The 57,671-nt window shown below is 54.6% G+C and carries 48 protein-coding genes and 1 pseudogene (1 of these 49 running past the window's edge); 9 read left to right on the top strand and 40 right to left on the bottom strand.

Translation table 11 applies throughout. The features are described 5' to 3' along the window. From Q0J57_RS00245 to Q0J57_RS00160, 18 genes are all read right to left on the bottom strand, one after another. Window positions 1–350: the 5' portion of a glycosyltransferase family 2 protein gene (locus tag Q0J57_RS00245; protein ID WP_297215473.1), read on the bottom strand. It extends 601 nt beyond the left edge of the window; only the first 350 of its 951 coding nucleotides appear in the window; its start codon is at window positions 348–350; the stop codon falls past the left edge of the window. 5 nt (window positions 351–355) lie between these two features. Beyond that, complete coding sequence (locus Q0J57_RS00240) at window positions 356–1,318, bottom strand: glycosyltransferase (RefSeq protein WP_297215470.1); 963 nt, start codon at window positions 1,316–1,318, stop codon at window positions 356–358. A 61-nt stretch (window positions 1,319–1,379) separates the two neighbouring features. Further along, on the bottom strand, window positions 1,380–2,381 hold the full coding sequence (locus tag Q0J57_RS00235) for a glycosyltransferase family 2 protein (protein ID WP_297215467.1): 1,002 nt from the start codon (window positions 2,379–2,381) through the stop codon (window positions 1,380–1,382). Next, a complete protein-coding gene (locus tag Q0J57_RS00230; RefSeq protein ID WP_297215465.1) occupies window positions 2,378–3,232 on the bottom strand; it encodes a glycosyltransferase family 2 protein in 855 nt (284 codons plus the stop codon). The genes Q0J57_RS00235 and Q0J57_RS00230 overlap by 4 nt, the downstream gene beginning before the upstream one ends. An 18-nt stretch (window positions 3,233–3,250) precedes the next feature. After that, window positions 3,251–4,540, bottom strand: coding sequence for a hypothetical protein (locus Q0J57_RS00225; protein WP_297215462.1), 1,290 nt, complete (start codon window positions 4,538–4,540; stop codon window positions 3,251–3,253). Next, entirely contained in the window at window positions 4,537–5,310 is a 774-nt protein-coding gene (locus tag Q0J57_RS00220) for a class I SAM-dependent methyltransferase (protein ID WP_297215459.1), read from the bottom strand. The genes Q0J57_RS00225 and Q0J57_RS00220 overlap by 4 nt, the downstream gene beginning before the upstream one ends. Window positions 5,311–5,318: 8 nt before the next feature. After that, complete coding sequence (locus tag Q0J57_RS00215) at window positions 5,319–6,443, bottom strand: DegT/DnrJ/EryC1/StrS family aminotransferase (RefSeq protein ID WP_297215457.1); 1,125 nt, start codon at window positions 6,441–6,443, stop codon at window positions 5,319–5,321. Between the two features lies 1 nt (window position 6,444). After that, on the bottom strand, window positions 6,445–7,119 hold the full coding sequence (locus tag Q0J57_RS00210; RefSeq protein ID WP_297215454.1) for an acylneuraminate cytidylyltransferase family protein: 675 nt from the start codon (window positions 7,117–7,119) through the stop codon (window positions 6,445–6,447). Between the two features lie 15 nt (window positions 7,120–7,134). Then, a complete protein-coding gene (locus Q0J57_RS00205) occupies window positions 7,135–9,186 on the bottom strand; it encodes a methyltransferase domain-containing protein (RefSeq protein WP_297215452.1) in 2,052 nt (683 codons plus the stop codon). A gap of 8 nt (window positions 9,187–9,194) precedes the next feature. Further along, window positions 9,195–10,841: a hypothetical protein gene (locus tag Q0J57_RS00200; protein WP_297215448.1), complete on the bottom strand. Its 1,647-nt coding sequence runs from the start codon at window positions 10,839–10,841 to the stop codon at window positions 9,195–9,197. A gap of 44 nt (window positions 10,842–10,885) precedes the next feature. Then, complete coding sequence (locus Q0J57_RS00195; RefSeq protein WP_297215445.1) at window positions 10,886–11,611, bottom strand: acylneuraminate cytidylyltransferase family protein; 726 nt, start codon at window positions 11,609–11,611, stop codon at window positions 10,886–10,888. A 51-nt stretch (window positions 11,612–11,662) separates the two neighbouring features. Beyond that, on the bottom strand, window positions 11,663–12,508 hold the full coding sequence (locus Q0J57_RS00190; protein WP_297215441.1) for an N-acetylneuraminate synthase family protein: 846 nt from the start codon (window positions 12,506–12,508) through the stop codon (window positions 11,663–11,665). A gap of 2 nt (window positions 12,509–12,510) precedes the next feature. Then, window positions 12,511–13,665 carry an SIS domain-containing protein gene (locus Q0J57_RS00185; RefSeq protein WP_297215438.1) on the bottom strand — a complete coding sequence of 385 codons (1,155 nt, stop codon included), beginning with the start codon at window positions 13,663–13,665 and terminating at the stop codon, window positions 12,511–12,513. Further along, a complete protein-coding gene (locus tag Q0J57_RS00180) occupies window positions 13,665–14,534 on the bottom strand; it encodes a class I SAM-dependent methyltransferase (RefSeq protein WP_297215435.1) in 870 nt (289 codons plus the stop codon). Before Q0J57_RS00180 ends, Q0J57_RS00185 begins: the two co-directional genes overlap by 1 nt. A gap of 4 nt (window positions 14,535–14,538) precedes the next feature. Continuing rightward, the gene (locus tag Q0J57_RS00175; protein WP_297215432.1) at window positions 14,539–16,371 is read right to left on the bottom strand and encodes an ABC transporter ATP-binding protein; all 1,833 of its coding nucleotides are present in this window, start codon (window positions 16,369–16,371) and stop codon (window positions 14,539–14,541) included. Window positions 16,372–16,386: 15 nt separating this feature from the next. Beyond that, window positions 16,387–17,319, bottom strand: a complete 933-nt coding sequence (locus tag Q0J57_RS00170; protein WP_297215430.1) for a GDP-L-fucose synthase — start codon at window positions 17,317–17,319, stop codon at window positions 16,387–16,389. 71 nt (window positions 17,320–17,390) lie between these two features. Further along, on the bottom strand, window positions 17,391–18,536 hold the full coding sequence (gene gmd / locus Q0J57_RS00165) for a GDP-mannose 4,6-dehydratase (protein ID WP_297215427.1): 1,146 nt from the start codon (window positions 18,534–18,536) through the stop codon (window positions 17,391–17,393). Between the two features lie 44 nt (window positions 18,537–18,580). After that, window positions 18,581–19,042: a hypothetical protein gene (locus Q0J57_RS00160; RefSeq protein ID WP_297215425.1), complete on the bottom strand. Its 462-nt coding sequence runs from the start codon at window positions 19,040–19,042 to the stop codon at window positions 18,581–18,583. A 438-nt stretch (window positions 19,043–19,480) separates the two neighbouring features. Here Q0J57_RS00160 and Q0J57_RS00155 point away from each other — a divergent pair, with 438 nt between their 5' ends. Further along, complete coding sequence (locus Q0J57_RS00155) at window positions 19,481–20,896, top strand: mannose-1-phosphate guanylyltransferase/mannose-6-phosphate isomerase (protein ID WP_297215422.1); 1,416 nt, start codon at window positions 19,481–19,483, stop codon at window positions 20,894–20,896. A 602-nt stretch (window positions 20,897–21,498) separates the two neighbouring features. On the opposite strand, the gene Q0J57_RS00150 is transcribed toward Q0J57_RS00155, so the two are convergent. Next, window positions 21,499–21,828, bottom strand: a complete 330-nt coding sequence (locus Q0J57_RS00150) for a hypothetical protein (protein ID WP_297215419.1) — start codon at window positions 21,826–21,828, stop codon at window positions 21,499–21,501. A gap of 565 nt (window positions 21,829–22,393) precedes the next feature. Further along, entirely contained in the window at window positions 22,394–35,092 is a 12,699-nt protein-coding gene (locus tag Q0J57_RS00145; protein ID WP_297215415.1) for a PLxRFG domain-containing protein, read from the bottom strand. 95 nt (window positions 35,093–35,187) lie between these two features. Here Q0J57_RS00145 and Q0J57_RS00140 point away from each other — a divergent pair, with 95 nt between their 5' ends. From Q0J57_RS00140 to Q0J57_RS00105, 8 genes are all read left to right on the top strand, one after another. After that, a complete protein-coding gene (locus Q0J57_RS00140) occupies window positions 35,188–35,442 on the top strand; it encodes a type II toxin-antitoxin system prevent-host-death family antitoxin (protein WP_297215412.1) in 255 nt (84 codons plus the stop codon). A gap of 2 nt (window positions 35,443–35,444) precedes the next feature. Next, window positions 35,445–35,705 (top strand): Txe/YoeB family addiction module toxin, encoded by a 261-nt coding sequence (locus Q0J57_RS00135; RefSeq protein ID WP_297215410.1) that lies wholly within the window; start codon window positions 35,445–35,447, stop codon window positions 35,703–35,705. Between the two features lie 152 nt (window positions 35,706–35,857). After that, window positions 35,858–36,622, top strand: a complete 765-nt coding sequence (locus Q0J57_RS00130; protein WP_297215407.1) for an endonuclease — start codon at window positions 35,858–35,860, stop codon at window positions 36,620–36,622. An 11-nt stretch (window positions 36,623–36,633) separates the two neighbouring features. Further along, window positions 36,634–36,963 (top strand): hypothetical protein, encoded by a 330-nt coding sequence (locus Q0J57_RS00125; protein ID WP_297215405.1) that lies wholly within the window; start codon window positions 36,634–36,636, stop codon window positions 36,961–36,963. Next, a complete protein-coding gene (hxsB, locus tag Q0J57_RS00120; RefSeq protein ID WP_297215401.1) occupies window positions 36,956–38,410 on the top strand; it encodes a His-Xaa-Ser system radical SAM maturase HxsB in 1,455 nt (484 codons plus the stop codon). Before Q0J57_RS00125 ends, hxsB begins: the two co-directional genes overlap by 8 nt. Then, the gene (hxsC, locus tag Q0J57_RS00115) at window positions 38,397–39,533 is read left to right on the top strand and encodes a His-Xaa-Ser system radical SAM maturase HxsC (RefSeq protein ID WP_297215398.1); all 1,137 of its coding nucleotides are present in this window, start codon (window positions 38,397–38,399) and stop codon (window positions 39,531–39,533) included. Before hxsB ends, hxsC begins: the two co-directional genes overlap by 14 nt. After that, complete coding sequence (locus Q0J57_RS00110) at window positions 39,530–39,781, top strand: hypothetical protein (RefSeq protein WP_297215395.1); 252 nt, start codon at window positions 39,530–39,532, stop codon at window positions 39,779–39,781. Before hxsC ends, Q0J57_RS00110 begins: the two co-directional genes overlap by 4 nt. Before the next feature lie 303 nt (window positions 39,782–40,084). Next, the gene (locus tag Q0J57_RS00105) at window positions 40,085–41,080 is read left to right on the top strand and encodes a Rha family transcriptional regulator (RefSeq protein ID WP_297215392.1); all 996 of its coding nucleotides are present in this window, start codon (window positions 40,085–40,087) and stop codon (window positions 41,078–41,080) included. Window positions 41,081–41,158: 78 nt separating this feature from the next. On the opposite strand, the gene Q0J57_RS00100 is transcribed toward Q0J57_RS00105, so the two are convergent. The 20 genes and pseudogenes from Q0J57_RS00100 to Q0J57_RS00005 all read right to left on the bottom strand — a co-directional run. After that, a complete protein-coding gene (locus Q0J57_RS00100) occupies window positions 41,159–42,904 on the bottom strand; it encodes a hypothetical protein (RefSeq protein ID WP_297215390.1) in 1,746 nt (581 codons plus the stop codon). Window positions 42,905–42,913: 9 nt separating this feature from the next. Further along, the gene (locus Q0J57_RS00095; protein WP_297215388.1) at window positions 42,914–43,729 is read right to left on the bottom strand and encodes a hypothetical protein; all 816 of its coding nucleotides are present in this window, start codon (window positions 43,727–43,729) and stop codon (window positions 42,914–42,916) included. 12 nt (window positions 43,730–43,741) lie between these two features. Further along, window positions 43,742–44,413: a hypothetical protein gene (locus Q0J57_RS00090; RefSeq protein ID WP_297215385.1), complete on the bottom strand. Its 672-nt coding sequence runs from the start codon at window positions 44,411–44,413 to the stop codon at window positions 43,742–43,744. Then, window positions 44,401–44,967: a hypothetical protein gene (locus Q0J57_RS00085; protein ID WP_297215382.1), complete on the bottom strand. Its 567-nt coding sequence runs from the start codon at window positions 44,965–44,967 to the stop codon at window positions 44,401–44,403. Before Q0J57_RS00085 ends, Q0J57_RS00090 begins: the two co-directional genes overlap by 13 nt. A 2-nt stretch (window positions 44,968–44,969) precedes the next feature. Then, on the bottom strand, window positions 44,970–45,662 hold the full coding sequence (locus Q0J57_RS00080) for a hypothetical protein (protein ID WP_297215378.1): 693 nt from the start codon (window positions 45,660–45,662) through the stop codon (window positions 44,970–44,972). Further along, window positions 45,652–47,502 (bottom strand): hypothetical protein, encoded by a 1,851-nt coding sequence (locus tag Q0J57_RS00075; protein WP_297215375.1) that lies wholly within the window; start codon window positions 47,500–47,502, stop codon window positions 45,652–45,654. Before Q0J57_RS00075 ends, Q0J57_RS00080 begins: the two co-directional genes overlap by 11 nt. Before the next feature lie 2 nt (window positions 47,503–47,504). After that, window positions 47,505–47,915, bottom strand: a complete 411-nt coding sequence (locus tag Q0J57_RS00070) for a hypothetical protein (RefSeq protein WP_297215372.1) — start codon at window positions 47,913–47,915, stop codon at window positions 47,505–47,507. Between the two features lie 12 nt (window positions 47,916–47,927). Then, window positions 47,928–48,239, bottom strand: coding sequence for a pseudouridine synthase (locus Q0J57_RS10135; protein WP_363315443.1), 312 nt, complete (start codon window positions 48,237–48,239; stop codon window positions 47,928–47,930). Beyond that, entirely contained in the window at window positions 48,236–48,949 is a 714-nt protein-coding gene (locus tag Q0J57_RS00060; protein WP_297215369.1) for a hypothetical protein, read from the bottom strand. The genes Q0J57_RS10135 and Q0J57_RS00060 overlap by 4 nt, the downstream gene beginning before the upstream one ends. A 21-nt stretch (window positions 48,950–48,970) precedes the next feature. After that, the gene (locus Q0J57_RS00055; protein WP_297215364.1) at window positions 48,971–50,332 is read right to left on the bottom strand and encodes a phage tail protein; all 1,362 of its coding nucleotides are present in this window, start codon (window positions 50,330–50,332) and stop codon (window positions 48,971–48,973) included. Next, the gene (locus tag Q0J57_RS00050) at window positions 50,329–50,658 is read right to left on the bottom strand and encodes a hypothetical protein (RefSeq protein WP_297215361.1); all 330 of its coding nucleotides are present in this window, start codon (window positions 50,656–50,658) and stop codon (window positions 50,329–50,331) included. Before Q0J57_RS00050 ends, Q0J57_RS00055 begins: the two co-directional genes overlap by 4 nt. 60 nt (window positions 50,659–50,718) lie before the next feature. After that, window positions 50,719–51,375, bottom strand: coding sequence for a hypothetical protein (locus Q0J57_RS00045; RefSeq protein WP_297215358.1), 657 nt, complete (start codon window positions 51,373–51,375; stop codon window positions 50,719–50,721). 47 nt (window positions 51,376–51,422) lie between these two features. After that, entirely contained in the window at window positions 51,423–53,237 is a 1,815-nt protein-coding gene (locus tag Q0J57_RS00040; protein ID WP_297215354.1) for a hypothetical protein, read from the bottom strand. A gap of 9 nt (window positions 53,238–53,246) precedes the next feature. Beyond that, window positions 53,247–53,783 (bottom strand): hypothetical protein, encoded by a 537-nt coding sequence (locus Q0J57_RS00035; RefSeq protein WP_297215352.1) that lies wholly within the window; start codon window positions 53,781–53,783, stop codon window positions 53,247–53,249. Next, window positions 53,783–54,484 carry a DUF6682 family protein gene (locus Q0J57_RS00030; protein ID WP_297215349.1) on the bottom strand — a complete coding sequence of 234 codons (702 nt, stop codon included), beginning with the start codon at window positions 54,482–54,484 and terminating at the stop codon, window positions 53,783–53,785. Before Q0J57_RS00030 ends, Q0J57_RS00035 begins: the two co-directional genes overlap by 1 nt. A gap of 2 nt (window positions 54,485–54,486) precedes the next feature. Further along, entirely contained in the window at window positions 54,487–54,981 is a 495-nt protein-coding gene (locus Q0J57_RS00025) for a hypothetical protein (protein ID WP_297215346.1), read from the bottom strand. A gap of 9 nt (window positions 54,982–54,990) precedes the next feature. Then, window positions 54,991–56,025 (bottom strand): N4-gp56 family major capsid protein, encoded by a 1,035-nt coding sequence (locus tag Q0J57_RS00020; RefSeq protein ID WP_297215343.1) that lies wholly within the window; start codon window positions 56,023–56,025, stop codon window positions 54,991–54,993. Between the two features lie 9 nt (window positions 56,026–56,034). Continuing rightward, window positions 56,035–56,928 carry a hypothetical protein gene (locus Q0J57_RS00015; protein WP_297215340.1) on the bottom strand — a complete coding sequence of 298 codons (894 nt, stop codon included), beginning with the start codon at window positions 56,926–56,928 and terminating at the stop codon, window positions 56,035–56,037. 14 nt (window positions 56,929–56,942) lie between these two features. Then, the gene (locus Q0J57_RS00010; RefSeq protein ID WP_297215337.1) at window positions 56,943–57,173 is read right to left on the bottom strand and encodes a hypothetical protein; all 231 of its coding nucleotides are present in this window, start codon (window positions 57,171–57,173) and stop codon (window positions 56,943–56,945) included. Next, window positions 57,170–57,671 (bottom strand): annotated as a pseudogene (locus Q0J57_RS00005) (hypothetical protein); the annotation flags it as partial. The pseudogene Q0J57_RS00005 and the gene Q0J57_RS00010, both read right to left, overlap by 4 nt.

Genomic DNA, 57,671 nt, shown 5'->3' with positions numbered 1-57,671 from the left:
ATGAAGTTGCCCCAGACAAAGGCCGGCGGATCTTCTTGCAATAAGGGGGCAGACAGACGTTCAAGCGCCTGCGGATGCCAGATGTCATCTCCGTCAAGAAAGGCGACATATTCCCCGCACGCTTCGTGCAGCCCTCGGTTGCGCGCGGCAGATACGCCGGCATTTTCCTGCCGTACAAGGCGAAAACGGCGATCGTTTGCAGGCAGGCAGGCGTCAGGGGCGTCCGTAGAGCCATCATCAACAATGATGCACTCCCAGTCGTGTAGCGTTTGCGCCTGGACGCTGCGCAACGTGTCAGGCAGCCAAGGGGCGACGTTATAGGCGGGAATGATGATGGAGATGCGGGGCATGTTCTTCACTCCGCAGGATTTGTGGAGGAGCGCCTCTTCATCGTCGCAAGCAGGAAAAAGCCTCTGAACATGCCGGCTAGAAACAGACACTCGCCCCCGAGCGCTATGACAGCGTTCTGCCAGGCATATGTCCGGTTGCAAAGTCGGTACAATGTCCTCCCCAATGTACGAAGAAGGCGATAGGGAACCTTGCAGCACAGACGGAGAAACTGCCGCCAGCCCTGCCAGTTGTAAATGACCGGTGTAGATTTTCCGTAGCGGTAGGCAATGCGCAGTAAATTGCTCACCGTATAGCGCGACGGTCTGGCAAGGTGAGCAACCACCGCATCGGGCGCGTAGCGGATACGCCCACCCATTTGGCGAATGCGTACCTGCAGTTCGGTTTCTTCGCCATAGGGAACCACGGTACCCCGTACGCCGAAGCGCGGATCAAACCCCCCGGCCAGCCGAATGCTCTGACAGGAAAACGCCATATTCGTGCCGTAGGCAAAATCCTTCGGATAAAGGTGGCCACTGGCATCAGCGTGCGGCGAATAGGATTCATATTCATCCAGAAACCAGGACGGCAGTGGGAAAAGCTTCCAGGGAACGACCTTTCCGGCAATGACGTCACATGGGGGAGGAGATGCGATAGCACGCAAAATGGATTCCACATAGCGGGGGAAAGGCTTGGCGTCGTCGTCCAGATAGACAATCCAAGGAGTAGTGCACTGGTGCCAGGCAGTATTTCGTGCGTGGCTGAGTCCAGCTTTTTTTTCAACAACATACGAAAAATGCGGAAAGCGATCTGCCATCATGGCCATGCGCTGTCGGGTATCATCTGTTGAATTGTTGTCCACAATGAGAACCAGAAATTCTTCAGCAGGGATAGATTGCTCTAGAAGCGCTTCACAAACCTGCTGGAGTATCTCGCCGCGATTCCATGTGGGGATGGCGACGGTGAGCATGGGGGTGGAAACGTCTGCCATATGTATACCTCTTATTTTCCTACAATACAGGGGAGACAGAAACAAACTCCTTTACACGAGTCTAGGTAAATAATTCTTTGAGCATATGTTTTATGTATTTTGCGAAAAAAAAGGAGTATAACACACAAGGATTTTTTTTTCGTGAGAAAGTATATTGGTGATATATTTTTATGTTTTTAAGCATATTGGGGGAGTGGGTTATGCAGTATTCGCTATAGTTTTGCAGAATATGTGCTAAATAGATAGGAAAATCGAGAATAGCTGCGCATTGCTTGTAGAGACGATCAAACCATTCAAAAACAGCCGTAACACCGAAACGATGGATAATATCGCGAAAGTCGCCTGTTCCTACTCCTGTATGAATGGCAATTTCAGATGCTGTGCACGATAAGCCTAGCAAGGGTATAAGATATTTTTCAACAACGAGCTGGTGCCAATAGGAATTTGAAGGACGATTAAATACTCGATAGTTCAGTAAAATATCTGGTAAAACAAATCCTTGTAGCTTTTGCCGTAAAAAAGCCTCAATCCAAAAAGCAAAATCTTCAGCTCGCTTTAAGGAAGAATCGTATTGCAAATCGGCTTTACGTACGTCAGAAAGACGCATCATAACTGTCGGATTATATAATGCTGGTGAAAAAATCGTCATTGCAGCGATTGCAGGCGAGTTAGTCTGTGAACTTATCCCTTTTGCGCCATGGAATCGGCGAACTCTCCCACCACATATGGAAATTTTGGGGTGTGTATCAAGAAATTGTATTTGTTTTGCAAATCTGTCTGGGCAAGCTATATCATCAGAATCCATCCAGGCAAAATATTCACTATCTGCTGCATTGAGAGCGGTATTACGGGCAACAGGGCGACCAAGATTTTGATGATGTCTGATGTATTCTATACGTTTGTCTGCATAGCTTGAAATAATTTTTGAGCTTTTATCTGTACTTCCATCATCAACGATTAGAAGCTTAAAATCACAAAATGACTGAGATAAAATCGAATCAATTGCCGCTTTGACATACGGTTCGTCGTTGTAAACCGGCATGCCTACCGTGAGTTTAGTCATGGATTTACCTTGTGTCGTTTTAGTTTTCGAAAGATTAGCAGCAAGATTCGGCCACATGGGTTGTTGGAAAGGAATATTTTGAGATCGTTTTTTTTCATTTCCCACATATTTTCTATTCCATAGTAGATATAGTGAGAAATGGAGTGTTTTCGTATAATTTTTAGGTTTTCACAGTAAAGTTTTTTAAAATTGTTAGGATTGCTAGATATGCCACCAATATACATATCAGTTACAAACTGATTTATTTTTGTAATTTGTGATTCTGATGATATTGATTTTAGAAAAAAATCGTAATCACCTGCAATATTAAATTGGGGATCAAATTTTATTTTTTGCAAAATATCTCGCCTGTGAAAAAGCCCAGAATGAGGAAATGACATGCCATAATATCGTCTTGCAAATGCCGTTGAAATATCAACATTAAGCGCAGTAACAATCTCATTTTGAGTGTTCATCATGCAAACATTTCCAGAAGCAAACACAACATCATTTTTGACTAAGGAAAGGTAATCTTTACACTGAGAAAGTGTTTCGTGTGTATGTAGCTTGTCGTCGGCACCTAAAAAAAGAATCCATTCACCCAATTGAGGCGACCAATGCGAAATGGCCTTGTTCCAGGCATCGTAAATACCATTGTCTCTACTGCTGTCAGCCAGAATTTCTGGTAGCCGATCGCTATACCGCGTCACAATCTCCATGGTAGCATCGGACGACGCACCGTCCTGCACTATCCAGTTGAAGTCTCGGCAGGTCTGCGAAGCCAGCGAATCCAGTAGTCTTGGTAGTGTAGCAGAAGCATTAAAGGTGGCAGTGATGATCGTAAAAAAGGGCGTCTGTGGTATGGTAATCATTTTTACTATATGCTGTAATTATCTTTTTTTAAAGAAGAAATGTTGAAGGCTACGGGAGTAACTATTTAGGGTGCGCATATATGACCTTTTTATCTTGTTCGTACAGCGAAAAAGAAGCAATCGCAGCAGTGATAAAAACAACTTGATCAGCAAATATGAGGGAAATTTTTCCACTACATGGATACATTGTGTATACCCAAAGGATGGAAAAGCTATTATTTGATTTTTTATTAAATTTTTTTTGATATATTCCAAAAAATTTGGAAAGTAAATAGTCAGATCTAGGCATTTTTGAAATGCGGAAAAACAATTTTGAGTGTCTATTTCACTAAAAAAATTGCCAAACTCTGAGAATGCATTTTTTGATCTTGTATCGATAGATAGTCCGCATTTATATTTAGCGATAATATGTTGCATCTGTTTAGTATCATTGTTAATTACGGGAATACCATGCTGTAGCGCTACAGAAAATTTAGTTGAAGAAAGTCCAATTTCCTGTATGTTTTTCCCAGTAAACAAAGAATCATATGTTGCTTTATATAATACAGCACAACAGTCAGCGGACTGAACAATGTTTCGAAACTCTTCAGGTGTTTTGGCTTGTTCACACGAATAAAATATTTTTTTATGGGAAGGAAAGGGAGGATTTTGTATACCGTATCGTCCATGAAAGACAATGACCCAATTTTCTGGAAGCGCGTCAGCATGTTCGGCAAGCCAGTCGGCCATAGTCCATGACGCTATGCTGCCCATATGGAGGAGGATTTTTTTATCCAGAGGAATATTGCAGCGCTCATGTAAAAAATGGGATCTTCTGTGTGGAATAATCCCGCTTCCCGCAACGGGTATTCGCAAAATTGGACATGTCAGACCATATTCATTTTGTAAGATCGCGGCTCGCAGTTCATCTTGAGTAATAGCAAAGCGTGCGGATTTTGCTGCAGTTTTCATGTTATGTATAAAATTTTTTTCATCAGCTGTTTTTGCTTCTTCCATGAAAAAAATTTCATAACTCAAAAATAAAAAGGGAATTTGTGCCGTCCGATAAACTTTTTCAGCATCACACACTCCTCCATCAATACCAATGCAAAAATTCCATGATGAACCAACTGATGAAAGAGGCAACTGAAACGGCACAATGATATCATTAAAGAAAGGATTGCCTGCTAAATCATTGATTGATTCTGTAGCGTAATGGATATAATCAATAGAATAGCCTGAATTAATAAGAAGCTTAGCTATGCTCTTGAGGTTGACATTGCTTCCAACATTTCCTTCAGGATGGAAAATAGCAATTTTCTTTTTCATTTTGAGACAAGCATCCAAGCATTCCACGTATCACGTGCTGGTAGACTTTCCATGCGCCATGCACCTTCAGCTCTGACATGAAAGCCGCTTAAACGTGCAAGGTACCGAAGCTCCGGCATAAACCAGTACCGCATCATGTGCACTTCAGATAGAGATGTCTGATTTGCGGTCAGCTTATCAACAAGATCAATAGAGTAGTGCACCTCTATAATATTGTCATTGACGCGGTGCACAGGATGTGCATGGCGGCGCACCAGCGTTTTGTCATCCTCCATAACGCGGTCACGTTCTGTTGGTGGATCGGTCAAGACGCCTGGCCCGTACCAGAAGTCAAAAAGAAAACAGCCCCCGGGCTTTAAATGACAGCGGGCCGTCTCCAGTACGGCACGTGCGTCTTCTTCCGTATTTTGGTAACTCATCACGTGGAACAGACTTGTCACGGCATCAAATTGTGCATCAAGCCGAATCGTTCGGGCATCACCCTCCAGCAGGCAGGGGAGGGGAGTATTTCCTGGCAAAGGCGGAGCGGTGCCAAGCATTTGTCGCCCCATGTCCAGCATGGTGGTAGACATATCAACGCCAGTGACGGCGACTCTCCTGCGGGACATTTCCAGAGCATGACGGCCTGTGCCACATCCCAGATCAAGCAATGTTCGTGGAAGAGAACTATAGCGCTTCAAGCAGGACAGTACAAAATCTGTTTCGCCTGCATAGTCCTTGTCCTGATAGAGGACATTGTAATAGCGCGCATAATCACCGAAGACCGTCATAACTCCTCCTACCGGCGAAATGCAGCAATAACGTCGCAGACTCGATCAATATCCGATTCGCGCAGGTTACTTCCACTGGGCAGATAAAATCCATTATCCGCCAGCCAGTCGGAAACCGGATAGTTGCCATCGCAATAACATCCGAAGTTCCGCAGAGCCGGCTGGCGATGCATGCCATTGAAGAAAAGCCGTGTGTCGATGCCCCGTTCGTGAAGATGAGCAATAAGCTCGCCGCGCGTGTGCCCGTATGCGGGCGAGACAGTAAGCCCGTTCATCCAGTACACATTTTCCCCCTCGGGGGTATCCTGCTGCAGATGTATACCGGGAATGGCGGATAGTCGTTCCCGGTACAGCCGGCCATGCTCCTGGCGCAGGGCCTTATACACGTCCGCGCGTTCGGTCTGGGCCAGACCGATGGCGGCATGAAGATTACTCATCCGGTAGTTGTAGCCAATATGCGCATGCAGATAGGTGCGGGGCGCATCCAGCGGAAAGCACATATTTTTGAAGTAGCGACAGGCTGCTGCCAAATCGTCATCATCGGTAACGACCATACCGCCTTCGCCCGTGGTGACATTTTTATTGGCAAAAAAGCTAAACGCTGCAATACGGGACAGTCCACCTGCCTTCCGCCCCTGATAGCAGGCGCCATGTGCTTCGGCGGCATCTTCCATGAGCCAGAGTCCGTGACGCTCGGCAATACAGCGCAACGCGTCCATGCTACAAGGATTTCCGAAAATATGGACAGCCATGATGCCCTTGGTGGCAGGCGTAATGTGCCGTTCCACGGCTGTAACGTCCATATTCCATGTGTCGGCATCTGCATCCACAAAGACTGGTTTGGCCCCACAGTAGCAGACAGCCAGGGCCGAAGCAATCATGGTAAAGTCAGGAATGATGACTTCATCGCCGGAGCCGATGCCAAGTGCTCGTAACGCCAGATGCAGAGCCGCTGTACCATTGCACACAGCAATACCGTGCCGGACGCCACAATAGTCAGCAAAGGCCCTTTCAAAGGATGAAACATAACTTCCGGCTGAGGAAATCCAGCCGGTGCTGACGGCATCCGTAACGTACTTGAGTTCATTGCCGGCCAGCAGAGGTTCACAAACGGGAAGGACAGCCGAATTCATGTTACCCCTTGTTCGTCAAAAATTCATATGTCAACTCAGCCAAACAAAAATCATCTTCAGTATCAATATCAATTGATTCTAAACGTGGAATCGTATAAAGTAAAGGCTTTTTCCCTATGCGTCTGTGTAGATTGCAGATAACATCACGACTAAAAATATAAAAGCAAGAATTGTCTTCATAGAGAGGAGGTAAGTTTTGAGTTTGTATAAGCTCATTAATGTTATGGTTGATAGGAGAAAATTTGTTGTCATAAAATCTGCTGTGAAATTTATTAACTGATAAGCAGCTGTCATACTCATCTAGGTGAGCAAAGTACGTTGTAACTGCATTTGCAAACGTAGAAGATTGCACACATGGGTTGGTAACATGTGTCTGAATAAAATATTCGCCAGGAAATGCACTGATGGTGTCTTCTATAAGTAAGTTAACTGATACATCATCACCGCACAATATATCAGGTCTGTGATATATGCAAATACGATTTGAATTGTTTTCATTCAAAATGATTCTTTCTAGATCGGCTGAGTCGATATTAATAATAATTTTGTCAATCGATTTGACAGAAAGCAATGCCGAGATAACATACGTAAAAAGCGGTTTACCACAAAACAGGCGAAAGTTTTTTTGTGGAACACGCTGAGAATGCTTTTTAATAGGAATTATGGCCGAAATCATGACAACCTCGCTGAATTATTTTTGAACAAAACGTTTACTAAGAATTGATGTCCAAGAAGGATGGAGCATGGTAAAAGTCCATCCATCCTGTTCGGCAGTACAAAATGCTTTTTCCAGCAAGTCACCAAAATTAAGTTGCTCATAAAAGTTTTTTTTATCATCCGGACAAAAGAAGGAGTAAAACGCTGGATGGTGACGGCGCAAATCGTCCACATCGTCCGAATAATGCTCTTTAGTAGAATTTTTCCAAAAAAGAGAATCAGAAGGGGCCTTCCCATCGAAACCCCATAAATATACATTTTTACTTAAATATGAAGCAATAGGAAGCAAAAGAAGACCAAGCACATTGCCTAAAGCTGGGAGCTCAAATCTCTCCATTGTGTGATGGAAATCCGTACCTGCGCCGCATGGAACGGGCACGAGCTGCGAGTTGGAAATTTCCATTGTCCTCCTGACCATGCCATCAAAGATTTGTGGGTAGACGAAAATACACTTAGGGCTCTCTGACAAGCGTAGCTGCAAATCGTGACGGAAATGCTTTGCAAATTTTTCATTACTAAAATGGTAAAGAGCATCACCTGCTACAATAATATGTGGAGAAATGTGGTGCCACATTTCTGAATTTTTTACTATTGTGTTACAAACAATACGATAACCATCGCTCCAATCGTGTTCGATCGCTTTATCGAGTGAAGGGCCTGTTCCAAATATGTAGGCTTTTGACAGTTTCTGAACTTTATCTACCCAGTTCTGAAAAGTGTTTTTGCTTTCTTCAATATCAGATGAAAAAGCATGAACATAATCTGAAAATCGACACCACTCCCACGCGTCAAGTGGATTTAATCTCCAATCTATATCAAATATCGTATCTGCGTGCTGTGTACTTCCAAAACTTAAAACAGGAAAAGAGTCAGGAATGGAGCTATCAGGGAGATATACTGTTGATATTTCTGGGCAACCGTAAAAACTTGCACGAGTTTTAATCTCTTGAAGTTCACTAGCAGTGATATCTTCTCCTTCAATATAACAGGTATGAAACTTGGTAGGTGCAATATGGGGTTTTCTGAATTGTTTTCTGTAAATATTTTTCAGGCCTGAGTAAAATGGTAGCTTTCGTAAATATCTTTTTATACCTTGTCCAGCCACAGTATTCTGTGAAGGCTTATGCCAACTGGAAAAATCACTAATAAAACTGGATAGAGAATGCTTTTCTGAAATATCATATGATTCTGATGGGGAAGTACTCCCTGTTTTCTTTGCAATTATAGTTGTATATTCATTCTGGAAGCATGGCTCAAAACCAGCCTTCTTGATAAGGAGCGAAAAATGATAGGGCGTAAAATGAAATAGGTGGGCAATCGTAAAATAATGCTGTAGCGATATGTAATCCATGGTAAAGCGGTAAATATTAGGAACTTCAGCAAGTATAATTCCACCTGGCTTAAGGGAAGACTGAATCCTTGAAAGCATTTCAACAGGATTAGGGATATGCTCCAAACAATGACTGAAAATAAGTATATCTGCATTATCTTCGATAGTCCCATCTTGCTGACGAAGATCTAATCCAAGTCTCCGTCCAAAATCCATATAATTTTTGTTATAAGCATAGCCAATGCAGAAATTATTCCGCCGCATAAAGGGATACAGGATTCCGCCAGATGAACAACCGATTTCAACTATTTTCTTTTCTGAAAAATTACCTAAAACTGATTGCACTATTTTATAATAACGAAGACCAATTTTATTTTGTTCATAAAAATAATCTCGATTAGCAAAATCACTGCCAAAAGTCATCTTATGATAATCATTTTTGTAAAAAGCAGCGCATGTCTCCTCTGTAAAAATTTCTTTGTTACGTAAAAGTCCACATGTGCAGCATTGAATAACAGGGCAAAAAAAACCATTACGATCGAATGTCGATACTTCAACACCATCAGCAGTAGATCCGCATATAGGGCACGTCGAGCGTTGAGTAATATATTCATGAGTATCGAGGGCATGTTGTACTTTTTCTATAGCAGCCAACTGAATCTGACTTGCAGGAAAACATGGAGTAGGAGTAAACATAACCCACCTCATTTATACAAGATTTGTACAAGTTTTTGGGGAAGAAGAAAATTCTTTTTTTGTGCTAAGCACTCACACGCAAAATCAATAAAATCATTTTTTCCCTGTTGTAGTGCAAAAAGATTGTAAGAATCTATCTTGTGAGTAATAAAGCTAAATTGATTCCAATGTATTGACCGTCGATATATATACGCATTAAGATACAATTTAGCCATAGTTTGCTGTTTTTCAGTTAGTGATGGAAGTTTATGGATTGTTAAAACTTTTTCTAAAAATTCAGGCAGCGTGGTAGAATCATATGTAAATCCTTTTCCAAGATAGTGCACATTATCTCTTATGGCTGTCAGAACAATTTTACCACGACATGCAAGCTCTAGACCGACAGTTCCAAACCCTGTTATGCCACCATCAATGACGTTGAATAAATCCTCCGTACTTATGCAATCCTCGTTAGGAATTAGTGTAATATTCTGTGGTAACTCAGCAAGTTCCTTCATACAAAAAGCAAAAAGTGTCTTTTGTTGAGGGGTCCCACGCTGGTATTCCGCTGGGTGAAAACGAAGCAGCCAGTTAACAGATGTATTTTTCGCCATTGCCCGAATTGTTTCGACAGTCCAATCTGAAAGATTCTTAGTTAAAAAAAAGCGGCAATCATGCCCATCCCATAGAAGGTGTGGGAAAAAAGCAAAAGTCTTTTTTCTTGGATCAATATTATACTTTGAGTAAAAAGCATCGATAGTAAAATTTTTATTTTTCTCATCAAAAAATGTATAGCGTCTGTTAGAGTATTTTTCTGTCAAATACGCCTCGGTAGCATCTAAGCTTTTCTGATCAATCCCCTCAGTCTGACATTGCTCCCAATCTTCAGAAGTCAGTGTTGTTGTAAGCATTTTATTGGGGTGTTTATACCATTGCAACGTAAAATCACTTTTGCAAAAAGAAAATGAAAAAGCAGCAAAGGGAATATTCATTTTATGACATAACTGTACTATTCCGAAATGCTCCTGATATGAAGGTTCTATCCCAATGACAATATCAGGGGAAAACTCTTGTATAGCCCTTAATGTTGCTATTAGGTGGTATGCGGATGTAATAGCCGAGCGTTTAATATCAGTAAGGGAAATATCTGCATAGTCTGTCATATTCATACGGATAATGCTGCTGCGGATACCTGCTGAAAGATCGATTCCATTATAGACAAATTTGAAGTCCCAAAAGCCACCTGAAATCTTTTCTGCTGCCTTGATAATATTATTTCGATCTTCCTTGGAGATTACGTCATCTAGTGATACTATCTTTATGCCAAAAGCGTTAAACCAAGAAAATTTATGTTGTTTGCAATATTCGCATACAGACTGTGCCGAGGATATATTTGGATAAAAGTTATAGCATAAACCAATAGGCAGCCCTGTACAATCAAGCGATATGACTTTAGCGCCACGTAGCTTAAGGGCAAGCCGTGAAAAGCACCAAAATGGGAGAGAGAGCAAACTCCCCCCAACTGGCGTTACAAGTATTGTTTTCCCGGCTAAAATGCCATTTTTCCGCTCTCGCAAAAAAATTTTCTGAAGTTGAAAGATTCTCAATATCAATTTTTCCTTATATGTTGCCATCAAGGAAAAAAGTTTATTTTTCAGGCAGAGAATGCGTATCATATGTTCAAAACTTTCCCAAAAATAATTGTAAATACACCTTAAACTCAAGATGTTAACCCTTGCAGCTTTGATAAAAGAATTGTCGTCTTCGTTGTAAATTGAATCATATCAGAAAGATTATCTATATCCGTGCAATGTGCAGTGATGAAAGATAGGCGTTGAGAACCGTAAAGACAACCTTGATCAAGAATTTGTTGAGATCTCAAAATATCAATATAACCATTCCCTTGGTAAGCTTTTGGGCATTGCTGCCGAGGCAAACTCATAAACTCTTCGCCCATTAAGCCAGAGAAAGTGCCGTCAGCATTAAGCGTAAAATACTTGCAAGGAGGGTGCGCCACTTCATGGGCCGAACATAAGGAGGTGGCTTCAGGATGTTCCAAAAATTTCTCTATAGCCTGATCCATGATTGAAGGATCACGATCAGGACTCGTGGGTCTCAGATGAACGATTAGCGAAGGCACCCTGCCTTCATGCTCAGCCAGCCATAACAGGGCGTGCATGAGGAAGCCGATATCCTGGGCTGTATCAGTGGAAATAACGGCTGGACGCAGAAAAGGTACCTCGGCACCATATTTGCGCGCTACTGCAGCATATTCTTCACTATCCGTGCTGACAATGACTCGATCGATATGCTTGCATAGCCTGGCTGCCGCAATACTCCAGGCAATCAGGGGATGCCCGGCTACCGGCATTATATTTTTGTTAACAATGCCTTTAGAGCCGCTTCGTGCGGGAACGATGGCAACTATGTTGTTCGTATATAGCATAAACTATTTTCTCAAGCTGTGCCTGAGTCCATTTATCATGAGAAATTCACTTTAAAAATCTATTTTAGAGATGTGCGCACGCAGCTTCTTGGCAACAGGCTTTTCGGCTTCGATAATCCGCTTTACCCCGTCACCAAGAGCCAGCTCCATTTTGCGCACTGTCCCGCACAGCATCCGCAGGCCGGCACCTTCAAGGGAGGCGGCCTGGTCCGATCCGTACATGGCGCGATCCAGCGTTATATGGCGTTCAAGCGAGGAGATACCCATGCCAACAGCAGCATAGGAGACGGCCAGTCCAGACTCATGCCCGCTGTATCCGACAGGGCAGTGGAAGGTCTCCCGCAGAGTTTGGATGCACCGTAAATTGGCATCTTTCGGATCCAGGGGATAGGTGCCCACGCAGTGCATCAGCTCGAACGGACAATTGGCTTCCCGAAAAATACGGACAGCTTTTTCTACCATGGGCATGTCGCTCAGGCCCGTTGAAATAAAGGTATGTTTGCCTCTGCTGGCGACTTCCCGCAGAAAGCTCTCGTCTGCAAGCATCGCAGAAGCTACTTTGGCATGGGGACAGTCAAATTGATCAAGAAAGCGCAGGCTATTAATGTCCCAGGCCGATGCAAACCAGATAATATTTTTTTCCTTGCAGTAGCGGTCAATCTCTTCAAATTCTTCCTGACCGAATTCCAAGGCCTCTTTCTGGTCACGTTGCGTTGTGCCCCAGGGGCTTTCGCGTGGCGAGTCCAGATACTCTTTGCTGTAGACAAGATTGATATCACGCTTCTGAAATTTGACGGCATCACATCCACAGTCGGCCGCAAGATCAATAAGCTGCTTCGCCAGGGCAATATCCCCATTGTGATTGATGCCGATTTCCGCGATGATAAAAATGGACATGGCTATCCTCGTTTGTTGGCAAGAAAAAGTTCACAAAGCTCACGTACGGCGCCGTTTCCGCCTGCTGCTGCAAGTTTGATCTGAGCGAGCTTACGAATGTCGGGATGAGCATCCGCAGGGGCGGCTGACAGCCCGCTAAGCGCCATGGCAGCATAATCGTTCAGGTCATTTCCCATGTATAGAATTTCCGTACGGCTGATGTTTTCTTTTTTCATCAGATCGATGAGAAATTTCTTTTTATCTCCGCAGCCCTGGAAGCATACAATACCCAATTTATGCGCCCGTGCCTGCACGACGGGATTGAGTTCCGTTGACAGGATGCAGCACTTGGGACCTCCCGCCTTCTTCAGCATGGCAAGTCCCAGGCTGTCCGCACGGCTGCAAGTGACGCTTTCCGTGCCATCTTGCGCAACCATGACTTTATTATCGGTAAAGACTCCATCAAAGTCAAAAATGATCAAGCGAATGGACTGCAATATATTTTCATGAATACTTTGAAAGGTTTTTTCAGAGGACAGACAATTCGTCCCGAAAATATTTTGCTCAAGTTGCGCACATAAAGCATGATAAATCGGAAGATGAAGCTCTTGAACAGCAGGTGTTGTTTGCGCCGGTACGCGTATTTCTACATCGCAGTATTGCGCCATGGTGCCACCGTCACGGCCGGTGAAACCAAGTGTCCGTAATCCCATTGCCCGTCCAAGGCGTAGCGCGTGAATGAGATTTCTGGAATTGCCGGATGTGCTGATAGCCCACAAGACATCCCCGGGCTTTCCTAGACCAAGCACTTGTTGTGCAAAAGAGTATTCGGCGTCCACATCATTGGCAAATGCTGTTGGTAGCGCGACGCCACTGACAAGAGATAGAGCAGGAACAGGTTGTTGTAGTTTATCAAGAAGGGCATTATCCACAGGGTAAGGTGAATTGCAGATCAGTTGTCGACGGCATGCAGGAGTTAATGGTCTTTGCAGTAGAAAGCCTTTCATCAACTCGCCAACAATATGCTCGGCATCGGCAGCACTACCGCCGTTGCCGCAAACAAGGATTTTATTTCCGTGTTGTGTGCAATCCTGCAATAGGTCTACAGCGCTGTGGAGAGCCTCCTGAAGCGCTGAAAGGCATGGGACTCGTTGAAGTAAATTTGATATGTATTGCATTATTCAAAGGTAAAGATACCAATTACGGTATCACAGAGTTTATGCCTTGCCAGGCATTCAGCATATGCTGTTTCTGCCTGACTATCTGTAAATTGCGAATACACATTTTGGCCCCCAGGCTTTCCCTCCGCCAGCCAATACAAGTGATTTGCCAAGGGGTATCTCTGGAATTGAATGAATTGCCTTGCTCGTAATCCTGCTTTTTCAGCGCAAGTACGGAGTGTTTTCTCAGTAAACAGGTACAGATGGCAACTCCAGTAGGTAAATTCCGAAAAATTTTTATTTTTATAGAGCGTCAGCAGAGCATCATCTGCTGAAGGCACTTCAATAATACAGGTTGCTCCTCGTGCTGCATGCCCACGGATTTCGCGAAGCATGCCGATGGGGTCTTTGATATGCTCAAGTACGTGAAAAAGGGTAATAACGTCAAAATACTTTGTTTTCGGAATGTCAGAGATTGATGGATAGACTTCAAGATCGTTTTCTTCAAAGTATGACACAAGAGCTTTCTCTGGCTCCACGCCACACAAGGTTTTGGCATAGGAACGCCCCGCAAGCAAAAAGCTCCCCGCACCACAGCCGAAATCAAGCAGGTCATGCCCGGTTATTTGCTTTCGAAACATTTCTATCCGTCGCCTGGTGTCTTCTTCAGACCGCTGCAGAAGCATTTCAGGAGTAATATCTGATGGAAGCGCGTCATGCATATGACCATCACTGTAAAATGCATCATCAATATGCGATACGGAGGAGAGTTGCACAAGACCGCAGGTTGTACACTCCAAGGGAACAAGATGAGCATTGTCGCGCGCATGGCCCTGGCGCTGAATGGCCCCTGTGCCACCACAAAGATAGCATGTAAAATTATTCATCGTCTTATTGTTCCCTTTGCATGCTGCGCGCAAGTTGCTGCAAGTGGATTTTATACGCCGGCAACACAGTTTCTGGACGGCCTGCCATTCTAACGGATCCATCTTCTATCCAATAAATGAAGTCACACTTTTCCACAGTTGTCAAGCGATGGGCCACTACGATCATGGTGACCTGTCCGCTCAGGTTGTTGATGGTATGCTGAATGGCCTCCTCGGAAGCACCATCCAGGGCGCTGGTGGCCTCGTCAAACAGCAGAACCTGGGGATCATGGTAGAGGGCGCGGGCAATGGCCACGCGCTGGATTTGCCCGCCGGAGAGGCGCACGCCCCGTTCTCCGATTTCCGTATCAATGCCGTCAGGAAGTTCATCCAGAAAATTCATGGCCGCCATGTGGCAGCAGCGTAGAGCGCGGTCACGATCAATGAGTTTTCCCCACTGGCTGAAGGCCACATTTTCCAGAATGGTGGCATTAAGCAGAAAAGGGGACTGGGGGACATAGCCGATGCCCTGCATCCAGCCGGGAAGCTGCTCTGCCGTCAAGGGATGACCGTCCACGCACAGGGAACCCTGCGTGGGCAGATACAGTCCGGTCAACAGGCCGACGACAGTACTTTTTCCCGCACCGGACGGCCCGATCAGTCCCACCATGCTACCTTTGGGAATGCGCAGATTCAGATTTTGCAGCGCCTGTTTGTTCTTATCTGCGGAGGGGTAGCGGAAGCTCGCGTCCTCAAGGCGTAGTTCGTGGTGCAGCGGGCAAGGAGTAGGCGTCACCGTTTCGCTACCTGTGACACGATCCAGCTCCGCCAGCATTGTCAGCACAGGCTCCAGCATGGGCAGCTGTTGCTGCATGGCGATGAGATTTTGAATGACCCGGTTCATGACCGGCAGCAGCCGCCAGGCGATTGCTGCCAGCAGGGCCAGGGTGGCGCTGACTTGCGCCAGACCGGCTCCCTGCCAGTACAGGATAAGCACGGTTCCCAGCAGCAGCCCTGTTCCCAGCCATTCCAGTACCCAGGAAGGAAGGGGAGCAAATAGCGGCATACGGCTCTGTACATGCGCCAGGCGCGTTTCCGCATCGGCGTACTGGGCAATGAAGGTCTCCTGCTGCTGGTAGATCATGACTTCGCGGATACCATTGAGGCTGGTATGCACGGTGCGACCGGAGTCCTGCTGCGCCTGGGCGCTTTGTCGGCCAAGCGCGTATACACAGGAGCGGCTGAAGCGAAAGACCAGCCATGCGCAAGTGCCGGTAATGCTCAGGATCATGGCGCTGACCAGCGGAGCCATAACACTTATGGTTACAATGAGGATGCCGGTCACAAAAAGTTGAGAAACAACCTGCAGGCCGCTGAAGAGAAAAATGCCCAGTGTGCTGCGCCAGCTCAAAACTGTGCCGAGATAGCTGATTTTCTGTCCTGTGTGCCAGAGATAGGGGGCGTGCAGATAGCCAGCAAACATCCGTATACCAAATTCGCGCCCCACAAATTGACTGAAACGACTCTGCCGCCACGTCAGAAAAGCCAGCAGCAGAGTTTTCACAAGGACAAAGACACACAGTCCCCCAAGCACCAGGGCCAGCAGCAGGCGTGGATCATCGATTACCGGTTGCAGCCATGGAAAACAGGCCACAATGTGCCGCATGCTTGACGATTGTGTAATTGTCTGCGGCGTGGCCAGCACCAGCCCCAGCATCGACACCAGACCGGCCAGAAAAAATTCTGCCAGAGCAGCCACAATAGCCAGCGCCAGAACGCTCCAGAAGCTTCGGCGCAGCGGAGGAGGAAGCGCAGCATATATCTGCTTGAAAACTGTAACGAGCTGGGCTTTCAGCATGATGACATTTTTGTTTTATAAATAATGCGTGCAGAAATCCGCATACGCTGCTTTCAGCCCTTCTTCCAGGCCGATGCGCGGTCGCCAGCCCATGGCGAACAGTTTGCCTGAGTCCATGAGCTTGCGCGGCGTGCCGTCGGGCCTGGAAGGATCTGTAAGGATCAGACCTTTATAGCCCACCACATGTGCTACCAGGTGGGCGAGATCCATAATGGTCATCTCCTTTTGGCTTCCTACGTTGACGTGCTCAACATCCGAATAGTTTTCCAGCAAAAAGACGCAGGCGTCGGCCATATCATCCGCATGCAGGAATTCCCGGAGGGGCGCACCCGTGCCCCAGATCGCCACCTGTGAAAGGCCTTTTGTTCTGGCCTCATGGAAGCGGCGAATCATGGCCGGGATGACGTGGCTGTTTTCCGGGTGATAATTGTCTCCCGTACCGTACAGATTGGTGGGCATGGCGCTGATGGCGTCAAAGCCGTACTGCTTGCGATAGGCCTGGCACATCTTGATGCCCGATATCTTGGCCAGGGCATAGGCATCATTGGTGGGTTCCAGTGGGCCGGTCAGCAGGTATTCCTCTTTGATGGGCTGGGGACAGAGACGGGGATAAATGCAGGACGAACCAAGAAAGAGGAATTTCTTTACGCCTGTCTGCCAGGCAGTGTGAATGACGTTGTTCTGGATCTGCAGATTCTCGTAGATGAACTGGGCCGGATAGGTGGCATTGGCCTGGATGCCGCCAACCTTGGCCGCTGCCAGCACCACGTAGTCTGGCTTTTCGTCAGCAAAAAAATCACGTACGGCCTGCTGCTCGGTCAGGTCCAGTTCCGTATGGCTGCGCACGCACAGGTTCTCGTAGCCCGCACGGTGCAGGGCCCGGCAGATGGCGCTGCCCACCAGGCCACGATGGCCGGCCACAAAGAATTTTTCATCTTTCTGCAACATGATGCCCTCGTTGTGGCAAGGGGCCGGCGATACACGTCTCGGTCCTCAGACGCCGTCCGCCAGGATCCCCGCTATTCCTCGTGCTTGAAGCTGGTGAAGCCGGCATCCTCTACCACAGCATCGCGTAGGGCCAGCTCCAGATCATGCCGGGCCATTTCCGTCACCATCTCTTCAAAGCTTGTCCGTGGCTTCCAGCCCAGTTTTTCCTGCGCCTTTGCCGGGTTGCCCAGCAGGGTATCCACTTCAGTGGGGCGGAAATAGCGCGGATCCACACGCACAATGGTGTCTCCCACATGGACACCAATGCGCAGCTGCTTGCCTTGAGCAGCCTGGGCGGCCTTGTCTGTGTCAATGGCTGAGACAGTTGCGGTTTCGTCTATACCCTTCCCCTGCCATGTCAGGACCAGACCCAGTTCAGCGGCTGCGGCATTAACGAAATCCCGTACCGAAAACTGACGGCCCGTAGCGATGATAAAATCCTCCGGCTGTTCCTGCTGAAGCATGAGCCACTGCATTTCCACGTAGTCGCGGGCATGGCCCCAGTCGCGCTTGGCATTCATATTGCCCAGATAGAGGCAGGAAGACAGTCCCAGCAGGATACGGGAAAGTGCACGGGTTATCTTACGGGTCACAAAGGTTTCGCCGCGTACCGGGGATTCATGATTAAACAGAATGCCGTTGCAGGCATACATGCCGTAGGCCTCACGATAGTTGATCGTGATCCAGTAGGAATACAGTTTGGCACAGGCATAGGGGGAACGGGGATAAAAGGGCGTTTTTTCCGTCTGCGGAATTTCCTGAACCTTACCAAACAGTTCAGAGGTGGATGCCTGATAAAAACGGGTACGCTTTTCCAGACCCAGCATGCGGATGGCTTCCAGCATGCGCAGGGTACCGAGCGCGTCTACGTTGGCCGTATATTCGGGTGACTCAAAGGAAACCTGCACATGGCTTTGCGCCGCCAGATTATAGACTTCGTCAGGCTGCACTTCCTGCATGATGCGAATCAGATTGCCGGCATCGGACAGATCCCCATAATGCAGCAGGAATTTGCGACCTTTCTGGTGTGGGCCCTGGTAGAGGTGATCGATACGATCCGTATTGAACAAGGAGGAGCGGCGCTTGATGCCATGCACTTCATAGCCCTTATTCAAAAGAAATTCAGCCAGGTAGGCACCGTCCTGTCCAGTAATGCCCGTAATCAGTGCTTTTTTCATGTGTCGCTCGAATGTATGAGGGGAAACGAGGGGAAACGGGGAAATTAGTTCTTGATGAAAACGTCCTTTTCCAGAACAGGGGCAAAGCGTTCCTTGTCCTGTTCGCCGGCGTAGGGTCCCTGCTTGACTTCAATCATCTCCGAAGGCTCCAGCATGACGAAACCATGTCCCCCATGAGCCAGCAGAACTACGTCGCCAGGAAGGAGAATGCGACTTTCCAGATAGGTACGGTCACCAGGGGCATAAATATCCATGCGCACTTTGCCTGAGCGGACAAAAAGAACTTCCTGTGTCCATTCAATGGTACGAGGTACAGGATTATGATCATGAGGCTGAATTTTATGACCAGTTGGATGGCGCATATATCCTAATTGTTGAGAGAAGGTTTCAGGAGTAAAAAAATGTATTCCTTCACGCGTGTAGGCTGCCGGGACAATAACTGCTAAGAGGATACCGTCGTGTCGAATATAAATGATTTCACATGGCCTGGTATAGGAACTTTGCATGGCGGGGACCATCCTTTTTCAGATGGGTCTGTATGCCTGATAAAACACCAGAGGAAAGGAAGCACATGGTCTGATTGTCGGCAAACGTCAGCGAGCATTCCTCAGGTCCTGTTCAGACATGTCCTCCTTATACTAAATGTGGCATATTAGCAAGGCGTATGAGTATACACCCCCCATAAAGTATCCAGGTCTTCTTTCGTAGCTGCACGAGAAGATTTTTTCGTTCAGGCAGCCCTTGGCAAAGCCCGGCATGACCGCTATTTTCACCATCAGCATGATGGTTGGCCTTCGTGGTCTGATGGGAGAACATGCACCACACGTCTGACAGGCGGGCAGGTGCACCGTGCGGCATGCAGGCCGTAAGCGTCAGGTTGTTTCCTTGGTGTATGCCGGCAGGGTCAGGGCATGGTCATGCGGCGGGGAACAGAAGGAGAAAAGATGCAGTATACCATAGCACCGGTTATTCTTTGTGGCGGCAGCGGTACCCGTTTGTGGCCTCTTTCGCGGGAGTGCTATCCCAAGCAGTTTGTGTCATTTGGCGATCAGCCCACGCTTTTTGCGCAGACATTGCAGCGGGTCCGGGAGCTGCCAGCAGGTACGACGCCGACAGTCATCTGCAACGAAGAGCATCGTTTCTACGTGCTGGACGCTCTGCGTGCCTGCCAGCAGAAAGCCCGTATTCTGCTGGAGCCTGCTCCGCGTAACACGGCGCCGGCCATAGCCCTTGCCGCGCTGTCCTTTGCGGAGGAGGGGGAGGACCCGCTCATGCTGGTGCTGCCTTCGGATCATTTGCTGGACAACGACGCTGCCTTCTGCCAGGGAGTGCAGGATGCCGCGCCTCTGGCAGTGGAAGGGCGCATTGTGACCTTTGGTATCAGACCGTCGGGGCCGGAAACGGGCTTTGGCTACATTGAGCAGGGCAGGGCCGTGGGCCGGGGCTACGCGGTGACGCGTTTTGTGGAAAAGCCGGATAGGGCCACGGCGGAAGCCATGCTGGCGCAGGGCAATTTTGTCTGGAACAGCGGCATGTTTCTTTTGCGGGCTTCGGTTTTTCTGGAAGAACTGGCACGCCATGCGCCGTCCATGGATGCGGCCTGTCGCCAGGCATGGCTGGGGCGCCGTCAGGATGCCGCCTTCTGTCGTCCTGACAGGGAGGCGTTCCTTTCCGTACCTGCCGATTCCATAGACTATGCCATCATGGAAAAGACGGACCGGGCAGTGGTCATGCCGCTGACGCTGGGCTGGAACGACCTTGGCTCGTGGGAGGCCCTGTACCAGACAGGAAGCAAGGACGCGTACGGCAATGTGGTGGCCGGGGATGTGCTGCTGGAAAATACCGAGGGCTGCTACCTGAACGCCCGCCATCGTCTGCTGGCTGCGCTGGATGTCCGTGATCTGGTGGTGGTGGAAACGCAGGACGCCGTTCTGGTGGTGCCGCGCAATCGGGTGCAGGATGTCAAGAAGATCGTGGGGCAGTTGCAGCAAAAGCAGCGGGAGGAGTGCCGCCAGCATACGCTGGTGCAGCGCCCGTGGGGCAGCTATGAGTCGCTGGCCCGGGGAGATCGCTTTCAGGTGAAGCGTATCGTGGTGAACCCTGGAGCGGAGCTTTCCCTGCAAATGCATCATCATCGGGCCGAGCACTGGGTCGTGGTCAGCGGAACGGCAGAAATTACCAATGGCGAGGATACCCGCCTGTTCACGGAAAACCAGTCCACGTACATCCCGGTGGGTACTCGGCATCGCCTGAAGAATCCCGGCATCATTCCCCTGGTGCTCATTGAAATTCAGTCCGGTGCCTATCTTGGTGAAGATGATATTGTGCGCTTTGCCGATGCTTACGGGCGTGAAGGCTGAGCCGACAGGCGCCAGCGGGACGCGCATATTCTGACGGGCGCCGGCACGCACTCCATGGCGGCGGGCATGCCGAGCGAAAGGGGAACATGGCCGTCCTGGTCATGCTTTCCAGTTGAAGAAGTACGGGCGGCACGGGAGAGACTTCCCGGAACGGCGGTTGTTCCGCATTCGCCGGAGTGGCCCCGCCGGGGGAGGGTGCGCCCTCATGCCGCGGGGACCTGCCCGGCTTGTTTGTACCGGGCAGCCGCGGCTTCCTGCCGCCCGTTGTGTTGCAGGCTCGGCAGGGCAGGGATATGTCGTGAACGGCATGCGCATGGGCATGCTGTTGTCAGCGTACCTGTCTGGAGCAGTGCAGACCATTGGGAGCAGACTGGTGCAGCGCAGGGCAGGGGCGTGCCCGCAGCATGGAAGCGCACCGGGACAGCGCATCCTTTACAATGTGCCGGCCGTTTCCCAGAGGCGGGCGGCAGAGAGCCGTCCTGCCTTCTGGGTGGCAGCCGGTCAGATGCGGCAGGGAGTCCGCGGCATCGGGCTGTTCCGCTGCGGAGTCCTGTCACAGATCGCAGTGTGCCCGCTGCACCTATATCGCGCGACCGCCAGCGCTATGGCCAGGTGACCTCATCCAGGGTGCTGCGCAGGCGGGCGCAGCTTTCCTCTGAGCGCGACTGCTCCTTGGCGCCCTGCTGCATGCTGGTGACAAAGAGCTTTCTGGCCTTCCCCACGTCCGGACCGGCAAAGGTCTTGTCTATCCAGGCGCCTACCCGGCGTGTCTGTTCCTTCATGCCAAAACCGCAGCCAATACCCCGCCCCAGAAGATCGGCATAGGTCGCCACCTTGTCCATATCTGTGGCCGTGTCCGCTGCGGCGGGCCGTGCCATGACAGGGCCGCACAGCAAGGCCGCAAGCAGCACCACCAAACATCCGTTTTTCATCAGTGTCCTCCAAAAGACAGTGTCATCGTTTCGCGATGGCAGATTGTGCAGCATGGCGGGAAATCTGGCAAGCACCGGCACCGCGGCACCTGAACGCAAAAGGGGACACCTGCCAGATACAGGTATCCCCTTGATATTCTTATGGCGCGCCCGGGAGGATTCGAACCCCCGGCCAAGAGCTTAGAAGGAGTGCGGACTATTATGTAACTAATTGTTTTATTTTGATTTGTTTTTAGATAAATGTGCCAAATGTGTCCAAATTTTGCATAAAATGTGTCCGGTCATGTGCCCGGGCACACAGACGACATGGCAAAATCCTATCTGTTACAGTCTTCCACAGCCTATCAACGCATGAATATCACGCAATGCCGTATCTGTGGAACACTTGGCCAGCGTTGCGTATTTTCCGCTTGTCAGATTGCCATGAAGCCCAACAGATAATATTCACCGCAAAGAGTAGAAGGGGTTTACGGCAAAAAATCCTGGTACGCTGCATTGAACTCAAACCACTTTCCCGGCCTACAGAAAGCCCCGCCTCCATCCCGGAAGCGGGGCCGCGTTCATCCTACACTCCCCACGTCGCCATCTGGGCGGCGCCTTTCTCCCTCTGCTCCCTGCTGGGCCTGTTCTCTCGCCTGCGGGCAGCCACACGCCGCAGCACATCCTTGGGCATGATTCGCATGGCCGGCTTTCCTTCCGCTTCCATGGTCGCATTCCAGGCCAGCAAGGCCTTGCGCAGTTCACGCATCATGTACGGGCGCCCCTTGCTTTCCAGATCACGCAACGCCTCATTGACAAAATCATCGATCCTGTCGCTACGTATCTGGGTGCGCCGCTTGTCAGCCGCATAGGCCTCGTAGCTCTTGGCACTGCTGGTCGGCTGAAAGCCCAGGGCCTTGCCCAGGGCTTCACCGGTTGAGAGCTTCCGGGCGCCGGGCTGTCCGGGGCTGTTGATGGGCCGCCCGCGCATGGTCGTCTGTCCCTCCGTGCTCAGACGCCAGGCTTGCATGATATTGGCGACAAAGGTCGGCACCAGCGCCTCCACCGCCCGATAGTCCGCATCAAAACGCCTGGCCTCCAGGAACTTGGACGGCTTGTTCACCGCCAGATCATACGGAATGCCCAGCAGATCTCCCAGACTTTCCGTCATGGCCTCCTTGAAGGTTTCGCCGCGTTTCATGCCTTCCGTGAAGGGGGTTTCCATACGCAGCGATCCGCCGATATTCACTCCGGCCAGCGCAGGCAGACCATAGCAGACCACATCCCGCAACAGATTGTTTGCCGGCAGGGCATTCCTGATCTTCGACGTCCAGTCCTCGTCATCCCCGGAAGCAGCAGCACACAGCGCCGCCAGCGTGGCGTAAAAGGGAAAGGCCGTCAGACCGCCAAGGGCCACCGTTGCCCCCAGACTCTTGGCCACAAAGGCGCGTCCTTCCTTGCCCTCGTAGCGCAGCGCACGCCACCACAGGTTCAGAATATTGGCGCCAAAGCTCCGGAAGGTGAAAATGGGGGAGAGCATCCTGCCAGCCACATTGCTGCGCAAAAACTCTGGCTGATTGCCGCGCCCGTATTCAAAGTGCGTATCCCGTACCAGCATGGCCGCAAAGTCTCTGGCCTGCTCGTGGGTCATCTTCTGCCCCTCGTGCAGCCCGAATGTCTTCAGGGCATGGGCCTTGAAGGCCCCGGCCTTCGCCGCCCGGTAGGCGGCCAGGGCGAGGGAGGCGCGGTTGAAGATTTCCACCTTGCTCATGGGCCAGCCCAGAAGACGCGTGAAGCGTTCCCACATCCGCAACGTCGGAGAAGCAGAAACCTGCCCGCGCACTTCCTCCATATAGGCATCGGTGATGACGCTGTTGCCATACAGTTCCTGCAACATGGCCGCTTCCTCGGTCGTCAGCTTTCGGGCGCCTTCCATCCCCTTGCCGGAATAGCTCAGGCCGATGGTATCCATGGCGCTTTTCAGCCAGCGGGCGCCGCCACCGGTGACATATTGCTGCAAGCGGGGCACGCCCACCACGGCATTCTGGGTCAGATTGACCACAGCGGTCTTGATATTCCCGCCCAGATACCAGGCAAAGGCCACGGATTTGATGTTGCCGGTGATCCTGTCGATCTGGTCACTGTTGCGCAGCATGTCCTTGGTATACTGCGAAGCATATTCCCACAGTCGGGGAGAGGCGCTGGCGTCAATCTTGCCCAGGGCCTGGGCAAAGTCGGCAGCGGCCTCCATCTTGGTGAGCCAGCCATTGAGACCGGCCATGTAGCTGTAGAGCACGCCCTTCACGTCCTGTGTCTCAAAGCCCGGAATGTTCTGCCGGCGGATGCCATGAGCACCAAAACCACGCGCCTTCAGAATATCGGCAATGCCAGAGAGCAGGGTAGAGCGCACGCGCTCGGCCTGCTCGCCATCCCCAAGCCGGGCCGCTGCGGCGGAAATGATCTGCTCCATGGCCTGCGGATCAATGGGCGCTCCCAGAATATCGTCCGGCAGCTTCTGCACTTCACGCGGATCATCCCATGTGGCGTCGGGAAAATCCTTCCTGTGCTCGGCAACGATCTTGGCCCACTCCTCACGCACCGATGAACCAAGAGGCACGTCAAAATGCTTGCGAAAGACCGTTTCTCTGCCCACCCTGGCCGTCACAAAATACTTTCCGGTGCGCTGATGCGGGAAGTAATTGTGGATGCTGCCGAACTCCGTCCGGTACATTTCCAGATCGGTATCGGCCAGGTCAGCCATGGCGGCCATCTTGTTATAGGCCCGCAAAAATGCCGTATCCAGCGCCTCGCGCACCTGCAAAAACGCCTGCTTCACACGCTCCGGTTCCGGCTGCCCCTTCAGCCATGCCCTGAACTTTTTCTGATAGTCCGGGTTCAGCTCCAGGACGTCGCGTCCGTTCATGGTCTGCCCCGTCACCAGGAACTTCTCGATGGCATGAATGGGGCCAATCTGTTTCCCGTCCCACTTCCAGATCATGGCAGCCAGCTGCTCCTGCTCCTTCTGGCTCAGGCGTTTGCTGGCGTCACCAGCAAAGAGCAACGGCACCTGCTCCAGCGAGGCCTTGAGAGCAGCAGAGCGCTCTTCCACACGCCGCAGCTGCCTGTCATAAACCCTGGCAAAGCCGGCATGATCCTTGGCCACCCAGTGCGGCAGCTTGAACAGGCGTTCGGCCAGGCTCAGGTCATGGCGCGGAATCAGATTGCCCATCTCCCTGTTGGACAGGATGTCCTCCACGTCAGCGCTCACACCACGGCCCATGACCTTTCGCAGTGCCCGGATGCCGGAAGCAACGCTCTCGGTAAGACCGGACGGGCGAGAGGCGAGGGAGGCCAGGGGAGTATTTTCCCCGCCCCTTCCGGGATCCGCCGGCTTGACCACGTCCTCTTCCGTGAGTATCCTGTTTTCAGAAAGCCTCGCTGGGAGTTTGCGGACCTTGGGCAATTGTAGCCTGTTTGTGCGCGCCCAGGCGAGGCTCTTCTTTTTGTCCTGGTACAGCAGGCGCCCTTCCTCCATTTGCCGCAGATACCATGCCTCGTTTCCGCGCCGATAGGCGCTGGCAATATCATTGACCCTGATATTCTGCCGCTCCGTATCCAGGTGCACGGCCGCCATGACGGATCGTCCCCCGTGCTTCAGCTCTGTCAGCACCACGAAAGATTCCGCCGTCGTAGCCGATTCAAAGACCATCACCGGCGCAGCAAGAGCAGCAGGCAGCTGCTTCACCAGCTCCTTGGGCAGCTGATGATCCTGCTTGTCAGAAAGTATCTTAGCCAAATTGCTTGCTGTCATGCTCATGGGCAGATCAGGCGCCCCCAGCTTGCGCAATACATCGGGAGTTTGGCATACCATCAACAGGCTACGCTGACCGTCTGCTCCACTTGCTTTTGGGTTGAATTCATCGACCTGCCTTCCCCAGGCTTCCATATCCTTCTGCAGCTGCTCCCAGGCGGCACGGGCGGCTTCCTGCCGATCGGTACGCAGTGAGGCCAGCGAACCGACTCCTTCCAACTCTTCCCGCAACGCTGCACCTGTCGCGGCAGCGGGCATGCCCTCCATGACATGCCCCTGCAGGGCGTCCAGCAGTCGTTCCATCTGACTGCGTCCCATACGGCCCATGCGACCGGTCAGGGCATACACCATACCGTTCCAGGCCCGTACAAGAGCATCCACAAACCTGCGCCAGAAACTCCGCTCCTGCGCTGTCCGCAGCAGGCCTCGGGCGCGGCGTTCCGCAAGATTTGCCAGCGCCTCTTCCATGATGAGCAGACGTTCCGCCTCGTTGCCGCGTGGATCACGACCATACTTTTGCGCGATGGAGCGGATGCGCTCGTTTTTCATTCCTCCCATGCCCAGCCAGAGCTGATTCAGCAGTAGGCGGCGCTGTGCCGGTGCCAGAGCAGAACGCAGACCGTGGTGCACCATGTTCTCGTGCAGCCAGACCTCTGCGGCCCGCTCAAGGCTTTCCAGATTCTCGGCCACCAGCCACACGGTGTCCTTTGCCGGATCATACAGCCCTTCGACTCTGGCCGCCTGCGAAGCATAGGCATCACGCAGATTCTTCGGCAGGGCATCGGCATTCTCCACCACCTGAATGCGGGCGGCATTGGCGGCCATGCCATTCATTTTGTCAGCCAGACGACGCACCGCCTCCACGCTTGGTGCACGTCTCCCCTTGAATTTGGGCGGCAGGAACTGGCCAGCGATCTGGAACAATACCTGCCCCGTCTTGTCATTGACGCCCAGACGTTCCCGAAGTATGTTCATCACATCACCCCGATTGGTCCGGTGTCCAGACGACCCTTCACTCGAAGGACCTTCACTTGAAGGATGGCCCGGTACGAGCCAGTCGGGGCTTATTATTTTCGTCAACTCGTGATCGTAAAAACGGTTGCCGTTGACGTCCTCACGCAAGACAAAGCCAACCACATAATCCTGACCGTCCAGCCTGATCTTGCCGGCAAAAATATGGGACAGAAGTTGAGGCGTCTTCCTGATGCTGTCGACATGGATACCGCCCTCAATGATCTGCGGGATGAACGGCACGGATCGGGCCAAAAGTGCGTTGAAGCCATGGGAAAGAGAATCCTGTACTCCCTTTGGCGTGATCTGTACATCCCAACCAGTATCCGCATTCGTAGCAGTCGTCCCATTAGGAAACCGCTCCCGCGCCCATGCTTTGACAGCCTCCCGCAATGCCTTGGTTTGCTCGGACGTCTCAGTAATGGGAGTGGTGTCAATAGCCTTACCCGGCCCGAACCACTGCGTGCTGTCGGCCTCGATCATGGGCATATCGGCAAAGCGTGCAGGCAGGGTGTCCGGCCTGCGCGCAGGGCGTGAGGCCAGTGACGCCAGGGCCTGACTGTCCGTATCAGCCATGATTTTGCGGGCTTCATCCCGGTTGTTGTCGGCTACGAATCCATAGCCCTGATCAGACAGCGCCTGCATGATGCCGGCGGCCTGACCTTCGGAAAGATGCCGCAGCACCATGCTCTGCCCGGAGCGGATGAAGTCTTGCCCCGCAGCCTCAAGCACGTCCCTGTTCAGGAAATACTGCGCCCCCTTGGCCTTGGACGAAGGGACGGAAACAGTGAAATCACTCCCGTCATGGGACAGCACAAGGAGCTTGTCCGCCGTTTTGACAGCAGCCTTGCCGGGCAGTTCCCGCAAAAAGCGTATGGCCGCGTCAGGCGACAGAGAAACATCCATCCCGTCAAGAAGTTTCTGGGGATCGGTGTCCTTGGGCAACATGATGCCCGGAATCGTATGCCCCTCATGATCCTGAAAGGTGATGACATTTCCCTTTCCGTCAATTTGCTGGAAGGCGGCAAGGATATTGCCGGTGATGATGTGGGCTTTCTCCCGGCTTTCCTTCTGCGCGGAATCAAACATCCCGTACAGCACGGCCGGGTCACGATACGATGGCGTAACCGTAATGCTATCTTCCTGCCGCACGGTCTGTGACAGCGGAATAGTGATCTTTCGAGAGGCATCCGGAAGGGCAATATCCATCTTCCAGGTACTGAGCGCCAGGGGATTCTCCGCGCTGCCCTTGTGGTACAACCTGAGCATGACCCCTTCCATCAGCAGATTTTCCCCAGAGATCAGCACCGGCGTCCCCGGACGCATCCTGGCTGCATCAGCAATGACATCCCGGGCAAAGTTCAGCCGGTTCTGCTGGTTTGCCGCAGCCTCGTCGCTCATGTCCCTGGCCTTGCCATCATGCCAGACCTGGGCCTCCTGAAACAGCTTCTCCATATCAGGAACGTCCGCCGCCTGCACCATTTCCTTCACTTTTGCGGAAGGCCAGGGCTTGCCAAGCCTCTTCACGTCATACGTCCCGATCCTGGCCGCTCCGGCAAAGGGGGTATCCTTGCCCACCTCCTTGGCCGGTACAATCTCCACCTCATCCAGCAGGCGGGCATCCAGCGGCAGGCTCTTGGCTTCAAGGCCAGTGCCGCCCATGGCCTCAAGCTGGGCAATCAGATCATTGTATTCCGTCTCCAGCAGCGTATAGAGCTGCTCCTGTTCTCTTACTGGCAGCAGAGGGATGCGCCCCGTCACCTTGCGCATGGCATCCTCTGTGCTCTCGCCAACGGGAGACCCCAGCTTCACGGACAGGGCAGGGTTGTCCGCCATGACCTGCCTGGCAACTCGATCCCCGTACTTGTTGAGGAAGTCAGGAATATTCCTGAACGAGGTGTCAGACTCCCTGGAAGCCGTCGTATTGGCGTTCAGGCTGCTCATCTTCTTTGCCAGAATAGCGGCAGGGCGCTTTTCCGCCGGCAGGTCGGACATGATGAGCTGATAGGTAGGGGGAACAACCTGCCCGGTACGAAACACACGGCCCAGTGTCTGCATGAACACATCGATATTGGATTCCGCCTGTGCAATGATCATATTACGCCGGCGCTGATCCCTGAACCGCTCGGATGAATGCAGGCTGATGCCCGTGCTGCCTGCCTGATTGAGAATGACCACATCCAGCTTGCCGGAATTGAACGCATCAACAACGCGAATACGGTCAGAAGGCCCTGTGGTACGCTTGGCATAGGTCGGAACCGCAGTGGTGTAGTCGATTCGCTCGGTACGCCCGGTGATTTCGTCTGCCTTGATGCCCCTGGCATCAAATTCGGCCAGCATCCTGTCGATGACAGAAACGGGAAGACCGCCAAAATCAGAATTGCGAATGACCGCCAGAGCCTCATTGTAAGCCCGAACCCCGTCCGGCCCCAGCTCTTCGTCCGTAAGCCGGCGCCTTTCCTTCGCCACCTTCTGTCCAGGCTCCCTGATTGCGATCATTCGCGACTTTTCCAGGTAGCGGACGAACATGTCATTGAAGGTAAAGTTAATGGGGGACCCCACGGCAATGCCGTTCTGTTCCGCAAACTCCTTGATCATGCTGCCCATGGTATTGGACAGGGCGATGACGACCTTCTCGCCCCTGGCAATGTCCGCTTCCGCAGCATCGACCACGGCCTCTACCTTCTGCGCCAGCAGACTCTGGGCAATGACATTGTGCATGACAGCCGTAAAATTGGTGCTGGAGGCTCCCCCCTTGCCGGTACTCTTGTTGTCGCCAACAGATCCACCGGTCTTTGCCGCCTCCTTGTCGGCTGCTTCCACAGCCGCTTCCTTGGCATCATCAAAGGCCATGATGGCCCGCATGATGTCGGCGGTCTTTTCAGCACGGTCTTTGTTGATGGAAACCGTGGATGTCTGCACCTCCGCGCCTTCAAAAGAGCGCTCCCGGCGCAGATACTGGCCCGTTTCGGTCAGCTCTGCGGCCACCACCTGCTGCATGGGAATGCCGCCGCGCTCGATGGCCTCGGCCAGCTTGCCCATGTCATCGGCGGCATACTGCATGTCCGTCTTGAAATACAGGGACATGACGTCAGGGCGCTTGGCATAGGTGGCGCTGGAATAGAACGTTCCCTGCCGCGATGCTTGCAGCATCCTGCGTACAAACTGGGCGCGGTCGTCTGCGGCATCGGCCTTCTTGCGGGTAGAGGCCTGCCCGCCGGCGTTGTGGGATTCATCCAGGATGAAGACGGCATTGGGCGCGATCTCCATCATGAACTGCCGCCTGAAGGTGTCCTTCCCCTTCACGGGGTTGAGCTGGTCATACGTGGTGAAAACGGCATCATACGCTCCCATGCCGTTCTGCATCACCTCGCGCAAAACCTTTTCATGCGCCTTTGCAGTCTTGGTTTTCAGCGTTCTCCCGTCAGGAAGAAGGATGACGTCATCACCAGAAAGCCCCGCGTTTGTGGGCAGGGGGGTGAATCCCTCCATGCCAATATCTGCCAGGTCGCGAACCATATCGGCATAGAGATCAGGCTTCATGGTCACAAAGACCGGAATGTAGCCCTGGCGCTTTGCCCAGCGGATGATGCCGGCATTGACGCGCCCCTTGCCGATACCAGTCTGGTCACCGATAATGAAGCCGGAGCCATCGGCAATATTGCTGATGGCCATGCCCAGGGCATCTACCTGTTCGGCGGCAAAATACTTGCCAAGGTCTTTGACAGGATAACCGAGCTGATCCGCCACATACTGATCAATGCCGCCGTGACGCCGTTCAAGCTCTGCCATGGCCTGTCTGGCTGCCGTAGCCATGTTTCTGGGCACAAGCGTTCCCATGCCCGGCAGGGTACTGGCAGGCTCATAGGCCACCTGAAACTCGGTGGACTTTGGCTTCTGGACAGCCTTTGACTTATGGCCGGCCTGCTGCCGGGCAGGGGAGCTTACTCCCAGCTCGGGACGTACATCCCCGCTGTCACCGAGTTCGCCCACTCTTCCAGCGTCATCTCGTCCGCTCCGTTCTCCGGTGCCTCCTCTGTGGCCGTCTGCGGCCAGGTCAGCCTGTCTTGTCCCTCCGGCACGCCCGCCTTCTGCATCAGAAGATACGTCATTTCCGGATTCGTCAGCAGGCCGTTCACTTCCCAGTATTCGCCCTCCGCCAGTTTCTGCAGATCGGTCATCCCGTACCCGAGGATCGAGGCGTTCTCCAGATCGCGCACCATCTGTCCCAGTGTCTCTTCTGGATCGTACGCGTCCTCTATCAACGCCTGCAGTTTCAGCGTCAGCAGCTCGATCAGCTCGTCCTGACTGGCTATCTGTTCCGTCTCCCACTCGTCCGGTATCTGGACCGTCAGTGCCGGTCGTTCGCTCGGCGGCGTCCACCACTTGCCCATGCAAAACCTCCTCAAGATCGCCAAAAGATGTGTAGACACGCGGCAGCGCCGCACCGGGGAACACACGCCCACGGGACGTGCCGCTGTTCTCGAGAACGATGATATCTATGGGGTATCCTGCCCCCTGACGCTCATACAGTTTACCATCGACGCTGAAATGATCCAAGACATGGTACTTTCCAAACAGCCAGTTCCAGAAGCTCACCTGATCGGCAGCACGGTACTTCCTGCTCCGGCTGGCATCATTGCCCTGCTTGCCGCCGATAATCAGCACAGCCCGGCCACCTTGCTTCAGCGCACCCAGAGCGCGGGCCACGATGGCATGGTCAAGCTCTTTTGTCGTGAGGCCGTTGACGGAAAATTCTTTGGTCCGCCTGTCCGCATCCTTCACTCGACCAAAGGGAGGGTTGGCAATGACCACATCCATACCGGAAGGCGCATAGTCCACGGCATCCCGCTCGGATACCGTGAATCCCTGGGAACGCAGACGTGCGGCCCTGGCAGCGTTCAGCTCGTTGGCCGTGGTATGCTTCGGGTCTGCCTCCATCAGCAGCATGCCGTTACCGGCAGTCGGCTCAAAAACCAGGCTCTTCTCGTCAATGCCTGCCAGACGCGACGCCACAAAAGCCAAAGGCGCCGGCGTGCTGTAGGCCTGCTGGGCCACACTGGTGCTGGTACGCACGCTCAATCGGGGCTGACGCTGATACAGACTCACAAGTGCCCGATAGATATCCGCATCACTCGCCTGGCGCTTGCGCATATCCGCAACAATCCTGCGCGCGGCAAGCGTCACGCCCAGCTCAATGGCTTCATCCACGGCCTTGGCCGCTTCCGTGGCCGGACGCACGGCACCACCCAGCAGAGAAGCCGCCTCCCTGCGGGCTTCGACAATGGTTCCAAACTTCTTGTCACGCAAAAATGCCGCGGCAAAATGCTTGGCCAGGGCAACAGTATCAGGGGCAGAGGCAGTACCGTAAGACGCATTGTCTGCCTCAGGCTGTGCCCCCACATCGGTCTGTCCGCCATCGCTTTCCTGCTGTTTCGCCAGCTCCTTCAGCTTCTTGAGCGGGGCACCTCTGTTGGCCTTGCGCAGGGCCTCCGGCAGGCTCTGCAAGATGGTCTTCCGCTGTTCGGCTACCGGTGGTGTGCTGGTGTTCTGCTTTCCCTCCAACGTGACTGCGGCCTTGCCCGATGCAGCGTCGTCTGCCGGCCCGGACGGTGCTGCCGCTTCGTTGACTTCAACCGTGGGGATAGTTACCATCTTTTCAGGAGCGCCGGAGTTCGATGAAGAAAGGAACCTTTCATCGGCGGGAGCATTCCCGATGGTGGAAGTCTGGGCCTGGCGTGATCCCCGTCCAGCTCTTGAGTTTTTTTCCCCGTCCGGGTGCAGCGAAGGAATGTGCTGTTCGTTGCCAAAAGCAGTTACAGGTCTATCGTCCGACTGCTGCCTGGACGGGGTTTTTCTATATTCGTACCCTGTCAGCAGCCAGATTCTGTCTGCTCCCAAATAGGAAAGACTGATTACTGCTTCGGCACTTCCTTCATGACTGACGACATAAACCCGCCCCGGAAAGCCTTCACGAGTTTCCGTTTTTCCTTTTGCAATAATAGCGGGTAACCTGCGAACAAAATCCTCTCCATCCTTCCTTTGCGTATTGCGTCTTTCGATGATGTGCGCCAGCCCATAACCGCCCTTGCCGGCCTTTCCCCACGGCAGGTCAATATCCCCCAGTCCTTCCTTGTGAAAGGCGGCAGGCACATGGCCGCCCTTCGTCTGCAGCAGGTAGTCGATGGCTTCCGCCGGCCTGCCGGAAAATTCCGTATATGCCGGCCCAAAGGGATCAGCTGTCTGTGCCCGTACCATTTCCCGCAGCTCAGGCGTGGTCTTCCGCCGTGCTTCGGCACGTTTCTCCCTGGGGAGTTGTTCCAACAGCTCCGCACGGGAGGATGCCTTCTGGGCGCTTCCCCCTTCCTGCACGTAGGGGAATATCTCTTCATGGATGCGGTCCCAGAGGGCGTCATGTGTCACGCCAACATGCTTTCGTTCCCGCTGGATATCTGCCACGGCCGCCTGCATCTGCGCGTCATCCGCATTCTTTGCCTTCTGCCCGGCAGCCTGAAGGATGCTGTCTGCCTGACTCTCCCGCCTGTCATCCCCGATGGGCATACGAGAAATGGGGGCACCCCTGTACATGAGCGGAGCCGTTTCCTCGTGGGCTGCCTGCGCAGAAGCGGCCCTCTCCTCCATGCTGGGGGAGACGTCCTGACGTGGCGTCTCCATCGTCGCCGCTTCCGGCGCGGGGACAACAGGGGGTGTCACGGGCAGCTGTACCGGCATGGCCGCAGGTGCCGCCATATCTCCGGTCTGTGGCGCTGGCTGAGCCTCCTGCACAATGGCAGCAGGGGCGGGCATAGCCGGTGCCCCGGCCGGAGCCGGTACATCTGCGCGAGGCGTCGTCTGGATATGGGCAAGTGGCGCCTGTGTGGGCAGGGGAGCGGGCGCGCCCGATACAGCGGGAAGGGCAGTTGTCTCCTGCAATCCGACATGCGGCAGGGTACCATTCCCGGCGCCGGTAGGCACGACATTGGCAGGAGGAAGGGCCATACGAGAAGCTACGGGCGCGGCAGCACTCACAGCCCTCATGTCCGGCGCGGCGGGCACCGTCACATATCCGGCATTTTCCCTTTCCACAGGCAGGGCAGACTGCCCAAGGGCATTCAGGAAACCCGTTTGCCGGGGCGGAGCAAGCAGGTCAACCGCCTGCCCGCTCTCCAGCGCCAGCTGCATGCCGCCCTGCGGAGAAGAGCGGTCAGGCAAAAGCGCTTCCTCCCCCGCAAGCCGTTCCGCCTCCTCAAAGCGCCGCACAAAGTCTTCGGTTTCACGCGCCGCTGCGGGATCAGTAAACGGATCTCCGGGAAGAGGCTCCACCCCACGACGCGCGGCCTGTTCCCGCCACAGGCGGGCATTGACCTCTTCCGCACTGGGGGAAGGTATGGGGCCAAGGCCGGCATCCGTGGTTCCCATAACAATGGGAGCTTCCGGCAGGGCAAGGCGCGCTCCTTCGGGCAGGGCCATCGGCTCTCTGGTGGCGCTGGCGGCCTGTTCATCCGCCTGCACCTCTGTGGCGCCATCCTTTTCCTGCGCAACCTGCTCGCGGCCATAGCGCCGGGCCAGCATATCCAGCCCCTTCTTGCCGCCAGCCATAAGCGTCGTCTGCCAGAACGTGGCCGGCGCCACCTCTCCCAGCGCCTGCAAGAACCCCGGAGCCTCGTCCCGCAGGCCAAGATCGGCCTCAATGGCCCCCTGTCCCATCTGCGTGGCGGTCTCGGTGGCCAGCTCTTCGCCGTACAGCCCGGCCACGCGCCTGGCGGCCTTGCCCACACCATCCGCAAAAACCCGTTTGCCAAGTGGCCCCAGCAGCCTGGCCATGAAAAGATTGCTCAGGGCTTCCGGCCCGGCTTCCCACAGGCCATACTGCGATGCCTCGCTGTCAAACTCCCGGGCAACCCTGTCCCATTCCTCCTGTGTCGGCGTCCGCCCCAGCAGCCTGGTGGTCTCGGCCAGCATGTTTTCCATGAAGTCCTGCCTGCTGGCCCGATAGGCCATCGTCCCGGAAGCCGCCATGCCGGCAGCTCCGCCGGCCACAGGCCCGGCAACCATCCCTGCCGGTATGCCGGCGCCCAGACTGGCCCCCATGGTCGCCAGACTGTAGGGCATGGAGATCATGGCATCCGTTACGCCGTCAAAGGCCTTTCCCGCGTATTTCTGCGCATAGGCGGCCTGTTCCCGGGCACGCGCCTCCCGCTCCCGCAGTGCCTCGGTATCCGTCACGTCAATCTCGCCACCGCGCCACGCGTCGCGCACCGTGTCCACCACACCGCCGGGCAGCATGGTCAGCCCTTCGCCGATAGCAAGGGCCGTGTTTCCCAGACGTGACAGAAAACCGGGTGCCTCCTCTGCCTTCTGCCCGTCTTCCGGCCCCGCATACTGCGAAAAATCCACATTGGAAAAATCGAACAAGTAGTCCTGATAATTGCTCTTGGTGGGGCGATGCGTTTCCTTGGCCATATCTTTTCTCCACATGGGTATGGACAACGGCCGGAGGAGAGGAGTTGACAAAATAAACAAAATATGTACTTGTTTCTGTACAAAAGGAGGCGTATATGTCGCAGGCCATCACCTACACCGAGGCACGGCAGAACCTTGCGGAAACCATGAACCGGGTCTGTGACCACCACGAACCCGTCATCATCACGCGCCAGAAGTCTCCCTCCGTCGTTATGATGTCCCTGGAGGACTACAACGCCATCATGGAGACAGCCTACCTGCTGCGCTCCCCAGCCAATGCGTCCCGGTTGCGGGAAGCATTGCACGCCGCTGACGCGGGCAATACGGTACAGCATGACCTTGAGGATTAGCCATGCTGCTGACCTGGACCCCCCAAGCGTGGGAAGATTATTTGTACTGGCAGGCGACTGACAAACGAACGGTGAAGCGCATCAATGAGCTGCTGCGGGATGCGCTCCGCAATCCGTTTGAAGGCTTGGGCAAGCCGGAGCCGCTTCGCTTTGACCTTGCTGGATGCTGGTCTCGTCGTATCAATCAGGAAGACCGCCTTGTGTATCGCCTCGACGAGCAGGGGACGGCCCTGATCGTTCTCCAGTGCCGCTACCACTACTGAGGGCTTCGCCTTCGCTGTCTACATGTGTTGACCAGCTCTTTGGGTTGCGAGAGGCGGCGCTTCGGGGCGCCTTCCTTCCCCTCTCACCATCCCCCTCCCCCATTGCCCACGCTTCTGACGCATGGTAGCCTCTCCGCATCATAGGAGAGATTATGTACCGACACTTCCGCCAGATCACCTCTGCCTTGGCCGCTGCTCAAATCTTCACCTTCTTGTGCATAGGTGTCACCTTCGCCACCGGCAATGAAACAAACGACAGCTTCGCCAAAGCGAAAAAAATGCTGGAGCGTCAGGTGTACTTCGACAATAGGGTTACGATTTACTGCGGATATCCGTTTGACGAAGAAAAGAACATCGATCTACCTGATGGATTCATGACAAAAAAACACCAGAAGCGTGCCAATAAAATGGAGTGGGAACATGCCGTACCTGCGGAAAACTTCGGACAAGCCTTCAGTGAGTGGAGAGATGGACATCCGAAGTGTGTGAGCAAAGGGAAATCATTCAAAGGGCGTAAGTGTGCCGAAAAGGTAAACATACAATATCGCCATATGCAGGCTGATATGTACAACCTCTTTCCGGCGGTTGGATCCGTTAACGGGGTTCGCGCCAATAAGCGATACTCAGAACTGCCTTCGGCCAAGGTAGCCTTTGGTACTTGCGAAGCTAAGGTGGATGGAAGTCGCTTCGAGCCTCCAGCACGTGCCAAGGGACAAGTAGCTCGCGCTGCTCTTTACATGGCTGATAGCTATGACGAGTATCGCCTCAGCCGCCAACAGGAGCAGCTCTTCAACGCTTGGAATAAGATGTATCCAGTGGATCAGTGGGAATGCACCCGCGCTAAGCGTATTGAAAAACTTCAAGGGAACGAAAATCGATTCGTCAAGGAACCCTGCCAGCAGGCGGGACTTTGGTAAGGAATAATATAATGAAAGTATTGCCATTTAAAATTATCGATGAAGGCAAATGCGGTATCATCACAGCAGAAAAAGAGTATTTTGAGCGAGAATGTATTTTACGTGTGGTGAGTGAATATACTCACAGCTATTTTGTTTCATTTTACCCCATCTCTGAGTATTCTATAGAGATTAACATAACAGCTAAAGACAATAGCAACATTGAAGAACGCTTATTAAAAGAATTTTTTAACAAGTGTATTGATACACAAATTCGCATTGATCTCCAAAAAGAATTTGGAGACCTCCGAAAACGGATTGTAGATTATGCCTTTTTAGCAGTGGAGAAAAACCGTGCTTAGTTATAGAATTTTACCATTTCAATTTAAGCATCTTTTTGATGATACTGTACTTCTCGTAAACGAATGTGGCGATTTCACTTTTCTTAAAAATGATATATTTGATAAATTTGTTAGACACACACTCTCAGATCAAGACGAAAATTTTTTGAGATTAAAGTCTCATTTATTTGTCGCTCAAGATGAGATTGAATCATCTCTACAAAAAATTTCAGCTAGATATAGAACAAAAAAATCTTTTTTGCGTGACTTTACAACGCTTCATATGATGGTAATTACTCTGCGCTGCAATCAGCGATGCGAATATTGCCAAGTGTCATGTGCTGAAGAAGACGCACAAAACTATGACATGAAGATAGATGTGGCACGCCATATCGTAGATACAATTTTTTCTGCACCAACAAATAATCCCAAAATTGAATTTCAAGGTGGAGAACCATTATTAAATTGGCCTGTCATTAAAGATGTTGTTTTCTATGCTGAAAAGATTGCTAAAGAAAAAGAAAAAAAAGTCGAATTTGTTATTTGTACAAATCTCACACTTATCACTGAAGAACAACTCTATTTTTGCAGAGATCATGGCATAGCAATATCAACATCACTTGACGGCCCTGAGTATCTCCATGATGCATGCCGCAAAACAAAAGCTGGAGGAGGTACCTACAATTTATTTTTAGAAAAACTAGCCCTATCACGTAGTATACTTGGCCATGATGGTGTCGATGCACTCATGACAACATCTTCTGTTTCTCTTGAACACCTTAAGGATATAGTTGAAGAATATATTAGACAAGGCATGAGTGGCATATTTATTCGGTCACTCAATCCGTATGGATTTGCAGCCGAACAATCTGAAAAACTTGGCTACTCTGCAAAAGAATTTGCTGATAAATATTTAAATATATTGGATTTTATTATTGATATTAACAAAAAAATATTTTTTCCTGAGCACTTTGCAACTCTCCTACTTTCACGAATACTAACACCGTTCTCAACAGGCTTCGTTGACTTGCAGTCTCCATCAGGAGCGGGGATCAGTGGCGTAATCTATGACTATGATGGTTCTGTCTTTCCAGCAGATGAAGCTCGAATGCTTGCTAGAATGGGAGATAGGCATTTCTGCCTTGGAAATGTCTTAACGAACACATATCATGATATTTTTGCAGGAAGTAAGCTTAGAGAACTAACCAGGCAATCATGCATTGAAGTAACCCCACCATGTTCTTGGTGTGTGTACCAAGCATATTGTGGAACAGACCCCATACGGAACTATCTTGAAAGTGGACAAGAATTGAGAATTATGGAAAATACGCCTTTCTGCATTAAGCATAGACACATCTTTGATGGAATTTTTAAGAGACTATACCATGCAAGTGAAGAAACAAAAGATATTCTTTGGAGTTGGGTAACCAACAACCCTGGGCTGGTGCAACGTCATGATATGTATTAGTGGAAAAGCTTCTCGTACTTTTCAGCCAATTATAGGGATGGTAGCCAAAAGCCATCGTCCTATTTTTGCTCGAAAAAATATAATACTTGTAACAGATCAATTAGACAGATTAAGTGTTGGCTATAAGGCTTGCATATCTTCGGGCAAGAAAGGATATTTTTTCCATCCTGATCATATTTATGATTGCCAAGATATAGAAATTCTTCATGACGGTGATATTGTACGTATAGATGCAAATGGATGTGTCTCCGTTCTCTGGGAGATAAACTCACATCAAAATGCATTCATGCTTACAGAGGCATGTAATTGTAAATGCATAATGTGCCCACAACCTCCGCGCCGTCACTCTCCTCAACTTTTACGAGAAGCACAGCATACTCTTAATTTATTAAAAAATAAAAACATTAAGCAAATATGTATAACAGGGGGGGAGCCGACTTTACTAGGAGATAATTTTATAGATTTCCTCCATCGCTGTATCCATACACATCCTACAGCAAATATTGACATTCTCACAAATGGAAGAACCTTTAGCGATAGAGCATTTACTCATGATGTAGCTCAAGTTGCAACTAACAATGTTTGTTTTTGTGTTTCACTACATGCTGATATCGACACATTACATGACAACATAGTTGGGGCTAATGGAAGTTTTTCAGAAACATCTCTCGGTTTATATAATTTAGCTGAGCATGGATGCAAAATAGAAATACGCCACGTTATCAATAAATATAATTACAAAAGACTATACAATTTCGCAGAACATATATATAATTATTTTCCATTTTGTAGTCACTATGCTTTTATGGGGATGGAGCTATATGGAAATGCCGCATCTAATCAAAAAACAATTAATATATCCCCCTTAGATTATAGCGAAGAATTATACGATGCAATTCTATACTTAAAACGACGCAGACTTCCCATCTCTATATACAACATACCGCTTTGCTTATGCAAGAAAGAAGTACGAGAGTTCACTCGTCAATCAATATCAAGTTGGAAAAACTCATATCTCAAAGAGTGTGATAACTGCGATTTAAAAAAATACTGCGCAGGATTTTTTTCAACTTCAGTATCATTGCCCATTAACCATATAAAAGCAATAAAGGGAACGTTATGAGGAAAATTATCTATGGTATTTTTCTATTGCTAGGCTTCATCGCATCTGGCCTCGGAATAGGAAAACAAGAAGTTCAAGCTTCTCCAGCACAAACAATTGATCCTGTGATTTCCCATGCTTGCGCTGACGGTTTAGTTTTTTCTGATGTCTTAAATAATCAAGAAGAAACTTTGATTGCCGGACACTATAGCCACAGCAGCCACCGCAGTCATAGTAGTCACCGTAGCCACTACTCTAGTCGCTACTAATAACCTTACCCCCAGCTCCGACTGGGCTTGACATTTTGGGTACTTTATGGCGTCCTTTCATTACAGAGCCTCAGAAACTCTTACACGACGGACGCCAACCCGTGAGATTTGGCTATTTTTGTGCCCTGTCAAGGCTGTCTGACGCCTTGGGAGTGGTGTATAGTACGACCTTCATGGGTCGGGAGTAGGCTAATACAAGACCTCGCCGTAAGGCGGGGGAATAGGCCTGGCTGTTCGTGTACAGTTCTGAGCTCCCGGCCCTTTGCTTTTGCAGGGGCCAATCAGAAACTACACGAGGTTACTATGTCACAGGCCCAGCTCATTCCCGAAGTATTTTCTCCGTCCGTATCTCTCCACTCCGGCCGCCCGGCTACCACGTCGCTTGAGGTCGCAAAGTTCTTCGGCAAGCGCCACGACCACGTTTTGCGCGACGTGGACGCGCTTTTGTCGCAACTGCCTGAAAACTCCTTACAACCCAATTTTGGGGAGACGTATCAGGAGCAAGAAACGCCCCTTGGCGTGAAGCAGGTTCGCATGTTCATCCTCTACCGTGACGGCTTCATGCTGCTGGTCATGGGCTACACCGGCAAGAAGGCCCTAGCCATGAAGCTGGCCTACATCGAAGCCTTCAACCGCATGGAAGAAGAACTGGCCCGCCAGAAGGAAGCAACGCATAACATCACGCAGGACATCGTGGACTTCCCCGGCTCCCTTTCCCTCACGCCGTCCAGCGCTGCCGACCGCAAGCCTCTGCGGGCGCTGGTAGGTTCGTGGGCCAGGCTGTCCAGCGCCCCCTTTGATGCCTGCTGGAACCAGCTCAAGGCCGCCTTCCAGCTCACCAATATCAAGGACCTGCCGCAGGAATGGATACCGGACGCCATCGCCTGGGTGCAAAAGCGCATTGACGCACTGCCTCCGGCCCTGCCGCCACAGCCGGAGCGCCTGCCTCTGTACCGTAACGGCTGCTTCTATCCGCCACACCGCAACCCAAACCACGTTCCCGGCCCGCAGGAGGCCGCACTGCTGGCGCTGTGGCAGGACTGGAGCCGGCGTGAGGCCGTCCTCCGGCAGGAGTTCTCCGCCATGCTGCGGGAACTGGACGCCCGCCGCGGCGACCTGTTCAGCTACGCCGTGTCTGACCTGGGCCGTAATGCCGATACCACGTTCAGCTCGCAGTGCCTGTTGGACAGCCTGTTCCAAAGCCGCACGGAAGCCGAGCAGTGCTTCCGTCAGGCATTGGATAACGCCAGCCAGCACCTGCGCCTGAGCCTCAACATAGCCGTGGCCCTGGGAAGGTAAAAAAACAGGGGCCGGGTACCGGATGGTGCCCGGCCCTTTCCTCTCCTCTCTATGCCGTTGTCAAACAACGAAAAGTTCTTATCGAAAAACAGGGTTGCCCCAGGCATCCCGCTGTTGCTTCAGGGCACGGGAGCGATCCGTGGCCTCTCCAAAGTCCCCGAAGTCCGCAGTTCTGCCGTACCGGTCGGCATTGGCCATGAAGTCGTCGATCTCACGATCCATCGCCAGCCGCTTCTGTTCGCGCCCAAGCCGGGCACGCTCTCTGGCATTTTCCATACGTTCGCCACGCTGTTTTTCCCGCTGCTGCCGATCAAAGCCGCGCTGTACACCGCCAGCACCAGCCAGGGCCATGTCGCTGTCATCCAGGGCGCCACGCGGTCCCCAGGGCAGGGCACCACTTCCCAGGCCATAAAGCACCCCAGGCCCCTCATCTCCCCCTGAAAGTGCCCGCTGCATACGCGGGGCAAGCCAGCTGCCGCTGTTGCCGCGCGATTCGGAAGAATCCGCAAGGGAGCCACCTTTCCCGGCATCCTGCCCTGACGCGGCAGCCGGCAGGGGCTGCCCAAGCATCCGTGCCCGGACAACGCGCTCCGCAGTCTGCTTGTCAGACGCTCCCTGCTGCATGGCTCTGGCAATATTCTCTTCATATGCGGCATAGGCCGCATCGGCAGACAGACCGGTAAGCCGCATCTGCCCTTCAAGAATGGTCACCAGCCCGGCATCCACCCGATCCTCTCCTGTTTGCGGATCAGTTCGGGTACAGTAGCGGCGCAGGGCTGACCGGTCGCCATCGCTGAGCTTGTAGCCGCCTGCGGCCGGATCACTACTGCCGCTGCCTTTCTGCTTCGCCGGCTTGTAGGGACTCATGCCCGCCTGAAGCACACCCTCCATGCCGTCATACATACCGATCTGCCGTCCGCGCCTGTCAAAAACCAGCAGCTTGGGCAGGGCGCTGTAATCATCCACAGGGTTCTGCACAACGCCCATGCCCACCACATTGCCGGCGCCATCGTACAGAGGTATCTGCTTTTTGGGATCAAGCCGGTTTTCGGCATTGCCCATGACCGTACCCCAGTAATAGCGGGCAGCGGCCGCGCTGAATGCCGGGTTGACTGGATGCAGCTTGCCGTCAAGCCCGCGCAGAACAGACTGCTCTCCCTGCAAGACCCTGTTCACCTCGTTCATGGCTTCCTGCGGAGAAATCACCTGCCCGTTTGCCGTCCACCCCAGTTGCTGATCAGAACGAAACAGCACCCTGAAACGTCCGTCCTCTGTCCCTTCCAGGCGGTAGGGCAGGGGAGACTTGGCCGAGAGCTGCTCCATAAGCGGCATGAACTGCCGCATATCGCCGGACTGAAAGGCCTTGCTGACCGTCATGGCCTGCACACGCCAGTCCTGATACAACTTGTCCGCCGTAGCATCCATGTTCTTCAGCATGTCCAGGCGGCCCTTTTCCGTGCCGGCTCTGTCCTTGACAAACTGCCCCACAGCACGGGCGTGCCAGTAGTCCTGCATATCCGGGTTGCTCTGGATGCCCTCAAAGCCGCTCTGCGCAAAGGCCTTGCTTACGGCGTCATAGGCATCGCGCAGCTTGTACTGGTCATACAGGTCCCATGCGCTGCCCGCTGCATCCACAAGCGAATCAATGCCCCGGCCCACGGCTGCCACCGAAGCAGCCCCCTTGTAGATATCATCCCAGATATTGCCTTCCTTCTTGACCTTGGTGGTGGTCTGCTTGGTCTGCGAGGCTGCGGCCTGCGTGGCGGCATTCATGGCAGACTGCGCCATCTGGGAAGGGTTCGTACTTGTACGGTAAAGAGCCACGCGCCACTCCTAAAAAAAGAAAGAAGTCAATGCGCCAATACCGGCGCCAATGAGCGTTCCCACACCAGGGGCCACAGAACCGGCAACAGCGCCCCCGGCGGCCGCGCCGGCGGCGGACCCCGCAGCACCGCCGGCCAGGCTGGACGCAAGAGACGTTGCCGCCATGCTGCCCAGTGCCCCACCTGCGGCGCCGCCGGCAACCTTGCCGATGGCCCCCCCGGTGTCCCCGCCAATGGCCTGCCCCAGAGCCTGACCACCCAGCGATCCCAGCACGCCGCCAGCGGCTGATCCCAGCATGGGTGCAAAGGAAAAGCCGGAACTGGTCCCGGTAGCTGCCCCTTCGGCTGTTCCGGCAGCACCGCCGGATACGCCTTCGCCAATGGGCTGTGTCAGCTCGGCAGATGTCGGACCAAGGCTTCTGGCCGCCTCCTGCGGCGCCATGTGCAGCCCGGTAGCCACATCACTTGCCGCAGCCTGCGCTCCGGTCTGGGCCTGCACGGCGGGCAGGGCAAGGTCTGCCGCCTGAGCCGCCTGCGCACCACCGGTGATCGGGGCAGCCCCGGCCCCGGCACTGGCCGCCTCGCCTGCGGCATCTGGAGCGCCAAGCCCGGCAAGAAAGCCATAGGCATCCTTGCCCATGCCATAGAGCTGCTTGCCTGTTCCCACCACGCCAAGTCCCTGTGTCAGAACTTGCCCCGGCGTCATGGGCGATGGTTCATATTCGGTGCGGGGGCCTTCCCTGGTCTGACTGCCCATGGTCTGGGTAGCCTGCTGAAAGGTGCCGCTTGCCCTGCTGAAAGGATTGCTGGGGGTATACAGTGCCATGCCGCTCCTCCTTTAACTGGATAGGGCGCCAAGCCCGCTCAGGATGCCGCCTGTGGCATTGAAATTGGCCGCATTCTTCAGGCGGTCATAATTTTCCTGCTCCGCCCCCACGCGCGCCTGCGTTCTGGCTCCTGCCAGCTGTGCCGCCTTCTGGGTATCCAGCGCGGCATTGATGCCCTGAAAGCGCCCGCTGTTGGGGTTGACGCCCAAACGGGCATTGGCCCGCAGGGTCTGCCCCTGCACATCCTTCCAGGCACTGGACGCATCCGCCGTGGCCAGGGCCATACGTTCGTTGATGTCCACACCGCTTGTGGATGCCTCAAGAAACTTCTGGGCAGCTTCCGTCTGTTGCGGCAGCAGCTGCGTGGCCGCCTGCAACTGGTTCTTGTACAAGTTGGTTTCCAGCGGCAGCATTTCCATATTGGCCTGGGCCTGGGCAATTTCGTAGGGCTTGAAGTGCGTCTTCCACATCTCGTAGTAGTCACGCGCCCAGGCCTGCTGTTCTTCCGAAAGGGCGGCCATGCGGGCATTGTAGGCATAGTCCACCGTATTGGTGGTGCTGCTGCCGCCGCCACTGCCGCCCATGCACAGGGCAACAGGCCCGTCATGCCAGCTTCCTTCTGCCTCCAGAATGCTCCCGCTCTCCATATCCAGCAGGATACGGCTGTAGATCATGCGTCCCATCTGGCCTCTCCTGTCGCGTTTTCGGCCATGCCCAGCGCCTGCCGGTTCACGGCGGTAATCACTCCGCCGACGCTTTCCTGCCTGTCTGCCAGAAACACAAAATGCGGGATGATCCCCACATGACGCCAGCCAGTCTCCAGCGCTGCCTTCCAGGCCAGAGGATGACTTTCCGGCGTCACACCATACAGGCAGTCAAACAGATAGCCGTCGGTATCCCTGAGCGTCAGCAGATAGCGAAAAAAGCGGCGTCCCATGTCCGTGCGGCACTTCCTGCCCCAGAACTTCCTGAAAATGACAAAATGCACGCGCGCCGCCCGTATCTCCAGATGATTGCACCAGGCAAAGGCTGCCGGCTCCTGATCCGCCATAACGACAAAGGGCAAACACCCGGGCCGCAGCATCTCGTCCAGAAAGGCATCACAGCTTCGGGCCGAGCCATCGTAGAACAGCCTGTCACGCAGACATTCCGTACAGATTTTGTCATAGACTGCCCGCAGTATGCCCACCACATGCGGCTGCTGACAGGGCAGATACAGAATGGCAAAATGCGTCATGCTCACGCCTCCTTCTTCCAGCCCAGAACACACCAGCACAACTCTCCAGGCACGCTTGTCATGGCATCAACCTGTACGCAGGCTATGGCGTCAAACAGCCAGCTGCCAGCCTCCATACGCATATTTTCAACATTGATATGCAGCTCTCCTGTCGCACCTGATGGCACGGAAAAACCTGTCACCCAGACTACAGGCGCCGTATGCCATACGCCCGTATTCACCATCTCTCCATGAACGGCCCTGCCGTGCACCATCACCGGCATGGCCTCTGGAGCCATCTTTTCCAGCGTTACGGCCCCCTCGGCGAGGCGTGATACCGTCACGGCGCCGGCCTGCAACTCTTCCTCGCCCACACACCCCGCCCCCAGCTCCCGGCTGCCGATGCTCCCCAGCTCCAGCTTGCTGCCGGTAATGGAGCCATCGGCAAGTTTTGCGCCGGTCACGGCGCCGTTTGCCAGCTTGGAAGTGATCACTGCCCCGTCCGCAAGGCGTGCGCTCGTCACCGTGGTCTGGGCACTGCCCCCCAGCGCAATGCCGGTATCTCCCCGTCGCACGGCCTGCGATTTTTCCGATCCGCGGGCAAGACCGGCCAAACGCCGTACCACAGCATCCAGGCTTTGCAGATACACCGTCAGGTCAGAAGGCAACCCCCGCGGAACACTCTGCATTCCCCGGTCAGGACGCTCAGTTGCCATACTCCACCCCCTCCACGCTGCCACCCAGGCGGGCCTCATACACATCAGCCGTGCCGGACAGGCAAAAACTCCAGATGCGCTCCGAGCGCGTGGGGCGGATGCGCACGGCTTTCCCGGAACACAACAGCAGGCTGTCCCGCTGCCGTTTTTCATCCGGGCCAAAAATATCCATTCGCACAGGCGACGCTGGTGTCATTTCTCCCTGAACACGGGCTGCCGACATGGCGCACAGCACGGAAGAAAAGAATGCCTTGCTGTGCCAGCAATAGGGCAGGGGGGCAGCCCCCTCGGCTTCAAACTGCCAGATGGCAGGTCCTTCCGGCGTTTCCACGCTCAGATACAGGGCATCATCCTCGCTGTGATGGTACAGACTGCGCACCTGCCAGCCCTGCGGCAGTTCCAGGCGGGTGACGTCTGCCCGTCCGATATGAAACAGGATGCCGGTATTGCTTCCCGCAAAGAAGCCGATATAGCGATTGTCATGCACAGTGCCCATAAGGCGCTCCGGTCCCAGCGCCTGCCACTGCTCCCGGCTGTAGGTCTGGCCGGTAGCCAGCGTCTGCTGATTACTGGAAAACAGCATGAGGCCGTCCGGGCTGGCATACAGCACCCCGCCGGGCAGCGTGGCCACACTCCGGGCGGAAACGCAGGCCTGCTCAATGGGCAAGTGCGTCAGCGCCAGACTTTCCGGCACCGATCCCTGCGCCAGATAGGGGCGTCCCGTGGTCAGCACCACAATGGTATTGTCCACATGGGCCAGGGCCACAATGCTGTCCTCAACAGTCAGGCGATAGGCGGCAGGAAAGGCATAGGGCGTGAACGGCTCCGATATCAGCAGCTCATTGCCCCGAAAAGCGGCATAGATGCCGTTGTCTGTCTTGATGAGTCCCCGGGCATTGTCCGGGATGGGGTCCCAGGTGCTCGTCTGCAGGACTTCGGTGGAAACGTCCTTGTCATGCAGCACATCTGTGTACGTCCAGCCGGCAGCCTCCAGCTCTTCCACGGCAATCTCCGCCACCAGACGGAACTCGGAAGACTCCATACCCGACACCGTGCGGTACAGCCGAATATGCGTCACGTTCAGGCCTTCCAGCTCCGGCAGCACAAATCCTGCCAGCGTCACTCCGTCACCATCCAGCACGTCCATGACTTCGGAGGCAGGGGAGGGGGCGCTTTCGTACTGGATTACCCCGCCTGCCAGCATCTGCACGTAGGTGTACACATAGGCCGTGCTGCGCTGGATGCCGCTGTCGGTTATGGACGTGTCCTCATTCTCTCCCCCCGCTGTACCGTCCTCTTCCGACAGCGTGGCGCGCGAAAGCACCTCCACCGATGCCGTATCGCTGTCCTGCATAATCCCGCACAGCGTGTCGCTTTCACTGCCGTAACGCGCCGGAGCAGCGGCAATATGCTCAGCGGACCAGGCCCGCCCCTCTGTCTCCAGAAGCTGGGCGCCGGCCGCGGCTTTCAGCGTCAGCGCTGCTGCCGGTCGGGGAATCCCCAGGCGGTGCACGTCGCCTCCTGCCAGATACATGGTCGGGTACGCCCTGTCTCCCGTTATCAGCAGCTGCCCCAGGGGCTTTTCCCCTTCGGCATCCAGCACGGCGCTCTTGACCACACTGACCTCACCAGCCCAGTGCAACCAGCCGTCCACCTCATGCCGGAATATGGTTCCCGCCGGATCGGGCAGGGCAAGCACCTTCGCCGGTCCGCGCAGCGCACGCAGAGCGCCACTGTCCAGATCGCAGTTCACGCAGTCGCGGGCATTCTGGCTCTCCAGCAGACGGGAAGCCGTGCGCGGTATAGCGCCGGCAAAGGCGGTAACGGCAATGGTGGGCATGATCAGTACGCATCTCCCGGACTGTAGCTGTGGTACTTCTTCTCATGATCGGCAATGGCCGCATTGATGGCGCTTTGCACACCGCTGATGTGGCACTCCACAGAGGGGGATATGCCGTCAAAGGATACCGATCCGGCAACGTCTCCGGTAAACGTGATGGTCACAGGGGTCACCAGCCTCTGGGCAGCCTGAGCCGTCTTGGCCGTTTTTGCCACGCTGGCCTCATACACCACGGCATCCAGCTCGCCATGATCGGCATTGCCCTTGCGGTGAACGTCAATACGCATCCAGGGGGACCATGCCCCCTGGTGCGTCGTGCGTACCTTGATGATGTTCTGATCGCTGCCCGGCTCATTGCAGACGGCAAGCTCCATCTTCTCGGTAGCGTTGGAGACGACAAACCCCAGCTGCATGCCGCGTCCCTCTCAGCGCAGTTCCGGCGGCAACTGCCTGCCGGTGCGCTCGCTTTCATAGGAATTCCGGCAGTGTTCCCTGTCGCCAAACAGGGCGGCCAGCCTGTCCAGCCAGCGGCAGGGCCAGTGCCGCACGCCGGCCACATGCCAGCGCCAGCAGCGGCTGGACAGGGTCTCGTCAGCCCATACCGCAGGCATATTTGCCCCCGGCACACAGGCCAGCAGCAGAGATGTCAGCAGTCCGCCCAGACAGTGCAGGGCCTGGTCCAGCGAGACCACGGCCTGCCAGGCATTGTGACGGAGAATCTCCCGGCGGGTCATCATTCGCCCCCCGGCAGACTGTACTCTGGAATAATGGCAGCCACGTCTTCGGCGGTCTCGGCCGCGTCCAGCAAGTCCTCGTACCGCTGCCGCTGGCCGGTCAGGCTGCCGGAGGCCAAGGCGAACGCATCCGCTTTAGCTATGATACGACTTACCAGCTCGGCCTTGTCCATCTGCCGCCCGGCGGAAAGCGCGTCAACGAAAGGCGTGGATGCGGAGTTGTCGGCCAACCATGCACGGGCCTCGGCTTCCTGCTTGTCGAAGGTCAGACGTTCGTCGTCGGGATAAGTCGGCGTCAGAGCGGTGATTGCCTGCTGGTAGGCTGCATTGATCTCGTTGAGCTTCTCAATTTTAAGCTGAGAAAAAGGCTTTTCCGGCCTTTCTAGTAGTGCCCCGTCGGGCAGGGGGCCGAGGTCTTTCATCTCTCGCGGTTCCGTCTGCCAAGTGTCTCCCGGCAGCCAGTACTTTGTGCCACGATTGTCTTCTTCAAGCTCCCACAACGTACCGTCCCAGACGGCCACCTTCCCAGCCTCGGAAGGCGGGGATATGAACGTAGCATTGGCCGGGAGCATCCAGACAGCAGTTCCTGCCATCGCGGATTCCAGGGGGTCAGGAGAGCAAATTTCAGCCTGTGTAAATAGTCCTGCGTTATCATACCCGTAAGCTGTAGGCGGATTACTGAAGTCGATGGCGGGATTTTTGGGGGTAGTCATCTCGCATTCCATTTTTTGTTCCTAATATTTGATGAAAACGTTCACGCTGATTGCCGGTGGCTGAACCGTATCTGAATTGCCGTAGATAGCAGATGAACGAGAGGCATTCATAGAAACAACGCGCGCATCGCGCTGGCTGCCATTTGGACCTGTTGTGGAGCTAGACTGATAAAAGGCTCCACTAGAAGCGGTACCATAACCGCCGTCACCAGTTACTTGACCAGTAATATTCGGCAGCCCCGCTTCAATAACGCTCATTAAATTATTATCAGCACCCCAGAATGTCTTACCCCGGAAGTCAGGCAGATTAAAAGTGGTCGACCCGTCTCCGGGTCCGAACGCTGTCCCAATAACGGCAAAAAGGTCTGCATAGGTCGTTCTGGACGGAGTGCCACCATGGCAAAGCAGGAAACCACCCATACTGGTAGAGAAAGATGCTATCAGAGTACCTACAGGGAGACTCTCCGGTTTGGGCACCCAGCTTTCATCCAGCGAGCCATCGGACCCGGCCATGGGTACGGTGCCGGCCTGCGCCGTGGTGCTGGCCTTGACCAGCCCTGGAGAGTCTTCCGTGGCCAGCTCGCCCGCGGATTCTGCGGCTGCCTTGGCGTCATCAGCAATAGCTGCTGCGCTGTCTGCGGCTGCCTGAGCAGCCTCGGCGGCGCTCTGGGCGGACTGCGCCTTGCTGTCGGCAGCCTCAGCGGCTGTCTGGGCGGCCTGCGCCTTGCTATCGGCATTCTGGGCGGTGCTCTGCGCGTTTTGAGCCTTGTTATCCGCCGCTTCGGCAGCGCTCTGGGCCGCCTGTGCCTTGCTGTCGGCAGCATCCGCTGCGCTCTGGGCCGCAGCCGCCTTGTCATAGGCAGTTTTCACGGCTTTGCTGCTGGCAGGCGTAGTGCTGCTGTCACTGTCCACCGCATCGGAAAGGCCTTCCATCTGCCCCGTATCCCCCTTGTCCCCTTTCAGGTCCACGCCTTCATCAGGCCAGGAGCCATCCACGTTCTGGATCAGCAGTTTCGTGCCTTCCCAGCGATGATCTGGGCGGGGGCCAATCTGCCCGTCCTGACCATCAGTGCCGTTCTGTCCATCTACGCCATCCCGGCCAGGTTCCCCTTTCAGATCCACAGCATTGCCAAAAGGCGTCCCGTCCGGCTTCTGCCATTGCAGCATGGTTCCTTCCATGACAGGAACAGGAATATGCTGTTCCACCACTTCCGGGATGGCCGCACCGTGGGCATTGGGATCATTCACGTGCTGGGCCAGCAGATGCGCCCCTTTCACCACGGTCTGCTGAGCATCCTGCAGGGCAGAAATACTTTCGTTGACCTTGCCAATGACCTCTTCCGGGGTAGGGGAGGTGGCCTGTTCTTCCGTTGTCTGGCTCATACTTGCTCCTGCACGGCCATTGCCGCGTCATAACCTTGTTCCGAGGCCCACGTTTCCAGCCTTGTCAGCCTGTCCGTGGCCGTAATCAGGGCTGTCTGGTATTCGCTCAACAAAGCCTGCATCTCTGTATGCGTGTGCCCTTCCTTGCTCAGTCTGGGCCACGCTTCCAGCAGACTCTGCTCGCCGGGGACGCGCACACTGTGGGCCGTGGTCTGGGGCGCCAGCATGACCGTTGTCCCCGCCGGAATGGTCACTCCGCCCACCACAAGGGGCTTCTCCAGCGTAACGAAGGTATACTGCGCCAGTATCTTCATGCTTTCCGGCATGGTGCCTCCTGACAGGGCAGGGGAGCCGTGACTCCACCTGCCCTCTGCTGTTTACCGGGGCTATACGCCGGGCACGGTGTAGTCTTCCACCACCACACGCAGCCTGCCGGTATAGGTGGTGGCATTTTCGATGCTGTCACCAAAGGCAATGCCGGTTTCACCGGTCAGTTCCTTGCCGTTGAACAGCAGGTTGCCGCTGCCGGCCTTGCTGATGGCATCCAGCACATCCTTGTTGGCGTGGCTGTGGTTGGACTCATCAAAGGCCGTATTCAGCGCATCGATGAGGGCCTTGAGAGCCTTGCCCTGCTCGGCAGAAAGCACCTTGTCCGAGCCGCCCGTGGTCAGATCGTTGACGATCTCGCTCTTCTTCACATGATCGGCCACCAGAGCATCGATGCTGTCCTTGTTGGCATTGATGGCATTGACCAGCTCGGACAGGCGGTCGATGGTGCCGTCGTCGGGTTCGCCGGACAGGAAATTGTTGACCGTGGTGGACAGGGTGGACAGGCTGCTCTGCAGGGTGGCAATGTCGCCGGTCTTCACAGCCTCGATGGCCGTATCGATCAGCCCCTGGATACTGTCCGTGGTGGGCGCGGCGGCCAGGTACTCGGCAAGGGTCTTGCCCGAGGTCTTGTCGAACACATCTTCGCTGCTGATGTTCGCGGCATTGCCTTCGCTGTCAAAGAAGCGGAACAGTTTCTTGGTGGTTTCAGCCATGGTTGTCTCTCCTTTTTCGGATGCGTGTTTGCGTATAGATACCGCCACTACGGCGTGTATTCTTCGATTTTTGCGGTGAACGCCGCAGCAGAGGGCGGCGTGGCTCCTGGTTCAACAAGAGTAATGGGGGCCACCGTCACGCCAGGCGAAACTTCCACTCCTTCCGGGGGCAACGGCATATCAGGAGCAACCCAGTCAGGGTCTTCCGTCACATGCCGCAGCTCCAGCTTGGTCACCCGGTCGCTGAGCGTGTAAAACTGGCCGGCAATACTGGCCACAGCCATCTGAACGGTGTAGGAATCCTCCAGCTTGTCAGCCAGACTTTCGGCCCTGATTACGGCAGCTTCGGCGTTTTGCCGTGCTGTTTCTGCCCTGTCGGCACGCACATGGGCATAGTTGGCCTGCCTGGTGGATTCTGTGGCACTGTCCTTTGCCTGCACGGCGCTTTGCGCTGCGGCTGCGGCATGACCTTCTGCCTCGGCGGTGGCGCGCTCCACGGCCTCCGTAACCACCTGCGGCGTGAGCAGATCCACAGCAGCGTCCATGATGGCCTGATCCACATCGGCGGCAAGTTTTTCAACGTCTCCCCGTTCTTGCTGCACTCTCTGGAGGTCACTGGCTGCCGCCTGTTGCGCGGCAATGGCCTGTTGGGCTGCCAGATTGGCGTCGTCGGCGCTGGCATCAGCGGCCTGGGCGGCCTTCTGGGCAGCCAGGGCGGAACCGGCGGCATGATCGGCATTCTTTTGTGCGGAATCCGCTGCGGCCTCTGCCCGCAGGGCGTCAGCGTTGGCACAGGCAGCAGCTGTTTCTGCCCTCTGCGCGGCATCCAGAGCATCGTCACGGTAGCGTTCCAGTCCCTGGGCGGCAGTCTCGGCCCGTTCCGCACACTGGCAGGCTCTGGTAGCCGAATTGGCGGCAGCAGCCGCAGAGCAGGAAGACTTCTTGGCCGCGCCTTCTGCCCGCTCCACCAGACTGATGAAGTCCTCCTCATACTCGGCAGAAACTTCATGCAGTTCTTCAAGGGCGCCGTCCCTGGCATCCGTAATATCGTGAACAGCGTTCTGTCCCGCATTGCCGATGCTGGCCACAGCCGCAGATTGAGCTTCACTGGCTGTGCGACTCAGCGCATCCAGCACTTCGCTGCTGCGCTGTTCAATGGCCTCACGCGAAACAGCTTCCTGTTCCCGTATGCAGCGCGTGGCATCGGCCACCAGGCGGCCGGCGGCCTCTTCCGCCTGTTGCGTCACCGAGGTCTGAAAATGGTGGATGCTGTCAGCCACACCATCCACAAGAACCTGTGCCTTGTCCGCCTGTGCGCTGGCATTGCCTTCCGCCGCCTGTGCGGCATCCTTGGCTGCTTCGGCCTGCTGTACGCTGGCCGTCACCTGAGCCAGTGTCGAAGCCGCGGCCTCGGCCTGATCCCGTGCCGCATCCGCACTGCTGGCAGCCTGGGCGGCATAGCCGGCCACTTCCTCCGGCAGCAGGGATCCCGCCGGCAGCGGTTCGCGCGGGGCAAGGTCCATGATGTCCATGAGGTTGCAGTCCTCATTGGGCACAAAAACCTTGGTACGAATTGTCCGCATGGGTGCCGTGGCGGTCACGCTCCCGCAAATGCCGCCTCCCGATGCGGGAAAACCGATATGCACGTCATAGACGCTGCCTTCGTAACCCAGAGCATTGGGAAAGACGCGCAACACACAGTGCCCGTCCTTGTCCGTTACGCCCGTGACCTCGCGGGGAACCACCAGCCCCTGATACTTGTCGGGACTGCACAGCCGCATCCTGACCACGGCACCCGTACAGGGGCGCCCCTGCTGGTCGTTGATCCTGGCCGTGACATTGACGAGAGGCAGGTTGCTCATGACGTTCTCCTACCGGGACATGGCCCGGATACGCGCCCGCGCCACACCTTCGTTGTATTGTTCAAGGGCTACCTGGGCACCAGCGGCATCCGTCCAGGTGACATGCTGGCCAGACATGGCCTTGAGACGAGCCTGCGCGCCATAGGCCAGCACATCCCCCCAGTTTTCCATGAGCCGTGCCGGCAGCTTGTCCGCCAGACGTGAAGGGCACAGCACGGCATCCACCACGACGCTGCATTCTCTTGGCAGAGGCGTCCGCAGGCACACACTGTTCCCCTCGGTGCGGTAGTCCTCCGGTGCCAGCCTGTTGCCCTCCAGCCAGACCCCCAGAACCATGGTCAGCTGGCAGCCCTGGGGCAGGTTCAGCGGAATGTCCGCTTCTCCGTGCAGCCCCACCTCTTCCAGGCGCTCACGCCACACGGCAGCCTGCTCGCAAAAGTGCTTTGCCATGGTCCGTAACGCATCCAGCACCATGCCGCGCGGGCAGGGCAGAACCTGCGGCATGACCTGCCGCACCAGCACCTCCAGAGATTCCCAACGCTCCATCAGGCGCCTCCCATACTGCCGGTTTTGGGCCACGTGCCATCCACCTGCGTCTTGGTGCCAAGCAGTGCGCTGAACAGCTGCATGTGGTAACTGGCCTTGGCGGCATTGCTGCTTTCATTGTCGCCAGACAGCACCGAGGCCAGCATGTGGTGCACAAGGGCCTGCGCATAGTCGTCAGCCACTCCCAGAGGCTGTTCCGGCGTCTTGATGATTGCCGGTGCGGCATAGTAGGTGGCTTCCACATAGACATCGGCATCGTCCGGGACAGGCGGGCACACGTAGTACACCTGGCTATTGCTGATCCTGTCGTAGGCGAAGTTCTCCACACGGCAGGCAGGGGGCAGACTGTCGGCCCAGGCCATGAGCACATCCGCCTGCACGGAAACGATGGGCGCTCCTGGATGCTCCCCATCCATGCCCATATTGCGCACCAGCCCGCAGAAGCCCGTAGCATCGTGGCGTGCCCCGTGCCTCCGGATGGACGGGATGTGCTGCAACATGCCGGGTTCCAGGCGGATGACCTCCGTCACGGCACAACAGTCGGGGCGCTGCAGGGCCACTGCCCGCAAGGCGGCATTGAGAAAGTCAAGCAGGCCTATGCGGCCTTCTTCGGCTTCCCAGGGCCAGCGTGCGGCCATGCCCGGCTCAAGGTCCTGCAACGCACCCGACACCAGGCGAAGGACATCAGCCGCCAGCAGCATGGCTAGACGGCCTCCGCCTGAGTCTGTTCCGCCGGCACCTCGACAGAAAACGAGAAGCGATTGACGTGACGGAATACGGTTTTCTCCTGCCCGTTGTCCTGATGCACCACCTGCGGCACATCCATGACTGCCAGCTTGAGCATTTCGGCCACGGCTCTGGGCACAAGCACAGGCTCGTCCCGCTTAATGCGGTAGGCATAGCCGTTCACCGAGACCATCACCGGTGTGGAATCGTTGGGCTGACTGTTGATGGTCAGCAGCACCTTTTCCTGCTGCCTGAGCTGGTGCATGGCCCTCTTTTCTTCCCTGACAGCCTGCATGGCGGCTTCTTCCCGCAGCGTTTTCAGTTCGCGCGCTGCGGCCTCCCGTTCCGCATCAGCCTTGCGCAGAGCCTGACGGGCCTCTTCGGCTTCAGCCCTGGCCGCAGCCAGATCGGCACGCAGCGTTTCCACGTCACCAGTGCCCACGGCCTGGGCCTGAGTCTTGTTTTCAGCCATTGTTGCCTCCTACAGGCGGGTAACGGCCACTTCCACGCGGGCCATCCACATGTCGTACAGGATTTCGGCCGTGCGATAGGCCTTCCAGCCAAGGCTGCCGCGCTGGCCAAGCGGATCACCACCGCGCGGCGTATTGGGATTGAGCGCCATGACGTTCACCGGCGAAGCCCCGCTGCCGCGCTGGGCGGCAAAGGGCGTCACGCCAAAGGCGTTTTTGCCCAGAAAAAGAATGGGATAGACGTCGGCACAGGCGCCTTCATTGCTTTCCACTTCCACGCCGCCGGCAGGGGCGGCCCCGGCATCCAGCCACGGCTCCATGAGATTGGTGGTCACATAGCGGACGTTCTCCACAGACCCCACTTCTCCTTCCATGGGACGGTACGAACCGTACTTTTCCACGGGTACAAAGCCGGGCATGTTGCGAATGTCCGACTCCACGTCCGTATGGCAGACAGCCACATAGGACGGCGCAATGGCAAAGGTGGAATAATTGGCGCTGGCAGCCACCACACTGGTGATGGTGCGGGCCTCCTGACGCTTGAGGGCACGTGTCACGCGGCGCTGCAGGGTCAGGGTCAGCGGCTCGTTGACACCATCGCGTGTCGTGGCCTGAATGCCGCCCGTCTTTCCAGAAAAGAAGACATTGGTGCCGGCCAGCAGCTTGTTGGTCACCACCCGTTCCAGCATGATGGCAGACTGTTCTCCCAGAATGTCGGAAAACTCTGTCCAGATGGGGTCCTCGATGGTGTCCGACAGCACATCGGTGATTTCGATGTAGTCGCCATACTGCTGCAGGCGCGATACCACATCGCGGAACGCGGGCTTGGAAGCCGCAGGCGTCACGCCTTCCACAAGGGCCTTTGGAATATTGTCCAGGGGCAGATAGCCGCGGAACTTGATCTCGTTGCCATGATTCTTGGGGATGGGCTTCTGCTGCCCAAAGCGGGACAGCACAATAAGCGGCTGGGCACGCTTGAGCAGCTCACCACAGACGTAACCTGCGGTGCGGTAGGAAATATCCCCGGTACCGGTGATGGGCGGCATAGGTTATCCTCACTCTTTGGACGAAAGGGAGAGGGACAGTCCGGCGTCGAAGTCGTCCTTATCTCCGATGCCGGCCGGAGCTACGGTTCCGCCGCGTCCCGGAACTGCAAGCGCGCCCGTGGGGTCCGGTCTGCGGGCCTCACACTCGCGCTTGAATCGCGTCAGCAGGCTGCTGACCTCCTGCGGGTCCTGGCTTCTGGTAAAGATATCCATGAGCGGGGCGGCCTCTCCGTAGGGCTTGGCCTGAATCCACTGCAACATGTCGTTGCGAAAACGCATCTGGGCCGCCGAATCGCTACCTGTCAGCAGAGCATGAAAATCCGGGTGATCGTGCTGCATGACTCGCAAGAAGTTTCGCTGCCGCTCCAGTGCCGCCTGCCTGGCCCGCTCCTGACGCAAGACCTCGCGCTCATCAGCCTGCTGGCGCTGCATACGCACGAGGCGGGCATGATCATGAGCAATCTCGGCGCCGTACTGCTCCAGCCGGTAACGCATGGCCTCGCCTTCAGGAGAATCCTCCCGTGCCATTGCGGCAGCTTCGGCATCCATCTTCTGCAAGCGCTCGTACTCGGCCGTCAGCTCTTCGGATATCTCCACGACGGCAGGCTGCGCCGGCTCCCCAGAGGGCGTCTCCTCCTGCGAAGGCGACGCTTCCGGGGCAGGCTCCGCCGTCACAGCGGCAGGTTCTTCCTGCTCTTCCTGTCCTTCGGCTCCTCCGGCAGGGTAGGGGGGATCATCCTGCACAATGCGCTCCTGATCCGCACCGTCCTCTACCTCCTGTGGCAGAGCCTCTTCCTGCGGCTCCTCGCCTTCCGTGAGGGCGGCATCAAGCCCTTCGGCAAAATGTCTTTCCTCATCTGGAACTGCCGGCACTTCCTGCTGTTCCACGGGCTGCTGGCTCATCCTGGAACTCCTTGCTATTGCGGGTTACGGTTGAAAGCGTCGAGGATGTCACGCGCCAGCTGGGCGCGTCCCTGCGCTCGAAAAATGGCAACACTGTCCGTGGCCAGCTCCAGCTCTTCCCGAGCTTCGCGCAGCTTGGCCTGCATGAGGACGCACACGGCATTCTCGCTGGCCGCACCAGCCTGCCGAATGTCACGCAGCGCCTTTTGCGCGATTTCCCTGGTGTTCACAGCATCATTTCTCATGGCGTCACCCCCTGTGCCGTGCCCCCCGCTTCGGCCGGCAGACCCGTCTGTTTCTCCAGCTGGGCCAGCAGCATGAGCATCTGGCGCTGTATCTCCTGCGGCGGCAGGCCTTGTTTCTGCAGTTCCTGCGTGAGGGCCTGCACGTTAGCCTGGGCACTGGCCATCTGCATTTCCTGCTGATGCCGCTGGGCCTCTTCCTTGCTGTAAAGAATGCGCTCCACAGGCAGATCGGTCTGCTCAAAGGCCACCTCAAGCAGACCGCGCTCATTGATGTGCGGGGAAAAGGCAGGAATACTGAGCCACTGCATGATGCCGGGTACCTGCTGCGCGCGAACTTCCTTGGCAATGAGCGACTGCGATCCGCTGGCCACCACCTCAAAGTCGCCCTTGCAGTCCTCCCTGGGCGACCACTGCATAAGCCAGCGGTACATGGCCCGGATGAAGGGAGCGATGACGTTGTCGTCAAACAGCTTGATATGATCCTTGAGCAGGATATTG

Source organism: uncultured Desulfovibrio sp., from assembly GCF_944324505.1.
GTDB lineage: Bacteria > Desulfobacterota > Desulfovibrionia > Desulfovibrionales > Desulfovibrionaceae > Desulfovibrio.
The sequence above is the reverse complement of the archived record's forward strand: the minus strand, read 5'-3'. Positions and strand labels throughout refer to the sequence as shown.

What these genes read in the sequence shown, in the direction of transcription:
- Q0J57_RS00130 (WP_297215407.1), top strand. Translation starts at nt 35,858, where the DNA reads ATGTACCGACACTTCCGCCAGATCACCTCTGCCTTGGCCGCTGCTCAA.
- Q0J57_RS00055 (WP_297215364.1), bottom strand. Translation starts at nt 50,332, where the DNA reads ATGAGCCAGACAACGGAAGAACAGGCCACCTCCCCTACCCCGGAAGAG.
- Q0J57_RS00050 (WP_297215361.1), bottom strand. Translation starts at nt 50,658, where the DNA reads ATGCCGGAAAGCATGAAGATACTGGCGCAGTATACCTTCGTTACGCTG.
- Q0J57_RS00040 (WP_297215354.1), bottom strand. Translation starts at nt 53,237, where the DNA reads ATGAGCAACCTGCCTCTCGTCAATGTCACGGCCAGGATCAACGACCAG.
- Q0J57_RS00015 (WP_297215340.1), bottom strand. Translation starts at nt 56,928, where the DNA reads ATGAGCCAGCAGCCCGTGGAACAGCAGGAAGTGCCGGCAGTTCCAGAT.
- gmd (WP_297215427.1), bottom strand. Translation starts at nt 18,536, where the DNA reads ATGAAAAAAGCACTGATTACGGGCATTACTGGACAGGACGGTGCCTAC.
- Q0J57_RS00220 (WP_297215459.1), bottom strand. Translation starts at nt 5,310, where the DNA reads ATGACGGTCTTCGGTGATTATGCGCGCTATTACAATGTCCTCTATCAG.
- Q0J57_RS00235 (WP_297215467.1), bottom strand. Translation starts at nt 2,381, where the DNA reads ATGACTAAACTCACGGTAGGCATGCCGGTTTACAACGACGAACCGTAT.
- Q0J57_RS00135 (WP_297215410.1), top strand. Translation starts at nt 35,445, where the DNA reads ATGCTGCTGACCTGGACCCCCCAAGCGTGGGAAGATTATTTGTACTGG.
- Q0J57_RS00225 (WP_297215462.1), bottom strand. Translation starts at nt 4,540, where the DNA reads ATGAAAAAGAAAATTGCTATTTTCCATCCTGAAGGAAATGTTGGAAGC.
- Q0J57_RS00045 (WP_297215358.1), bottom strand. Translation starts at nt 51,375, where the DNA reads ATGGCTGAAACCACCAAGAAACTGTTCCGCTTCTTTGACAGCGAAGGC.
- Q0J57_RS00155 (WP_297215422.1), top strand. Translation starts at nt 19,481, where the DNA reads ATGCAGTATACCATAGCACCGGTTATTCTTTGTGGCGGCAGCGGTACC.
- hxsC (WP_297215398.1), top strand. Translation starts at nt 38,397, where the DNA reads ATGATATGTATTAGTGGAAAAGCTTCTCGTACTTTTCAGCCAATTATA.
- Q0J57_RS00110 (WP_297215395.1), top strand. Translation starts at nt 39,530, where the DNA reads ATGAGGAAAATTATCTATGGTATTTTTCTATTGCTAGGCTTCATCGCA.
- Q0J57_RS00010 (WP_297215337.1), bottom strand. Translation starts at nt 57,173, where the DNA reads ATGAGAAATGATGCTGTGAACACCAGGGAAATCGCGCAAAAGGCGCTG.
- Q0J57_RS00030 (WP_297215349.1), bottom strand. Translation starts at nt 54,484, where the DNA reads ATGCTGCTGGCGGCTGATGTCCTTCGCCTGGTGTCGGGTGCGTTGCAG.
- Q0J57_RS00170 (WP_297215430.1), bottom strand. Translation starts at nt 17,319, where the DNA reads ATGTTGCAGAAAGATGAAAAATTCTTTGTGGCCGGCCATCGTGGCCTG.
- Q0J57_RS00150 (WP_297215419.1), bottom strand. Translation starts at nt 21,828, where the DNA reads ATGAAAAACGGATGTTTGGTGGTGCTGCTTGCGGCCTTGCTGTGCGGC.
- Q0J57_RS00025 (WP_297215346.1), bottom strand. Translation starts at nt 54,981, where the DNA reads ATGGCTGAAAACAAGACTCAGGCCCAGGCCGTGGGCACTGGTGACGTG.
- Q0J57_RS00205 (WP_297215452.1), bottom strand. Translation starts at nt 9,186, where the DNA reads ATGTTTACTCCTACTCCATGTTTTCCTGCAAGTCAGATTCAGTTGGCT.
- Q0J57_RS00200 (WP_297215448.1), bottom strand. Translation starts at nt 10,841, where the DNA reads ATGATACGCATTCTCTGCCTGAAAAATAAACTTTTTTCCTTGATGGCA.
- Q0J57_RS00190 (WP_297215441.1), bottom strand. Translation starts at nt 12,508, where the DNA reads ATGTCCATTTTTATCATCGCGGAAATCGGCATCAATCACAATGGGGAT.
- Q0J57_RS00125 (WP_297215405.1), top strand. Translation starts at nt 36,634, where the DNA reads ATGAAAGTATTGCCATTTAAAATTATCGATGAAGGCAAATGCGGTATC.
- Q0J57_RS00240 (WP_297215470.1), bottom strand. Translation starts at nt 1,318, where the DNA reads ATGGCAGACGTTTCCACCCCCATGCTCACCGTCGCCATCCCCACATGG.
- Q0J57_RS00215 (WP_297215457.1), bottom strand. Translation starts at nt 6,443, where the DNA reads ATGAATTCGGCTGTCCTTCCCGTTTGTGAACCTCTGCTGGCCGGCAAT.
- Q0J57_RS00160 (WP_297215425.1), bottom strand. Translation starts at nt 19,042, where the DNA reads ATGCAAAGTTCCTATACCAGGCCATGTGAAATCATTTATATTCGACAC.
- Q0J57_RS00020 (WP_297215343.1), bottom strand. Translation starts at nt 56,025, where the DNA reads ATGCCGCCCATCACCGGTACCGGGGATATTTCCTACCGCACCGCAGGT.
- Q0J57_RS00035 (WP_297215352.1), bottom strand. Translation starts at nt 53,783, where the DNA reads ATGGAGCGTTGGGAATCTCTGGAGGTGCTGGTGCGGCAGGTCATGCCG.
- Q0J57_RS00180 (WP_297215435.1), bottom strand. Translation starts at nt 14,534, where the DNA reads ATGAATAATTTTACATGCTATCTTTGTGGTGGCACAGGGGCCATTCAG.
- Q0J57_RS00185 (WP_297215438.1), bottom strand. Translation starts at nt 13,665, where the DNA reads ATGCAATACATATCAAATTTACTTCAACGAGTCCCATGCCTTTCAGCG.
- Q0J57_RS00145 (WP_297215415.1), bottom strand. Translation starts at nt 35,092, where the DNA reads ATGGCCAAGGAAACGCATCGCCCCACCAAGAGCAATTATCAGGACTAC.
- Q0J57_RS00175 (WP_297215432.1), bottom strand. Translation starts at nt 16,371, where the DNA reads ATGCTGAAAGCCCAGCTCGTTACAGTTTTCAAGCAGATATATGCTGCG.
- Q0J57_RS00085 (WP_297215382.1), bottom strand. Translation starts at nt 44,967, where the DNA reads ATGACGCATTTTGCCATTCTGTATCTGCCCTGTCAGCAGCCGCATGTG.
- Q0J57_RS10135 (WP_363315443.1), bottom strand. Translation starts at nt 48,239, where the DNA reads ATGATGACCCGCCGGGAGATTCTCCGTCACAATGCCTGGCAGGCCGTG.
- Q0J57_RS00210 (WP_297215454.1), bottom strand. Translation starts at nt 7,119, where the DNA reads ATGATTTCGGCCATAATTCCTATTAAAAAGCATTCTCAGCGTGTTCCA.
- Q0J57_RS00070 (WP_297215372.1), bottom strand. Translation starts at nt 47,915, where the DNA reads ATGCAGCTGGGGTTTGTCGTCTCCAACGCTACCGAGAAGATGGAGCTT.
- Q0J57_RS00195 (WP_297215445.1), bottom strand. Translation starts at nt 11,611, where the DNA reads ATGCTATATACGAACAACATAGTTGCCATCGTTCCCGCACGAAGCGGC.
- Q0J57_RS00140 (WP_297215412.1), top strand. Translation starts at nt 35,188, where the DNA reads ATGTCGCAGGCCATCACCTACACCGAGGCACGGCAGAACCTTGCGGAA.
- Q0J57_RS00230 (WP_297215465.1), bottom strand. Translation starts at nt 3,232, where the DNA reads ATGATTACCATACCACAGACGCCCTTTTTTACGATCATCACTGCCACC.
- Q0J57_RS00090 (WP_297215385.1), bottom strand. Translation starts at nt 44,413, where the DNA reads ATGGGACGCATGATCTACAGCCGTATCCTGCTGGATATGGAGAGCGGG.
- Q0J57_RS00075 (WP_297215375.1), bottom strand. Translation starts at nt 47,502, where the DNA reads ATGCCCACCATTGCCGTTACCGCCTTTGCCGGCGCTATACCGCGCACG.
- Q0J57_RS00105 (WP_297215392.1), top strand. Translation starts at nt 40,085, where the DNA reads ATGTCACAGGCCCAGCTCATTCCCGAAGTATTTTCTCCGTCCGTATCT.
- Q0J57_RS00080 (WP_297215378.1), bottom strand. Translation starts at nt 45,662, where the DNA reads ATGGCAACTGAGCGTCCTGACCGGGGAATGCAGAGTGTTCCGCGGGGG.
- Q0J57_RS00095 (WP_297215388.1), bottom strand. Translation starts at nt 43,729, where the DNA reads ATGGCACTGTATACCCCCAGCAATCCTTTCAGCAGGGCAAGCGGCACC.
- Q0J57_RS00060 (WP_297215369.1), bottom strand. Translation starts at nt 48,949, where the DNA reads ATGACTACCCCCAAAAATCCCGCCATCGACTTCAGTAATCCGCCTACA.